The following is a 46,873-nucleotide window of genomic DNA, read 5'->3' as shown; positions in this document are numbered from 1 at the left end:
GCCAGCCAGCCAGCCAGCCAGCCAGCCAGCCAGCCAGCCAGCCAGCCAGCCAGCCAGCCAGCCAGCCAGCCAGCCAGCCAGGATAATCATTTATACTGGCTGGCTGTCGTCAACATTTACTCGGTGATTACATAGCCATACAGGTGCTTAATCCCGTTTTCATCGGCCTCGGCATACACGCCCTGTAGCTCCGGCGAGAAGCCCGGCAGCAGGTTAAGCCCCTCTTCCAGCGCCAGGAAGTAGCTCTGCACCGCGCCGCCCCACACTTCGCCTGGCACCACGCACAGCACGCCCGGTGGATAAGGTAGCGCGCCCTCGGCGGCAATACGCCCTTCCGCCTGAGCAATCGGCACCAGCTCAACGTTGCCACGGATAAATTCGATATTGGCATCCTGCGGATTCATCACCACTTTCGGCAGGCTCTGCTGGCGGAACATCGCCTTCTGCAAATCCTTCACCCCGTAGCTGACGTAAAGCTGGTGCATTTCAAGGCACAGACGACGCAGGGTATAACCGGCGTAGCGCTTGACGTTTTTACGGTAGATGGTCGGCAGCACGTCGCTCAGCAGCGCATCTTCCTTCACGTGCTGTTCAAACTGCGCCAGCTTGGCCACCAGGTGCGCCATCTTCTCCACGCTTTCCGCCGGAGTCAGCAGGAACAGGATTGAATTCAGATCGCACTTCTCCGGCACCACGCCGTTTTCCCGCAGATAGTTGGCAAGAATCGTCGCCGGAATGCCGAACGACGCGTACTGGCCGCTGGCGGCGTCAATACCCGGCGTGGTCAGCAGCAGCTTGCAGGGATCGATCAGATACTGATCTTTCTCATAGCCGGCAAAACCGTGCCAGTCTGCCCCCGGCGCAAAGCTGAAATAGCGCGGGTCGCGGGCGATGGTTTCGGTTGGCGCATCCTGCCACGGCTTGCCGTCCACGTCATCCGGGATAAACGGGCGGATCATTTCGCAGCGTGCAAGGAGCGCCTTGCGGGTATCAATCCCCAGCGTAACGCACTCGTGCCACAGGCGGCGGCCCGCCTCGCCCTGATGCATTTTGGCGTTGACGTCCAGCGCGGCAAACAGCGGATAAAACGGGCTGGTTGAGGCATGCAGCATAAAGGCATTGTTCAGCCGCTTGTGGCTGCAAAAACGCTGCTGGCCGCGAATGTGGTTATCTTTTTTGTGGATCTGCGAAGTTTGCGAGAACCCGGCCTGCTGTTTATGCACCGACTGGGTGACGAAGATCCCCGGATCCTCCGGCTTCAGATCGAGCAGCAGCGGCGAACAGGCCTCCATCACCGGAATAAACTGCTCGTAGCCGACCCACGCAGAGTCAAACAGGATGTAGTCGCACAGGTGCCCGATGCTGTCGATCACCTTACGGGCGTTGTAAACCGTGCCGTCGTAGGTGCCCAGCTGGATCACCGCCAGGCGGAACGGACGTTCCTGCTGCGCGCGGTCTGGCGCTACCTGACGGATCTGATTGCGGATATAGGTCTCATCAAAGCAGTGCGCATCAATACCGCCAATAAAGCCGAACGGATTACGCGCCGTTTCCAGATACACCGGCGTGGCCCCGGCCTGGATCAGCGCGCCGTGGTGGTTCGACTTATGGTTATTGCGATCGAACAGCACCAGATCGCCGCGCGTCAGCAGCGCGTTGGTCACCACTTTGTTGGCGCTGGAGGTGCCGTTCAGCACAAAGTAGGTTTTGTCGGCGTTAAACACCTTCGCGGCAAACTTCTGCGCGTGCTTGGCCGAACCTTCGTGGATCAGCAAATCGCCGAGCTTCACGTCGGCATTGCACATATCGGCACGAAAGACGTTTTCACCGAAGAAGTCGAAGAACTGCCGCCCCGCCGGGTGCTTTTTAAAGAACGCGCCGCCCTGATGGCCTGGACAGGCGAAGGTGCTGTTGTCCATCGCCACGTACTTGGTCAGCGTATTAAAGAACGGCGGCAGCAGCCCGGTCTGATACTCCGCGGCAGCGGCTTCCAGGCGGATAGCATCGTCGGCGGCACCGTTCAGAATGCCGGTCACTTCCGGCAGCTCCTGTTCCTGGGCCTGCTCCGGGTAATCCAGCGCGATAAACACCGGCAGGTTAAAGCCGGTGTGGCGCAGCAGCGCCAGCATACCGCTGCGCGAGTCGGCAACGGAGACGACCACGGCCGCCACGTCGGTAAAATCGGTTTTCTCCAGCGTAACGACTTCGCGTCCGGTCTGGAGGTGGATGGCAACGGTAGTACTGGCTGCAATTTTTAATGGTGTCATAACACAAATCCTCAGGCGGCAAGGATGAGTGGGTGCCAGAGGCACACAATAGGAACGCGAGCAGAGCACGGCATTCCCGGCGAAAGGTGTCAGAGAGCTGTCAGCAGAATGGGTATCCGCTTCGACCGCCAGACATCAGTAAAATCAGATCGCACCTGTTTTTACTGATGGCTAAAAGTAAAGCGTATGAAAACCTCACCGCATGGTGAGAGATTTTATCGACAAGGTGTGACAAAGCGGAGATCGGCAGGCGCACGGCATCATCAGATGACGGGTAACAGTGCTGATATGCAGCAGTGAACCTTTCATGGCGGCGACCTCAAAGTAGAATGGATGCGGCTAACGCAAAATTTGCGCAATAATGGCATCTTTTAAAGGCAGGTACAACCCGCTCCGGTCAGTTAATTATGCATAAAAAGTGAGGAAACATTCAGTCATAAATAGCTGGCGCGATCGACAAAAGAGACGAGATTGCCAGGGGAAAAGGCATCGGCTGAAAAATAGCCATGCGCTAAGTAAGGATTGGACGCCCGGTCAGCAGAATAAAAAGCGCCCTTCCCCGCTGGGCATTTAATGTCCTTAAAGGTGATATTTTGCCACCTTTGATGAAAAAGAGTGCAATCAGTCTGATTTCCAACATAAAGCCATTGACGCCACAGGCCGGTTACGGTTTAATGCGCCCCGTTGCCCGAATAGCTCAGTCGGTAGAGCAGGGGATTGAAAATCCCCGTGTCCCTGGTTCGATTCCGGGTTCGGGCACCACATTTAAAGAACCCGCCTAACGGCGGGTTTTTGCTTTTTGGGGTTTGGTGGATTTGGGCTGTAATGAACGTCAATTTCATCATTCTGCTTTGCGCTGTGCCTTAAGACTTAATCTGCTCCCTAATCATCAAACCCTAAAAAACGCCTCCAGCTCCCGCGCAATCCTCGGCCCCGTCTCTTCAGGCAGATAGTGCCCTGCCCCCTCAACAACCACACCTGTGACATCGTTACCCAGCGGCTTCAGCGCTTCCAGCATGGTGGCACCCACGCTGCGCTCTGCGCCAAATACCCTGACCGGCATCGCCAGTTGAGTTTCAGCGCGCTGACGATTGGCCGCCAGCCCTTCGGCACCATAGGCCGCGCGGTAGTAGCAGCCTGCGGCGCGCAGAATTCCCGGCACCGCCATCTGACGGGCGTAAAAGGCGATATCTTCTGCGGCGATGGCCGACGTATTTTGCGATTTGGCGCGGAAAAACCACGTCAGGAACGCTTCTTCCCTGCCGGATATCAGTATCTCGGGCAGATCGTGCAGGCGGTTAAAGGCGAAGTGCCAGTTCCGCAGGGCAATCTCCTCGGAGGGAAGATCGCTGCGCGGCACCGACAGGCCCGGGATCAGCGCATCGAGCAGTGCGATTTTACGAATGTCCTGCGGCCAGTCGGCAGCATACGCGTAGCCGATCCACGCGCCAACATCGTGACCGGCAACGTCGATTGGCCCCCGTTCGGTCAGCTTCATCGCGGTCACGAAACCGTGGATATCCGCCGCCGTCGTGGTCAGATCGTAACCGTCCAGCGGCGCATCGCTGTCCCCCATGCCGCGCGGGTCCAGCGCAATTACTCGCCGCCCGGCCTTTACCAGATCGTCCATCACGTAGCGCCACGTATACCAGCTCTGCGGCCATCCCGGGATCAGCAGTATCGGCTCACCTTCACCGCCCTCAACATAGTGCATTTTGATTTCGCCAACGCGGATATGGCCGTGGCGGAACGTCTGCCAGAAGTTGCTGCGGTTGAAAAATTCCTGGCCAACGTGGCGGGGTTTGTCCTGTTCCTGCATGTTTTCCTCCAAATGGAAATGTTCATTTCCTAATTAGGTCAAAATAAACCCCGATGCGGTCATCGGGGTTTAACGAATTGGGCTAGTGCTGGAGCAGCGAAATCGCCTTATCGGCAATCGCCTGCATTCTCTCACGCGAACTGCCGGATTTACCCAGCACGCGCATTCCCTGGGTCATGGCAATCAGTAGATCGGCGCAGCTGGCGATATCATCCTGTTTTGGCAGCGAGCCGTCGCGTTCCGCCTCCTGCAATAGCGCCGTAAACTGGGCCCGGCGGCTGGCTTCCTGGCGGGCCAGCCGTGCGGCAATGACCTCATCGCTTGCCGACAGCTCCATGGCCGTTTCCACCACCAGGCAGCCGACCTCACCGGAATTTCCACTGCTGATATCGGCATAATGCCCAAGCAGCGCCTCAAGCTTTGCCAGGCCATTAGGCGCAACGCTGAGTAACTGTCCGACCGCCGCCGAGCGCAGCTCGATGTAGCGTTCCAGGGCGGCGATCAGCAGCCCGTGCTTGTCGCCCCAGGCTTTATAAATACTGCCCGTGGTCAGCCCCAGCGCCGCGTTCAGGTCGCTGATTGAGCTGCCATGATAGCCATGGACGCTGAAATGATGGATGGCACTCTCCAGCGCGAGGTCGGTGTTGAACTCGCGCGGACGGCCAGCAGTGAGGGTTCGGGATTTTTTTTGCATAGCGCATCATAGGAAACAATCATTCCCTAATAAAGGATAAATTTCCATAGCTACATTGCTAAAGCGTGGAAGACTGCAAGATATACTCTGGAGCAGACGCACCGATCGGACTGGTGATGTCCGATTATCTCCGACGGGCTAAAGATTAACTCACAATATCATTGAGTTTCAGACCGCCCGATACACCGGCACCCGCCGCAGCGTACCGGTCAGGCTGTCAAAGATCTCGGTTTCCGCCGTCGCAATTCTCATTCCGCTCTTTCTCAGCCGCTGGATATCCGCCGCCATCCGCTGAATGCCGAACCAGAACATGCCATCAAGCACCGTCACCTGTAGCCCGCTTTCCAGCGCGGTTCTCAGACGATCGCGCGGTGCTTTGGTGTCTTTGGCTATCTGCTGAAAGGGTGCCGCCGAATTACCTGTGGCATCTTCTCGCCGGATGCGGGTTGATAAACGGTACTGAAATGCGTCAGGGATCGCGCTCAGATCGGTTTTGAGACTGTAAACACAGCCGAATCGTTTACCGTTGAAAATGACGTTTTTCTGCCGGACGGGAAGCGTTTCGCGCACGCTGGCGATCAGCTGCGGTGCACGAATCAGCAGCAGCCGGAACGGCAGTTCGAAGCTGGTAACGTAGTCCACGTTTTGCAGGGCCAGCCGCAGTCGTTCCTCAACCCCGGCGTGTACCTCACGGCATTGTTCAGTGACTTCAGCCCACTGCCGGGTAAGATGTTGCGGCTCGTTAAGCTCGGTAAAGCTGTATTTTTCAATCTGATAATCTATTCTTCCGGCCACTCTGAATTCCCTTTTGGCTACGTTTCAGCATCGGTTGTTCACTTTACCAACACCGGGATACAAGCGGAAGCCTGGCGGGCGGGCAAACCCGCAGCAAATGGGGTTTGGACCATGAAAAACGTTAATTTTTTTCGTTATAACGCCTGTATATTTCTTTTACAGAATGGATATTTCACCCCTCCGCCATGCAGGAATAAACCACAGGTTATGCCTGAAATCCGCGGATCAACGTCTGAAATTTAAGGTTTTTGCTGATAGAGCATGCGCAGTGAACTAAACAGCCTGCTTCGCTAGCATAAAATCACTTTTACGCCATAAATTGTTTTTACACTGAACGGAACGTTAAAAAATTTGTAGAATCCTCTTGGAAGCGGCAAGAAGAGCTGCGGATTTTTTAGGGGATAAGGAATGCTTGAACTGTTTGACGTTAGTTATGAAGAGTTGAAAACCACTCGCTCTGAAGAGCTGTATAAACTGAGGAAAACAACCTTCAGCGATCGCCTCGGGTGGGACGTTGTGTGCAGCCAGGGAATGGAGTCAGACGAGTTTGACGAACCGGGAACCCGCTATATCCTCGGCGTTTATCAAGGTCAGCTGGTGTGCAGCGTACGCTTTATTGCCCTCAAACGCCCGAATATGATTACGCACACCTTTAATGCCAGCTTTAATACTGTCGCGCTCCCTGAGTACGGTACAGAATCCAGCCGATTTTTTGTCGATAAGGCCCGTGCACGCCAGCTGCTGGGGGAACACTACCCGGTGAGCCAGGCGCTGTTTTTGGCGATGGTTAATTGGGCACAGCGTCATGATTATGCCAGGATTTACACCATCGTAAGCCGCCCGATGCTGACGGTTCTGCGGCGTTCAGGATGGAATATCACCGTGCTTAAAGAAGCTTATCTCAGCGAAAAGGAGCGAATTTATCTGCTGACGCTGCCCGCAGAAGACAAGGACAGAGCAATGTTGTCGAAAAAGTTTCTTAGCCGCGCGGCCTGCGAGGAACAATCTCTGGCTATCTGGCCGCTGAAGCTGCCGGTCTGATCAGATCCAATTCAACGCCCAGCCGGATAGCCTGCCGGGCGTTACTGACCCCAAGCTTGGCCACCACATTTTTGATATGAAACTTTACCGTACTGACCGAAATGCCGGTGATAGCGGCGATTTCTGCATACGTTTTTCCCATACTGGACCAGTAAAGCACTTCGTTCTCCCGCAGCGTAAACATCGCCCGATCTGCCCCCTCACGCTTTACCTGAGTCCTCTCAGCATTTAAGCCCGCCAGACGGTACATCTGCTCATTAAAATCAATCAGCAGCATCTGTAGCTCGCCCTGTCCGGTGGACAGCCGCTGCTCCAGCGCGCCCTGATCGTTACCGTCAATGATCAGCGACAGCAGTGCAAGGTTATTCATATGGTCGTGCAGAACGAAAGTGAAGCCGTTAAGAATGTTGTACTGCTTCGAAAGCGAGAAGATTTTAGTAAACCGAAGGTCCGACATCAGCGTGATGTTTTCGTCCCAGGCAAAAGGTGAGGTTCGTTTAAAGGCATTAAGGATTACCGGATCGGTGAGCTGGAAATTATTGGAGCGATAGAGACTCACCCACTCATCGGGATAACTGGAAATAATTAGAACATCTGAAGGATTCTTCTTACTGACAACGGTGAATGCATACGCAGGATTGCCATAAGGGAAAAGTTTTCTCTGTATGTATGCCTGAAGAGTATCCGTTACTGTTTGGTTTTCATCGAAGAAAGAAAACATTCAAGCTCCATGTGAATTCTGACACAACGTTAGAGCAGCACCTGCACTTTAGTATAGGCATCACAATACTTAAGAACCAATTACAAATAAACCCCTAAAGGTTACACTCATCCCCGTTGTTAAAGCATTAAAAAACCTGACCTATTGGGTCAGGTCGCTAAAACAGCCAACACCAGGAAAAAATTCCGGTCAGACGAGACATCAGTATAAAGTCATCGCTGGCCGGGAATCCCATGCTATCACCGCTTAAAAGCCCAATCAAACCACCATCTGATTGCCCGTCATCTTCAATACCTCATGCGAGTAACAGGCCGGTAATGGCTGCGCCCACTCGATGTTTACAGGAGCATCAGCGGACAAAAATGGATAAATTTTGATCGCATTAATTTCGCAAAAAACAACGGCGTCACCTTCTTTTCCCCATCATTCGCTAATCCAATAATCAGATATTTTAAGCCTATTTCCGCATTTGCCTGCATCCCTGCCCTTCTGTTAGCTTTAATTACAGCACCTCGTTTTATGTATCTTATTCAGGAGTTTGAATATTCAGCATCTGAAAAATAAATCAATCAAACTCAGGCGATGTTAAATAACCATCCGAATTTCACTCCCATTGATGGGATGTTTTACTTTAGTAAAAATAACAAATAACACTACCCGGGGTTTTCATGAAAGCATTATCAAAAGCCATATTTATTGCCGCCGTCGGAATAAGCGCATTCGGTGCCTCAGCCGCCAGCGACAATAGCGTTATCCGCTATGCCATCTGGAGTAATCCGAACGGAACCTTTAACCCGACGCTTTATTTCACCGATTACGATCGCGCGGTCATTTTTAACGTCTTTGGCCGCCTGTTTACCCTGGATAAAAATCAAAATCCACAGCCGTCACTGGCCGAGCGCTATGATTATTCTGACGACGGAAAAACGCTGACGCTGCACCTGCGTCAGGGCGTGAAATGGCACGACGGCAAACCGTTTACCGCCGAGGATGTCGCCTTTACCTATGGCTCAGAGGCGGCACCAGACTTCCCACGCGACCAGCCTGACTTCGTTAAGCACCTGGTCGGCTATGAGGATTACCATAGCGGTAAAAGTGCCGATCTCTCCGGAATAAAGGTCATTGATCCGCAAACGGTCAGCTTCTCCTTCACCGCGCCGTACGCCGCGGCCTTTGCCCACTTCGCCGATCGCCCGGTGCTGGCAAAGCACATCTGGAATGCTATTCCGGTAAAAGAGTGGAATACCGCCACATCGCTGCTGCGTAATCCGGTCGGCACAGGGCCGTATAAATTCGTTGAATTCGTCTCCGATCAGTACGTCAAACTTGAGCGTAACGAGGCGTACTTTGGCGGTGCACCAAAGATTAAAACCTTTATTTTTAAAGTCTCCAATGCCCAGACGGTACAGAACGAATTAATTAACGGCGATGTCGATATTGCCGAGCTGTCATCATGGAACAAACGTGATGTAGAAACTTATCAGAAAGCAGGCATCCGTATTGTTGAACAGCCTGGCGTCACCGCACAATATTTAAGTCTGGATACGCGAAACCCTAATCTCAGCGACCCGCGCGTGCGCCAGGCGCTGGCTTACGGCATCGATCGCCAGCTGATTGTGGATAAATTACTTTTCGGTCACGGGCTGGTATTTAATACCAAAGATCACCCGCAGAGCCAGTATTACCCGAAGGACCTCAACACCTATTCTTACGATCCGAAAAAGGCACAGGAATTATTAAAAGAAGCAGGCTGGAGCGATACTAACGGTGATGGCATCGTGGATAAAAATGGCCAGAATCTGACCTTCACCCTGAATTATCCGACCGGTAACCGCACCCGCGAATTAACCGCGCCAATTATCCAGCAGAACCTGAAAAAGATCGGCATTAACGTGGTGCTGAACGTAGCGGACTTCAATGCCACGCTGGCCATCCTGCAGGATAAAAACAAAGTTTACGACGGCGTGCTGATGGGCGGCACCTTCAGGCCGGGGCTGTATGAAAACAACTTCTGGTGGGAACGTTTCTCCACGCCGAAGCTGGATGCCCTCGCAGAGCAGTTTAATACCACCGTGGATGCCGAAAAGCTGAAAACCAGCATCGGTGACTGGCTGAAAGAGGTCAATCAGCAGGTGCCGCACGTGTGGCTTTATATCCCGAATCAGGGTTACGCGCTCAGCAAGCGGGTCAGCCACTACAGCGCCTATCCCTACGAGCCGTTTGCCGACGTCACGCAGTGGACGGTTAATCAGTAATAACGCCCGCCGCAGCCGTGGCACCCCGTGCCACGGCATCATCGTTAATCAGGAATCGCTATGCTGCGCTACGTATTACACCGACTGTTGATCCTTATTCCCGTGCTGATCGGAATTTCGGTGGTGGTGTTCTTCCTTATTAAGCTTCAGCCAGGCGATCCGTTCGTCGGTATGATCGCGCCGGAAACTACTCCGGAACAGAAGCAGGAGCTGCTGCGTCAGGCCGGCTATCTCGATCCGATCTGGATTCAGTACCTACGCTGGGCATCGCACGCCTTTGTGGGTGATTTTGGTTACTCAACGCAGAGCGGTGCGCCGGTCCTGATGCTGATTCAGGAACGGATAGTGAATACGGTGTTACTGGCGGTCAGTTCGTTATTTTTAACCCTGCTGATTGCTTTTCCACTGGGTATTTACCTTGGACTACACCGTGGTGGAAAGGTGGATACGGCCATTTCACTGATCTACTTTGTTGTTGTGTCCGTTCCGGTGTTTTTTATCGCCATTCTGCTGGTTAAGGTTTTTGCCATGAATCTGAAGTGGTTCCCGGTATCGGGGGCCACCACGCTGGGCAGCAACTACAGCGGCGTAAAGCATCTGCTGGACGTGCTCAGCCATTTGTTCCTGCCTGCAATGGCGCTGGCCGTTGCCAATATCGGGATATTCAGCCGCTATCTGCGTTCGGGCATCAGTGAGTTAATCAATCAAAACTTTGTGAAGGCGCTGTTTGCACGTGGGGTAAGCCGCTCGCGGGTGATTTTCCCCCATCTGGTTAAAAACGCCGCCAGGCCGCTGATTACCGTAGTCGGCATGGAAATCCCTTCGCTGCTGTCGGCCACACTGCTGACGGAAATCATCTTTAACTGGCCCGGTATCGGCCGCCTGAGTTTTGATGCGATCCAGGCACGCGACTACTCGCTGTTGATGGGCATCGTGCTGTTTCTGGCGGTGATTACTCTGGTGACCAATTTCCTGGTCGATATTCTCTATGCGCTGGTCGATCCGCGCATCAGGCTCAGCCAATGACGACACCCGATACCCTCAACCTTACCGCTGGTCGCGCAGGCCATCCCCTGCTGCGCGATCGTTATTTCCTCACCGGACTGGTGATTTTGCTGCTGCTGACTCTGGCTTCGCTCAGTGCGCCGTGGCTGGTCGCCTTCCACCCGGACGATATCGACCTGATGGCAATCGAAGCACCACCGGGAGACGGGCACCTGCTTGGCACCGATGAAATCGGCCGTGATGTGCTGTCCCGCCTGCTTTACGGCGGCAGAGTATCGCTATTTGTGGCGCTGGCGGCGGTCATTTTTCAGGGTGCAATCGGCATTACCCTGGGCAGTCTGGCCGGATATAAAGGCGGCGTGGTGGATACGCTGATCATGCGCCTGATCGATATCATTATGTGTTTCCCGTTTTACGCTCTGGCCATCACCCTCGCGGCGATTATGGGTGCCAGCTCGTGGAACGTGATTTTTATTATCGGCATCCTGCACTGGACCGGCATTGCCCGCCTGGTACGTGCAGAATTCCTCTCGCTGCGCGAAAGCGGCTACGTCTTTGCGGCGAAATCGATCGGCGTCAGCGGCGTCACGGTTGTATTCCGCCATCTGCTGCGTAACGCCTGTGCCCCACTGATTATCAACCTCACCCTCGCCGTGGCGAATGCGATTCTGGCGGAAGCCGCGCTGAGCTTTATCGGCCTCGGCGTTAAGCAGCCGCAGCCCTCCTGGGGAAATATGCTGGCGGCAGCGCAGAGCATTCGGGTTATCGACTACGAATGGTGGCTGTGGGTGCCGCCCGGCCTGACGATTGTGTTGATGGTACTGGCGATCAACTTCATCGGCGAAGGGCTTTCCCGCGTACTGAATCCACGACCGGCGGTGCCGGTAAAAGACATCTTAAATTAAACCAATTCCCCAAACAGGAGTGTGTAATGGCGACTGAAAACTATCACCATCTGAGCCAGGACGAACTGGCGCTGAGCGAGAAACTGGAACACTGGTTCGATCAACATCGTGCGGAGTTCGTGCAGGATCTGCTGGAGCTGGTCGCCTTTCCCAGCATCGGGGATGAGAAGCTCGCCGCACCGGGTAAACCCTTTGGACAGGAAGTAGAAAACGTCTTCCAGCACGTTATCCGCAAAGCGCAGAGCTACGGCTTCACCACTGAACAACACGACGGCTACGCCATTTCGGTACTGGCCGATACGCGGGATAGCGTGCCGGAGCTGGGGCTGATTTCCCATCTCGACGTAGTGCCGCCGGGGGATAACTGGACCTTCGAGCCGTTTAAACCGTTTGAGAAAGACGGTTTTGTCATTGGCCGTGGATCGTCAGACAACAAAGGCCCGGCGCTGCTGGATCTCTATCTGCTGCGCGCCTTCCGCGATCTCGGCGTGCCGCTGCATCACAAGCTGCGCATCGTTTACGGCGGAGCGGAAGAGATCGGCATGGCCGACATTAAATACTTCGCCGAGCACGGACCGGTTCCGCGTTTTTCGATCATTACCGACGGCGCGTTCCCGGTGAACCACGCGCAGAAAGGCGGGCTGAATCTGGTGCTGCATATTCCGGTAGGATCGGTGCTTACAGGCGTAAACGCGGGCGTGGCGGAGAATGCCGTTCCCGCTACGGCAACGCTGACGCTGCCCGCCAGCGAGGCGGCGCGGCTGGAGCAGGCGATTGCCTCCCTGCCGGAGGAGCAGCGTCAGGTACTGGCGATTGCTGCCGTTGAGCAGAACGTCCAGCTTACGGCGCGCGGCCAGTCCGGCCACGCCGCGTTCCCGGAAAATACCCGCAACGCAATCCCGCTGCTGCTGGATGCGCTGCTTGCCGCGAACCTGCTGGAGGGGGACGATCTGACAGCTGCACGAATTATCAGCCAGCTGCTGGCCGATCCCTGGGGCATCAGCGCCGGTTTTGCGGCCGAAGATGCGCCAACCGGTAAGCTTACGCTCAACGGCGGCCTGCTTACCCCACATCACAACGGTCTGAATCTGCATCTGGATATCCGCTATCCGCTGGCGACCGACAAAGACGCACTGCTGGCAACCCTGCGTAAGGCCATTGCCCCGCTGAACGGCACCCTGAGTATCACCAGCGATGCGTCGCCGATCCACGTCGATAAAGAGAGCGAGCTGGTGAAGCGCCTGCAGCAAACCTACGACACCATCGCCGAGGTGATTACCGAGCCTTACTCCATGGGCGGCGGCACCCACGCGCGCTACCTGCCGAACTCGATCACCTTTGGGCCGGGCTTCCGCCGCATTGAAGGCGAACTGTTCCAGGGCGAGTCGGTGCGTACCAAACCGGCGTTTATTCCGGCCGGTCACGGTTCTCCCCACGGCCCGGATGAGTTCGTGGTGATTGAAAACCTCAAGCGCGCGTTTAAGGTGTACGCGGTAGCGATACCCCGCCTGGACAGCTGGCTGGAGCAGGGACTGATTGATGGCGTCCACTAACTCCGTACCGCTGTTAGCCGTTAATCAGCTGTCGGTCATTTATCCGGGCCATCAGGGTGAGGTGAAGGCGGTGGACGGCGTATCGTTTACCCTGGCCGCCGGTGAGATTCTGGCGGTAATCGGTGAATCCGGCGCGGGTAAATCCGCCATTGCGCAGGCCATCCCAGGCCTGCTGCCGGGGAATGCGCGCCTGGCAGGACAGATCCTTTACCAGAATCGCGACCTGCTGAATCTGGACCGCCGCTCGCTGGCGGCGCTGCGCGGCCGGGAAATTGCCATGATTTTCCAGGACCCTTCCGCATCGCTGGACCCGGTTTTCTCCATCGGCCGACAGATGGATGAAGCGATTGCACTGTATGAACCACAGCTTTCCGCCGCGCAGCGCCGCTCCCGGGCGGTTGAGCTGCTGACGCTGACCGGTATCCCCCAGGCGGAAAAACGCCTGCGCAGCTACCCGCATCAGTTCTCCGGCGGCCAGATACAGCGCATCATGATTGCCGTTGCGCTGGCCGGAAGGCCGAAAATCCTGATTGCCGATGAGCCAACTACCGCGCTGGATGTCACCACCCAGCAGGAGATCCTCGATCTGCTGTTTCGCCTGAACCAGCAGTATCAGATGGCGGTGCTGCTGATCACCCATGATATGGGCGTGGTGGCGGATATCGCCCACCGCGTGCTGGTTATGCGCCATGGTAGAGTCGTGGAACAGAAAGCGGTTGAGCCACTGTTCTCCGCGCCCGCTCATGCCTATACCCAACAGCTGCTTGCCGCCGTGCCTTCTGCGACGGGAGAACATCACGCAGCCACATCGCCACCCGAGCCGCTGTTGCAGGTTGAGCATTTGCACATTAGCTACGCGTCCACGCTGGGCAGACGGCATCCGGTGGTTAACGATGTCTCTTTTGCTATCGGCAAGGGGGAGTTTCTTGGCCTGCTGGGTGAATCCGGGTCGGGGAAAACGACCATCGGGCGCAGCCTGCTGGGCATGATCAAACCGGACGGCGGCACCATCTGCCTGGCGGGAGAGCCGCTTTACGATGCAAAGCACCGCACCACAAAGGCCAGCCGGGCCAAAATTGGGGCGATCTTCCAGAACCCCGCAAGCTCTCTCAATCCGAAGATGAGCATCAGCCAGTCGATTGCCGAGCCGCTGATAACCCACACCTCGCTGGATCGCGCCGCGCTCGATAAACGGGTCAGCACGCTGATCGACCTGGTCGGTTTGCCTGCCGCCTGGCGGGACAGATATCCGTATGAGCTTTCCGGCGGCCAGTGCCAGCGTATTGCGATTGCGCGAGCCATTGCGCTTCGGCCACAGTTGCTGATTGCCGATGAACCCACTTCGGCGCTGGATGTTTCTATTCAGCAGTCGATTCTGGCCCTGCTGCGCAATCTGCAGCAGGAATATCAGTTTGGCTGTCTGTTTATCAGCCATGACCTGGCGGTGGTACGCAGCCTGTGCCGGTCAATTGTGGTACTGAAAAACGGCCAGGTGGCCGAACGGGGCAGCGTGGAACGCATCTTCACGCGGCCGGAGAGTGACTACACGCGTACGCTAATCGACAGTATCCCTCTGGCCGATCCGCGCTATCAGCAGGATAAGCGACGGCTGCGTGCGGAATGTCAGGAACCGCCGGTAACCGCATTACAGGTGGGTTTTGTCTGACTCGACAAATTTATTCAGGCCATTATGAATGCTCATAACGGCCTGTTTATGCTGGCAACGCTGATGCTGAAGTGACGATGATTACTTGAAGGTGACGTCAACATTCGCCGTTGCGCTGAAGATCCCTGGCGTCGGGTTATCCGTCAGCCACTTCAGGTTAGCGAGAAAGGTCTCTGTCACTTCCGTCTGTTTTTCCTGTAGTTCCTGGCCGAAATCAACCGTGGTCTGCATCGGAATCGGCGTTCTGGACATGTCGTTCTGCTTTGTCAGGAAAATCGCCACGCCGGGCCGGGTAGCCGGCAATATATAGGTGTCGTTGGCCGGGTCTGTAACCGTGCTGCTGAAACTGGCCTGTAGAGATTGCCCGGCACAGTCTCCGCCGGTCAGGGTGGCTTTAATGTTAAAAGGCACCTGTTTCGCCACTATGCCAGGTTTCGCACCGGAAGAGTTCAGCAAACCAAAATCGACGCTGGAACCGCTGTTCGCCTTCACGGTAATCTGCGGGCTGCACTGCACCACCCGAATTTTATCCAGCCCTTTAAGCCGGGCGTTAAAAGCCTGGCCCTGAACGGGATTTAATCCGCTATCGCCGTCAATCTGGAATAATGACGCCTGCGGCAACGGTGCAAAATGACCTGCCGGAGGGCGAGTACCGGTCGCCTTAAGGTATACCGAGTAACTGATGGTTATCGCCTGAGGTGCAGCCGTACTGCTCTCGTTCGCCACCGTTCCCCATCCGAGATTCGGCCCGGTTGGCCGCTCCGCGCTTTGCTGATGATTAATCGCATCGTAATCAATCCCATTAATCGAAACGCCTACGGCAAGCGAAGGGTCCAGGGCGCTAAAACCGTTTTTCGGATTCCAGTAAATCCAGGCGTGCTCGCCCTGAGCCTGGCCGTTGGTGCCCCAGCAGGTAAAGGTTGTGGTGAAATTTTGCGAGCGCCAGATAACGTTGTTGGCAACAAAATCGCTGGCGGCCAGTACGATCGGTCGCCCGATGTCGATATCCTGGCTTACGCCGCCGTTCGGCATGCTGCTGCCCGTCGCGTTGCCGTAGCGGCACTGCATCGCCGAAGCCTGCTGCATCGTCAACAACCCTGCCAGCCCCAGCAGGGTCAGAAAGGCATTACGCCTGAATCTGCTCATGTTTTGCACTTTAACGTCCCTGGCATTCTAACGAGATATTCTGATAACCCCTGGTCACCTGCTGATTACCGATACTCTCAGGTATCGGTAATACACACTGCCTGTCGGCCGTTGCGCCCCATCTGACGGTCAGTGTCTCGCCGGGCTTCACCCCGGAAACGTAGACATTGCCGTTAAGGCCAACGGTACCGCTGTTGCGTCCTTCAGCATTAAATACACTGGCACCTATCGCGGGATAGTCACCGTTAGCCAGCCGCGAGTGAATTAACAGGCTGACCCCTTTAAACGTATCAAAAGCCACTTTCACAATCGCTTTCTCCACGGGAACAACCTGCTTACTGGCCACCGGCACATCCAGCCCCGGCCCGAAGTCGCTGGTGCGGAGGGCGACATAGTTGAGGCGATACGGGTTAGCGGAAGGCACCACCGCGTAGCCGAAGCTATCAATCGCCACGCCGGGCTGGTTTTCCAGCCGCACGCCTTTGGCATCTTTCGCTTCGATCAGCATAAAGGTGTTTTGCAGCGGCTGAGTCAGGGTTGCGCCGCCGGAATGCAGCAGCAAACCACCGGCAACACCCACCCCCATCTGCTGGTATCTGCGGCTGTAAGAGTAGCTACCGTCGACGTTAGCCACGCTGCTGCTGTAGCCCAGATTCAGGTTGCTGTTCTGATCCGAAGAGCGCTTATGACCGGTGGATGCCGCGTAATTCATACGATGATCGTCGAGCAGCGTGCCGCTTATGCCCGTGTTATAGCTGTTACCGCTTTGCTTGCTGTGCGTCATGCTGACGTTAGCGGTCGTTGAATTACTGTCATTGCCCCAGCCCAGCGGAATAGAAACGATGAAATTGATACTGTGGTCAGAGTAACCGTACTGGCTATGCGTATCCTGCCAGTAAGCACCGTAGGAAATATTTTTATAAACGTCGTTGTACCCCACCTGGATCGTACGATCGCTGCCTGAGTCACCCCAGTAATTTTGATGGCTCACGTTTGCATAGAGGCTGGCACCGGTCCACAGCTGCTGATTCAGAGAGAGCTCAACCCGCTGGCGTTTATTACCATAGCGCGAGGTGTATCGCGTTCGTTTCTTACTTTCCTGGTGAGAAGCTTCACCCGGCTTCACGTCGCTGGGGTCCCAGTAGTCATCGGCATAAATACCATTTTTCCAGTTGCTGCGTTCCCTCACGGCATCGCTGAGATCGTAATAACCCGAGGTAGCATAGCGATAGCCCGCCAGCTGGAAGGTCGTACCCACCTGGTTCAGCGACTTGGAGTAAAGGAAACGGAAACTCTGCCCCTGCTTGCTGTCGCCGTTGGCCAGATCGGTATCGGAGATCGAACCGTCGACCGAAACCGCGCCCAGCTCTCCCAGGTTTTTCCCAACGCCGACGGCAGCGGAACGATAGTGCTCGGCAAGAATCACCCCGCCATAGGGAGTCAGGTTGTACTTCGTCCCCAGAGCAACGGTCCCCTGAAGCAGTTCGGGCTGATAGCCGCCGTTGCCGCTATGATATTTCCCGGCGGTGAACTGGAAGTTCCAGATCCCTTCGCGCAGCATATTCGCCACCGACGAATAGGCTACCGTAAAGTTTTTATGCGTACCGTCGGCTTCATTAACCGTTACGCTCAGGTCACCGTTATTGCTGTAGGGGAAAATATCGTTGAACTCAAACGGCCCCGGAGCAACGTTAGCGCTATAGATGATGTAGCCATTCTGGCGTATTTCGACGCGGGCATTCGTCGCCGCCACACCGCGCACCACCGGCGCATAGCCGCGCAGACTGTCCGGAAGCATTTCGTCAACACTAGACAGCTGGACGCCACGAAACTGGAAGCTGTTAAATACGCTGTTGCTGGTACTTACCTGCCCCACAGCTACACGGCTGCGCCACGGCACAATATCGGTTTCAGCCCAGGTGGCAATACTGTTCCAGTTCCCGCTGCTGCCGCTTTGCTTATCAAACGTCGAGTTATTACGCAGGCGCAGGGGACCCACGTTCAGGCCGCTGTCTAATCCCGCAAACGTATATTCAGTGTCGTCAGTATCTTTGTGCCGGTAATTGTTTTTACTGTAGTTAACGGTGTAGTTGGCAAAGAGGGCATTAATGCCTTCATCATACAGACTTACCGGAACCGCACCGCGCGCGCGCTGTTCCATCATGTTCTGCGGCACCGAAATGTCGATCTGCTGAATCGCGGCATCATAGGTTACGCTGGCTCCGGGAATAACCGCAGGTAAATCCACGCAGCGGTCTTCAGGAAGCGTTTTCGGCAGTTTAATCGCATAGCTCAACAGATCCCCGGCCTTCAGACAGGGCAGTGATGCTGCCTTTTCACCCACGTGGTGGAAAGTGATGCGCTTATGATCGACCTGGCTCAGGTTGAGATAAATATCAAAAGGATAGGTCCCAGGTGGCATGGAGTCACCCTGAGCGACAGCTCTGGCGCTACTGCGGTTTTCGCTACCGTGAACAAATGACATATTAAAAGTATCTGCCGTAGCAATCTTGCTCCACAGCAGCGGTAAGCTGGCAACCGCGATCGCAATATGGATCGACTGCGCCAGCGTGTTTATTCCATTGGTCCCGCTTCGTTGAGATGCCATTCCCTGTCTCTCTTATTGTACTGCAACGTCCCTGACTTCTGTTTTTCCGCCGAAGTCATTGATATAGCTAAAGGAAATACCTTTACTCAGGCTGACACCTGCCGGTAATTTAAACGACAGGCGGCCGCCGGGTTTCACCATATTCGCCTCAACGTTAACCGTTTTTCCGGCGCGATTTTTCAGCTTCAGAACACCGAAGGTAATATGTAGCGGCCCGTCGTTAATCACCTGCAAACCTGAATCGGTTTGCTGCCAGCGTAATTTTTTCACCTGTTTTTCGAGCGAAGTATTCAGAGAATCCGGGCGGTAAAAAAGTTTGATTCGGGTACGTACCGCAATCTGCAGAACATTATCCCGTTTGGGACTGGGTGGAATTTCCTGAACGTTAATCCACAGCAGCGTTTCTTTATCCTGAGGTAAACCTGCTCCAGAATAGATAAAACGTAGGATGGCCGTCTTCCCCGCGTCCATTTTTAGAATCGGTGGCACAACCACGATAGGCAGGTTTTTCGGCACCTGGCTTTTATCTCCCGTGTCCAGCCAGGTTTGCACCATATAAGCTTCAGAAGCATCGTTCTGGATGGGTAATGAAGCCGATTTATCAGCACCTTTGTAAATCACGCGGGTTGCATCAACCTGGATACCGGCGTAGCTGTTGAAAGCGCCCAGCATCAGCAGAGCAACGAAGAACTGTTTCATCGCTTTCCTTGCGTTTATTCATGGGCCATCCCTGGCCCGGGTTGTCCTGAAAAGGAGTTACTTATATTCGATGGTGAATGAGCTGGTTGCGTTAGCCAGTCCGGGTGTTACAACGCCAAATGAACGGTAGCGCGCTTGAAAATTAAATACCGCGGTGGTCTGTCCAACAGGAACATTCACTGTTGCTACGCTATCGCTAATGTTAGAACCGTCTGCGATAGGCAATAAATTACCATTGTTGTCGGTGATCTCAATACCAATCCCCGTTGCGGCTGAGGTACCCTCACTGCCTTCTGCACTGACGGACAGCAGTTCAAAGTGACCGGGAACGGTATTACCGTCAAAGCGCATGGTGTAATCGCCCGGATCGCAATCTTTAATCGAAACCTGGAAACCTTTAGAGGCGGATTTATCGCCAATATTCTTAAATGCCGATGTTGGGTAGGTCCCTAAATACACTTCTTTATTTTGAGTATCGGCGGTAACTTCACAAGCAGAACGCTTGATTTCTCCGGTGAATTTAACAGTGCCGTGAGAAGCCATCGCATTGTAAGTGGTTGCAGACAACACCATAGCCATCAAAGGCAGTAATACTTTTTTCATGTACAGCTCCATAGAACAATAAAATATCGATTCAGTAACGGTAATTTTTCCCGCACCGAGCATACACTCAGCGATAGCACTCCTTGCCTTAAAGGGGTATTGCTTCGATGAACTTATTGCCGGGCGCAATATAGATCAAATGGTCAACAGAAGTTAAATCGTTTAAATCGAGCATATTGTTAATCATGATAGAGGAAAGCAATCAACGGATGTAGTTAAACGCCAGATTCAGAATGATATTTGGAATATTAAACCAACCACAACAAACCGAAAAACAAACCCCTTACTTATTACTAAAACCGAAATAAAAGACCAGTAAAGTTAACCTGTTACCAATCGTAATAATCAGCTTGATGATTCCTGAAAATCAGATCCCATCCATTTTTTTAAACACTCTGTTGCGATGTAAAAACCGGTCAATCACGACTAAATATCAGAATAAAAACCATTGAAACAATAATAAGAAAACAAACGACATCAACCCGGAAAAATTACAGCTTTTAAAAAAACCAAACAACGTGAGAAACGAGACTGAAAAATCACAATAAAAACGTTCAAACAGAACCAGTAAAACCCCATTCATACCAGCTCAACAGCAACATACCTCAGAACAAAACATAACAATCACATGTAAAACAAAAGCGAAAAAAATCATAAAAAGCATCAATCGGTGCTAATTAAATTAAAGACAAAAAACACTGCGAAGTTGTTAAATATCTCATTCTTTTAAAGTGGTCCGGAGCGTTAAGGTGCATTGTGGAGAGAGATTCTCGCTCCCATTTATCGCCCAGGACGCAGCATAAATACCACGGTTCCGCGATACCAGCGTGAGGCGGAAAGCTCACGCTCATAGCGCGGCTCCCATTCGCCGTGCTGAACCAGCCCGACACGAAACGGAATATGTAACTTTTGCAGCGCGGGCAAATAGCTGGCATAGCCCTGCACACTGTGCCGCCCCTGATAGGTCTGCACCACCAGCTCATCCACCGGCAGGCGGTTCAGCGTGGCGATGTCCCCGGTACTGGCCCAGTCAAGCAGCCCGGTCACACCCAGGGCATACTCTCGCGGCAGCTTTTGCCGCAGCGCGGTCAGGAACTGCGCGTAATCATCCAGCTTTCGGGTCGCCGAATCGAAGTCGATTTGCAGGCCGACAACGTGATTACCGCTCTGGCTCCAGCGCGCCATCAAGCCAATGATTCTTGCCGAGATATCGTCCGGCATCTCCAGCGTGGTTAAGCGCACAGTTAGCCAGATGCGGGGGAAGCTAAGCCTGCTGACCGGCAGGCCCACGCGTTCAAAGACCGGCCTGCCGCGATACAGATTCACTTCTCCCTGATGCAGATAGACCACCTCTGCCTCACGCATTTCTGCCGAGCTGCCGACTCCGGACCACAGCCAGAAAGCACGATGGTCGGCGGCACGGACGCGATAGCTATCGGCGGATGAAACGGCGGCACCCGGTGAGCTGGCACGGGTGCTGCCAGCAATGGCTTCGCTCGCGCTGGAACTGACACTGCCAAAGGCCACCAGACTGCACAGCATCATTACCAGTAGTATTTGAGCCGCTGCGCCCATGGTCCGCCCCGATAGTCCGCTTTCAGACGGTTAAACCAGGCTTTACGCGCCGCCGGTTCAGCATCCTGCCCGCCGCAGTCATTGTAGCCCGACGGCGCATAGCACATCACCGCACGGTAAAGCGCAAAGCTTTTATCTTCCGGCTCGGCACGCGGATTCTGGATCACCTGCGTATAGTACGCCTGACGATTGGGTGCGCCGCCACTGCCCTCACCCACTGCGGCTCCCAACGCCAGCGTCCCATCCTGTTCCGGCCAGCTGTCCACCTTCGCCTGCGTGGTGCGGAAAAACTCGCCGAGGCAGTTCAGCGCGTGGGGGTCGTCGGAACGGGCGTTCAGCGTGCTGACCGTCTGCTCCAGCGAGGCACAGCGATAGCCCGGTTCGGCTTTTTCGCCCGTCCAGTTAAATACCGTCAGATCGACGTCGGAAAAACTGTTGTCCACCAGCGGCTGGGTGATATGGCTGCCCAGCGCCTTATCCTGTAGCCAGTCGCCGTAGCGCCCGGCAATCAGGTCTTTTACCAGCAGGGTGTGCAGTGCGATGGTCTTCTCTTCGCTGCTGCTCCCCTCTTTTACCTGCTGACGCAGCAGGTCGGGGGTCGCCAGCTTCTTCAATACCAGCGAGCGGTAGCGCAGGTTGGTCACCGGGCTGTCGGCGGCAAAGATTTGTCCGGTCTGCCCGCTGTTGACCAGCGTCGCCGCCAGCATCGCCTGTAGCATCTGCTGCTGCTCTTTATCTTTGGCTATCGTGAGCAGATGCAGCCAGTGCTGGCGCGCGGCATCCCAGTTTTTCTGATCCATCAGCACGTCGCCGTACAGCACCTGCTGACTGAAGGCCAGAATGTCATGCTCGGGCAGGGATTCCACCGGTTTAATGGCGTCGAGCACCGTGGCGTAATCCTGCTTCTGCTCTGCCAGCAGCAGCGTCAGGTACTGCCACAGCGGCAGCTGCTGGCCCCTGTCGAAAATCGGTTTGATCTGCTCAAGATACGCCCGATCCACACAGGGTGCTTTGCCGTCGCATTCCGTGCTGCGCATCAGGCGTAGCGTCTGGGTAAAGGTCAGCAGCGGGGCTTCCGGCGCATTGAGGAAATACGCCTCGTTGCGGGTCAGATCCTTACTGAGCAGCTTATCGTCAACCTCGGCTATCAATGCAATGAGCGATTCCACGCTGCCCGCCTGCTTCAGCGCCTGCTCGGATTCCTGCGCCAGCGAATCCCAACCCTCAAGATACCAGTTAATGCGGCGCAGCATGCCGCGTGCCGATTCGGCATACAGGCCATCCGGCCATTTTTGCAGATAGGCCTGCGCCTGATTAAGCGCCTCCGTGGCGGCGGCTTTATCAATGTTTTTCACATCAAAATCACCGTACATGCCGCTGGCGTTAGCGCTACTGCGGTTCAATCCTGTACGCATCAGCATATAGGCGGCCGTTTCAGCCAGCCACGGCTGCTGACCTGCACTCAGCGCGGTGAAGGCGGTGGCCGCCGCCGCATAGTCACCGGCATAGAACTGGTTTGCCGCCAGCAGATAGTGCTGAAACTGCCCGGCCACGGTGTTTTCCGGGTAGTTCAACGCCGCAATAGCAGCCTGCGCTTCAGCGCTGCCGTTGACCTTGAGCCGCGCCAGAGCCAGCGACTGCCGCTGTTCCGGGGTCAGCGAGGTTTCCGCCAGCAGCGCGCGGTAAAACTGTTCGACGGATTCGAGCGTGTTGGACACGTGGCGATCTTCCAGGCCATCGTTCTGCTGGCGGAAGCCGTCCAGCAGGGCATCATCTACGCCTATCTGCCTCGCCTGCATCGCCAGCGGCAGCTCGGCGACCGAGGCATCCTGCGCCGCCTCATCCTGCATATGGTCGTACCATTCCGACAAATGCGGTGCAAAATAGTAGTTACGACTGTGAACAACATCGATGGATTCCGGCAGTACCGGCAGCGGGAAGGCCTTTTTCTCACCCAGCAGCCGCAGCAGGTTATCGCGGGTATCGTTACCAATATCGAGCACCGGCGGGCTGCTTATCAGGCACCCTTTAGCACTCCAGGGGCAGCTCCCCATATCCGACGAAGCCTGCGCCCACTGGCTGAACAACCCCACGCTGCCTGCTGCCAGCATCCATCCCAACACGTTGTTATGTTTCACTATCGGCTCCTTTCCTGCGAAATCGCGCATTATCATCCTGAAGAGTAGTACCTATTTAAGCAGGAAACTCACCGGCCTTAATCGTCCAGGCGCTGTGGTGGTGCTCCATGCCGATTTTCGGGTAGTAGCCTTCTGCCAGCGGTGCCGCTATCAGTATCAGGCGACAGGCGGCATCAAGCTGGCGGCAGGTTTCCGCAATCAGCGCCTTGCCGATGCCGCCCTTCTGGACCTTTTCGGACACGGCGAGGTCGGACAGGTAGCAGCAGAAGGTGAAATCCGTCACCGAACGGGCAACGCCAACCAGCGCCTCACCCTGCCACGCGGTTACCGTCAGGTTGGCATGCTTCAGCATCTTCGCAATGCGATCGTCATCCGCCAGCGGCCTTCTTGCGCCTAACGAGGTTTCACTCAGCAGATCGATAAACTGCTGCGAAGTGATCGGATAATTCACCCGATAAACAATATCTGCGTCGTTTTCCATAGCCCGGTCATCCCCTGTTCGATTACACATATCTTTGTGAAACATCACCTTATGCCAGTTATTTCTGCTTAGCAACGTCGCTCAGATTAGCACTTGCCGGTGACACACGCATGAAGCTGCACCGCTTTCGCTGCCAGCGAGATCTGCATCACATAATTCAGTGGGTTAGCTTCAGAGCGAAACCGCTCAGCCCCTCAAGCAACCGCTCACTGCTGCATATGACCGCTTAACCACTCTTTCCACCGCTCAGGGGGAAAAATTGCCACCATATACCCAGCATGATTTTGTGCCCTTCGATAAAAACTCAGAGGCTCAGCCGGGATGCTGAGATCGTTTTCATCAATTATAAAAACCAGGTTTCCTATGAATAAAAACTCATTATTCAAACATATCCCCTGGATGATTCTTGGAATCATCGGGGCATGTTGTCTGGCCGTCGTCGCCCTGCGGCGCGGCGAGCATATCAGTGCACTGTGGATCGTCGTCGCTTCCGTGTCGGTCTATCTTGTCGCCTACCGCTACTACAGCCTGTATATCGCCCAGAAGGTGATGAAGCTCGATCCAACGCGATCGACGCCGGCGGTGATTAATAACGATGGTCTGAACTATGTACCGACCAACCGCAATGTGCTGTTTGGTCACCACTTTGCGGCCATTGCCGGTGCCGGTCCGCTGGTCGGTCCGGTGCTCGCCGCGCAAATGGGCTATCTGCCCGGCGTGCTGTGGCTGCTGGCGGGTGTGGTGCTGGCCGGTGCGGTGCAGGACTTTATGGTGCTGTTTATCTCTTCCCGCCGTAACGGCGCTTCGCTCGGCGAGATGATCAAAGAAGAGATGGGCCCGGTCCCCGGCACCATTGCGCTGTTCGGCTGCTTCCTGATTATGATTATCATCCTCGCCGTGCTGGCGCTGATCGTCGTTAAGGCGCTGGCGGAAAGTCCGTGGGGCGTATTTACCGTCTGCTCGACGGTGCCGATCGCGCTGTTTATGGGCATCTACATGCGCTACCTGCGGCCCGGCCGCGTGGGTGAAGTGTCGGTGATCGGTATCGTGCTGCTGGTCGCCTCTATTTACTACGGCGGCGTGATTGCGCACGACCCGTACTGGGGCCCGGCGCTGACCTTTAAAGACACCACCATTACCTTCACGCTGATCGGTTACGCGTTCGTTTCCGCCCTGCTGCCGGTATGGCTGATTCTGGCACCGCGCGACTATCTGGCTACCTTCCTGAAAATCGGGGTGATCGTCGGCCTGGCTATCGGCATCGTGATCCTCAATCCTGAGCTGAAAATGCCGGCCATCACCCAGTATATCGATGGTACGGGTCCGCTGTGGAAAGGTGCGCTGTTCCCGTTCCTGTTTATTACCATCGCCTGCGGCGCGGTGTCCGGCTTCCATGCGCTGATCGCCTCCGGCACCACGCCGAAGCTGCTGGCCTGTGAAACCGACGCACGCTTTATCGGCTACGGTGCCATGCTGATGGAGTCCTTCGTGGCGGTAATGGCGCTGGTAGCGGCGTCGATTATCGAACCGGGTCTCTATTTTGCGATGAACACCCCGCCGGCCGGTCTGGGCATCACCATGCCTAACCTGCACGAGCTGGGCGGTGAAAACGCGCCGATGATCATGGCACAGCTGAGAGAAGCGACCGCGCACGCGGCGGCAACCGTCAGCTCCTGGGGCTTCGTGATTACCCCGGATCAGATCCTGCAAACGGCAAAAGATATCGGTGAGCCTTCGGTACTGAACCGTGCCGGTGGTGCACCAACGCTGGCCGTGGGTATCGCCCACGTCTTCCACAAGATTGTGCCGGTGGCCGATATGGGCTTCTGGTATCACTTCGGTATTCTGTTTGAGGCGCTGTTTATTCTGACCGCGCTGGATGCCGGTACGCGTTCAGGCCGCTTTATGCTGCAGGACCTGCTGGGTAACTTCGTGCCGTTCCTGAAGAAAACCGACTCGCTGGTGGCAGGAGTTGTAGGCACAGCAGGCTGCGTGGGCCTGTGGGGCTACCTGCTGTATCAGGGCGTGGTTGATCCGCTGGGCGGCGTGAAGAGCCTGTGGCCGCTGTTCGGTATCTCTAACCAGATGCTGGCCGCCGTGGCGCTGATTCTGGCGACCGTGGTGCTGGTGAAAATGAAGCGCACCAAATACATCTGGGTGACCGTGCTGCCAGCCGTCTGGCTGCTGATCTGCACCACCTGGGCGCTGGGCCTGAAACTGTTCAGCAACAACCCACAGATGGAAGGCTTCTTCTATATGGCCGGGCAGTATAAAGAGCGTATCCAGGCAGGCGGTGCCGAGCTGACCCAGCAGCAGATCAACAATATGCATCATATTGTGATCAACAACTACACTAACGCCGGACTGAGTATCCTGTTCCTGATTGTGGTGTACAGTATTATCTTCTACGGCATTAAAGCGTGGATGAAGGCGCGCCAGACAGATCAGCGCACCGACAAAGAAACGCCTTATGTCCCGGTGCCGAAAGAAGGGGTGAAAGTCTCTTCCGGCCACTGATAATCTCTGAATCTCAGCCCCGCGATGCGGGGCTGTCTCCTGCCTGACGGCGGGGGATCACCAAAGGAGCGGCGTATGTTTGATAACTTAGGCGCGGCAAAAAAATACCTCGGTCAGGCGGCAAGAATGCTGGTAGGCATCCCCGATTACGATACCTACGTCCTGCATATGCAGACCAATCATCCGGACAAACCGGTGATGACCTATAAGGAATTTTTCCGCGAACGCCAGCAGGCCCGCTACGGCGGCGACGGCAAAGGCGGAATGCGCTGCTGTTAACAGGAACGATTATGACCCCGATTGCAGTCACCGTTTTAACCGGTTTCCTCGGCGCAGGTAAAACCACCCTGCTGCGCCATATCCTGCATGAACAGCAGGACTACAAAATCGCCGTCATTGAAAATGAGTTCGGCGAAGTCTCGGTAGATACCCAGCTGATTGGCGATCGCGCCAGTCAGATTACCACCCTGACCAACGGCTGTATCTGCTGCACCCGCTCTAACGAGCTGGAAGATGCGCTGCTGGATCTGCTCGGTGGTCTGGACAACGGCAGCCTGAGCTTTGACCGGCTGGTGATTGAATGCACCGGCATGGCGGACCCCGGCCCGATCCTGCAAACCTTCTTCTCCCACGAAATTATCTGCGAGCGCTATCTGCTGGACGGAGTGATTACCCTGGTGGATGCGGTGCATGCCGACCAGCAGTTAAACCAGTTCAGCCTGGCGCAGTCACAGATCGGCTACGCGGATCGCATTCTGCTGAGTAAAACCGACGTCTCCGGCGATAACACCGCGCTGACCGAACGCCTTCAGCGCATCAACGCCCGCGCGCCGATCTATCCGGTGATCCACGGCCAGATCGACCTCGCCCTGCTGTTTGATACCCGCGGCTTTATGCTGGAGGAGCAGGTGGTGGTGGCGAAACCCCGCTTCCAGCGCATTCACGAGGCGCAGAACGCCATCTCATCGATCGTGGTGGAGTTTGACTACCCGGTGGTGCTGGGTGATGTGTCGGCGGTAATGGAAAACCTGCTGGGCAGCTTTGCCGAAAGCCTGCTGCGCTATAAGGGGATGCTGTGGATCGCCGACCAGCCGTGCCGCCTGCTGTTCCAGGGCGTGCAGCGACTCTACAGCGCCGACTGGGATCGCCCATGGGAAGCGGACGAGCAGCCGCACAGCACGCTGGTGTTTATTGGTGTGAACCTGCCGGAAGCGGAGATCCGAAGCGCCTTTGACGGACTGAGGATGGACCAGCCTGCCGCACAGTAGCTACTTCATCCTGTTCAGTTAGCGACGGCGAACCGACATGGTTTAGCCGTCGCGCAACGGCAGCGCATCCCACCACATCCTTGCCGTTACCCGCCCGCGATCGCTGCCTCATCGCCGGGCAAGCGCCTCACTTTTCCCGGCCAGCCCACACCACCATCACCCGGTCATCGCCCTTTTCGCGCACAAAGCCGTAGCCCTGCGGCAGCGTCAGCGCGGTCTGCTTCCCGGCACCCAGCGCCGGATGGCGGGCGCGAAACTGCCCGATCCGCTGCCAGTGCAGCAGGCTGGCCGCTGCGCTGCCGTTGAGATCCTGCCAGTTCATATCCGATCGTGTGCCCTGTAGCGGGTCCGATCCGGTCGGGCCAAACGGACGTGCGGATTCATCACCGTAAAAGATCTGTACGGCACCGGGTGCCAGCAGCAGCAGCTCTGCCGACGTTGAGCCACCTTCGCGGAACAGGCGAGTATCGTGCGAAGACAGATAGCTGAGGACGTTGAAATCCTGGAGTTTTTCCGCCATCTGCTGCCAGACACCGTCCATATTCGCCAGACAATTCGCCGCGCTGGCGGCCTGATCCTGGTAATCAAAATTGATCATCGCATCGAAGCCGTGCTGGTAGTAGGCGCTTTGCATCACGCCGTGCCCCCAGGATTCACCGGTCATCCAGAACGGCGCATCATCGATTTTTTTCTGCGGATTGGCCTGCTTCCACGCCGCCAGCGCCTCGCTGGCCTGCGTTTTTAGCTGCTGCCAGGCTTCCAGCTCAACGTGTTTGGCGGTATCCACGCGGAAACCGTCGATGCCGTAGTCGCGCACCCACTGGCTCAGCCAGTGAGTCAGGTAATCGCGCGGCGTGGCTCCGGCGATTTCCCGCGCGGCGGTATCGGGCTTATGGCGATAAAACAGCGGCAGTCCGGAAGGTTCGGTGGATTCGGTTTTCAGATCCGGTAAAAAGGCCAGCGACATGGTCAGATCGTCAAAACCGGGGTTGTCGTAATCGCCAATATCGGTACGTATCCACTTTTTTCCCCACCAGTTTTGCCAGGCGGTTTTGTCGCTGAAGTTGATGTAGTCGTTAAAGCTGTGCCAGTTCTGCCCGGCGGCGGGCTGCCAGTCGGTCCAGCGTTCACCAAGGATCTTGCCGCGCTCGGGCTCGTTCAGATAGAGCGCGCCGAACTGATAAGTTTGCATATCCGCCAGCGTCGCGTAGCCCGCGTGATTCATCACCACGTCAAACAGCACGCGGATGCCGCGCCGGTGTGCCTCATCCACCAGCGTACGCAGGTCGTTTTCATCGCCCATGTTGGCATCCAGCCGCGTCCAGTCCTGGGTGTAATAGCCGTGGTAGGCATAGTGCGGGAAATCGCCTTTCGTGCCGCCGCCCACCCAGCCGTGGATCTGCTCCAGCGGCGAGCTGATCCACAGCGCGTTAACGCCCAGCTGCTGCAAATAATCGAGTTTGCCGGCCAGGCCTTTCAGATCGCCGCCGTGAAAGGTGCCGATCTCCTGCATGCCGTCTTTATGCCGCCCGTAGCTGTGGTCGTTGGACGGGTCGCCATTGGCAAAACGGTCGGTCAGCACGAAATAGACCGTGGCGTTGTGCCACTGAAACGCTGCTGCCTGATGGGTTTTCTCTGCTTCAAGCAGCAGGAGTCCGTTACTTTCCGCCGCTGGCTGCAGGGTAATTTTTCCGTCGCGGACGGTGGCGGTTTGCAGGCTGTAAAAGTCCCGCACCACGCTGCCTTCAGCAAAGGTTTGCCCGACGGGGATAGTCAGCGGTTTCCCACTGCTCACCGGGCACTGGCGAGCCACGACGGCAGGCGCATCGCTCGCGCCCTTCACACTCAGCAGCAGCGTGGGCGTACCGGAGCGGGTATCCAGCTGCACCTGATAATCACCGTCGCGGAAAATTCGCCACTGCGGCGCGCTGCCGCTACAGGGTTTCAGCGACAGCATCTGGTTAAGCCTGATGTCGCCCGATGGCTGCCAGCACTGCTCCCCCTGCTTCAGAGTTATCGACTGAGCGCCTTTTTTCAGTGGGGCATGGCTGCGCCAGACGCCGGTACCGTCGTCGGTCAAAGGCGGGAAATTAGAAGCGGTCCAGTTAGCGCAGGCAATACCGGGCAGTAAGAGCAGAAGTAACGCTGAGTGTTTCATTAAAGAGCCCCGTCATGGCGATTTTCCCCAGTGTGCCGCTGAAGTCAAACGGGTGAATCATCCCCTTTAAAAATCCGCAGGGAGGAGAGGCGGGGATGAGATAACAGACCGTTTTCGCGACATTCTTCAGGGCGAAAAACACTATTTGCATCAAAATTTGATCGATTTTCATACGATTTATCGTGACATGATTTCGGAATTGGACTATTTCTGTACGTGCCCTGTGAGGTTATTTTTGGTACAATTTCCGATTCATCCGACAAAAAAGCGCATAACGAAAGGATTGGAATGCTTACATTCGACCAGGAGAGCTAATGATATCGATACCCAAGCGACGACCTGGGGCGGCGATACTCATGTTTTTCACCCTGATGTTTTCAGGGGGCGTGCTGGCAAAGACGCACGCAGAAACAACGAGTCACAAAGCCCACGTCGTTAAGACCAGCGTTAAGAAACAGGCAAGCAGTAAACAAGAGTATTCTCGCAATAGTGTTAAGAGTAGTTCACTTCCTGATTTGCGAAAATACCCTTCCGGAACCCCAAGGAAAAAAGCGTTTCTCCGGACGGTTATGCCTTATATCACCAGCCAGAACGCGGCGATTACCGCCGAGCGTAACTGGCTGCTCAGTAAGCAGTACACCAGTCAGTGGTCGCCTGCTGAACGCGCGCGCATGAAGGATATTGCCACACGCTACAAAGTGAGCTGGTCCGGCAATACGCGCCGTATCCCGTGGGACGCGCTGCTGGACCGCGTGGATATTATCCCCGACAGCATGGTCGCCACCATGGCGGCGGCAGAGAGCGGCTGGGGCACCTCGAAGCTGACGCGCAGCAACAACAATCTTTTCGGCATGAAATGCGCGAAAGGGGGCTGTAAAAATGGGCCAGGCAAGGTGAAAGGCTACTCCCGCTATGATTCCGTGCAGGAGTCAGTTGCGGCTTACGTGGCTAACCTGAATACCCACGCGGCCTATGCGTCGTTCCGTAAATCCCGCGCTCAGCTGCGCAAAGCGGATCAGGAAGTGACGGCAACGGCGATGATCCACAAGCTGAAGGGCTATTCCACCCGCGGTCAGAGCTATAACAACTACCTGTTCGCCATGTATCAGGATAACCAGCAGCTGATTGCTGCACATATGTAAATTCCCGCCTTTAACGGGCTGTCGGGCCAGCTGGCCTACAGCCCCAGCGCTTCCTTCAGACTTTTCAGATAGCGGCGGCTTACCGGAACGGTATGGCCGTCGCGCAGCAGCAGCTCCGCCTGACCGTTATCCTCCAGACGAATTTCCTTTAGCTGGGTCATATTCACCAGATACTGTCGATGGCAGCGCAGCAGCGGCGTACGGCTCTCCAGCGTGCGCAGCGTCAGCTCGGTAAAACCCTCTTTTCCGTCCTGGCTGGTGACGTAAACGCCGCTCATGCGGCTGCTGACGAACGCCACCTCATCCATTTGCAGCAGCCAGATGCGGCTGTGCCCACTACAGGGAATATACTTCAGCGGCTGCTGGTTCTCCGGCAGCAGAGAAATATCCTGTACCTGCCGCTCCTGGCGCAGCCGCGCCAGCGTCTTGCCCAGCCGCTGCTGCTCGATGGGTTTTAGCAGATAGTCGAAGGCATGTTCCTCAAACGCCTGGATCGCGTACTCATCAAAGGCGGTCAGAAACACAATATAGGGACGATGCCGCCGATCGAGCATCCCGGCCATCTCCAGCCCGCTGATGCGCGGCATCTGGATGTCCAGAAACAGTACGTCCGGCCGCAGATTATTCACTGCACCAATCGCCTCAATCGCATTGCTGCATTCGCCGACAATCTCGATATCGCTCTCGTCCTGTAGCAGGAAGCGCAGGTTTTCACGCGCCAGCGGCTCATCATCAACAATCAGCACTCTTAACATGCGGTTTCCTCCATCGGCAGGCGCAGCGTCACGCGGGTAAAGCAGTCCGGTTCGCAGCTGACCGTCAGCCCGTAGCCGTCGCCAAATCGCGCGCGCAGGCGCTTGTCTACCAGGCTCATACCTAATCCATTGCCGCTGCTTTTCGGCTGATACAGCCCGGCATTATCCTCTACTTCGACAATCACATGTTGCCCTTCACTGCGGGCGCGGATAGTAATCGCCCCACTGCCCAGCAGCTGCGAGGTGCCGTGCTTAATGGCATTTTCCACAATCGGCTGTAGCGTGAAGGCCGGTAAATGCTGATGCGCCAGCGCCTCCGGCACCTGCATCTCTACCCTTAGCTGCGACTGGAAGCGCGCCAGCTCAATTTGCAGATAGGCATTGATGTGCTCAATCTCATTGTCCAGTGTGACAATCTCGGAAGGCCGCTTGAGGTTTTTACGGAAAAAGGTCGACAGATACTGCACCAGCTGCCCGGCGCGCTCACCGTCGTGGCGGATCACCGCTTTCAGGGTATTTAGCGCGTTAAACAGGAAGTGCGGGTTAACCTGGGCATGCAGCAGCTTGATCTCCGACTGCGCCAGCAGCGCCTCCTGCCGCTCGTATTTCCCCGCCAGGATCTGCGCCGACAGCAGCTGCGCAATCCCCTCCCCCAGCGTGCGGTTGATCGAGCTGAACAGGCGGTTACGCGCTTCGTAGAGTTTGATGGTGCCAATCACCCGCTGGTTCTCTCCGCGCAGTGGGATCACCAGCGTCGAGGCCAGCTTGCAGTTAGGGTGCAGCGAACAGCGGTAAGGCACTTCGTTGCCGTCGGCATAAACCACTTCACCGCCTTCGATGGCGCGCCAGGTATAGCTGGAAGAGATCGGTTTTCCGGGCAGATGGTGATCGTCGCCGATACCGGTAAACGCCAGCAGCTTCTCCCGATCGGTGATCGCCACGGCGCTGATATCCAGCTCTTTGTACAGCACCTGCGCCACCTTCATGCTGTTTTCTTCGTTAAAGCCCTGCCGCAGTATCCCTTCGGTGGAAGCCGCCACCTTCAGCGCGGTGGCGGAAAACGCCGAGGTATATTTTTCAAACATCGCCCGCTTATCGAGCAGGATGCGCATAAACATCGCCGCCCCCAGGGTATTGGTCACCACCATCGGCGCAGAAATACTCCCCACCAGGTGCAGCGCGTCCTGGAACGGCCGGGCGATCAGCAGAATAATCAGCATCTGCACCACTTCGGCAACAAAGGTGATTGCGCCCGCGGTCAGCGGGTTGAACAGCTTATCGATGCGACCGCGCCGGATCAAAATGCTGTGCAGCAGGCCACCGAGCAGCCCTTCGGTAATGGTGGAAACCATGCAGCTCAGCGCGGTCATCCCGCCCATCGAATAGCGATGCAAACCGCCGGTCAGCCCGACCAGCCCACCGACCACCGGGCCGCCGAGCAGGCCGCCCATTACCGCGCCGATCGCCCGGGTATTGGCGATGGAGTCTTCGATATGCAGACCAAAGTAGGTGCCCATAATGCAGAACACGGAGAAGGTGATATAGCACAGCAGCTTGTGCGGCAGGCGCACCGAAACCTGCATCAGCGGGATAAACAGGCGGGTTTTGCTCATCAGCCAGGCAATAACCAGAAACACACACATCTGCTGCAACAGCAGTAAAACTAAATTGAACTCGTACATGCCCTGCCGTCCACAACCGTTAAGGCGGATAACATACCGCTATTAGCGAAACGTTTCTTTGCCACAGGCCAGAAAAATGCGATCGCGCAGGTCACTTTTTACGTTGAGAAGGGAAATCGGGCAGCACCGCGGCGCTGCCCGTTAAGGAGAGTCGCTTACGGGCGATGCCCGCTGACGTCATTTTGATAGCTGAGCAGGAAGCGCTGGGTGCGCTGATGCTGCGGCCGGGTAAAGATCTGCTCCGGCTCGCCGTCTTCCACAATCGCGCCGTCGGCCATAAAGATAATGCGGTCGGCAATATCACGGGCAAACGACATCTCGTGGGTCACCAGCAGGATGGTGGTCTGATGATCGATAATTGAGCGGATCACCTGTAGCACCTCCTGTACCAGTTCCGGGTCCAGCGCCGACGTCGGCTCATCCAGCAGGATCACCTTCGGCTTCACCGCCAGCGAACGGGCAATCGCCACGCGCTGCTGCTGGCCGCCGGAAAGCATCGCAGGATAGCTGTCGGCCTTCTCGCGCAGGCCGACCTTCTCCAGCAGATTCAGCCCGATGGCATCCGCTTCCGCCTTCGGCATTTTTTTGCCGATAATCAGCCCTTCGGTGATGTTTTGCAGTGCGGTTTTATTTTTAAACAGGTTGTAGTGCTGGAACACCATGCCGGTTTGCTGGCGCAGGGCGTTTTCCTGTTTGGTACTGATTTTGGCGACATCCACCGTCAGATCGCCGATGGTCAGCGTGCCGCTTTCCGGCTTCTCCAACAGATTGATGCAGCGCAGCAGCGTTGATTTCCCCGAGCCGGAAGGCCCGATAATCGCCACCACTTCCCCCTGCGCCACCGAAAGATCAACGTCCTTCAGCACGTGAGTTTTGTCATAAAATTTATTCAGCTTGCTAATCGTCAACATCGGCTGGGTTCCTTAGCGATAAGGCCGGTTAAGGCGCTTTTCCAGACGCTTTTGCAGCATGGTCAGCAGAATGGTCACGGCCCAGTAGATCAGCGCCACCGCGATATAGCTTTCCAGGAAGCGGAAGGAGTTACTCGCCAGGATCTTGGTCTGCGAGAAGATCTCCGTTACGCCCACGGTAAAGGCCAGCGATGACTCTTTAATCAGCATAATCAGATAGTTGGCCATACCCGGCACGGCAACGCGAATGGTCTGCGGCAGAATAACCCGGCGGAACCCCTGCCAGCGGGTCAAACCCACTGACAGGCAGGCTTCCATCTGGCCCGGCTCGATGGCGTTCATCGCGCCGCGGAACTCCTCGGCGAGGTTGGCGGCGTTCTTAAAGCTGAGCGCAATAATGGTCGCAGAGATCGCGTTCATCATGCTGATGCCGGGGAACAGCTGCGGGATACCGAAGTAAAAAATAAACAGCGTCACCAGCGTCGGCACCGAGCGGAAAAACGAGATATACAGCTCGGCCAGCGGAGTCAGGATCATGATGCGGTTGCGGATCAGCAGCGCAAGGCCAACGCCCATCACCGAAGCGATCACCATCGAGGTGACCGCCAGGAACAGCGTCATCGGTAAAAAGCTGAGCAGCGAAGGAAACGCCTCCAGCATAAAACGCAGATCGAAATTCATCGGCTTACTGTTCCTTGCTGACGTCCTGTTTCAGATACTGCTCGGACAGTTTGGTCAGCGTACCGTCGGCGGCCAGTTCTTTCAGCGCTTCATCAAACTTGGTGCGCAGCTCGTCGCCCTGGGCATTTTTCACAAACGGGAACGCTTCCTGATAGCGATAGACCGGGTTACCGGACAGTTTCAGTGGCAGGCGGGAGTTATCAATCAGCAGCTGTGCACCCGCGCGGTCCATGATGTAGGCGTCAATACGGCCCAGCGCCACATCCTGCACGATAGCGCTTGGCTCTTCGTAGGTGTGGATGTTGATACCGGCATCCGGGTAGTTTTTACGCAGGAAGTTCTCTTTGCTGCTGCCTACATCCACGCCCAGGCGCTTGCCTTTCAGATCGTCGATAGTCTGGATAGAGTCGTCGTCTTTGCGGGTCACCAGCTGCGCGCCGGAATAGATGTAGGTCTGGGAGAACTGGTATTTTTCACGGCGTTTTTCGTTGGCTTCAACCTGGTTGGCGATGGTGACGATTTTGCCGGAATCCAGCATACCGAACAGGCCGGTCATATCAGCAGTGGTTAATTCCACACGGGAATAACCCAGCTTTTTCGCCACCGCGTTTACAACCGCAATATCATAGCCTTCTAAATCCTTGCCGTTTTGACGGTAGGAGAAACCAATACTCACGCCGAATGTACCGACCTGAAGGACCTTTTCTGCATCGGCGGCTTTCTCTTTATTATTATCACAGCCGGCCACCAGAACCGATAACCCCAGAACCAGTGCGAGAATACCTTTATTTGTAGATTGCATTATTTACCCTGATTTAAATTTTCTAGAAATAACAATATTATAGAGGCGAAAACGTATAACGCGGCGCCGGGATGCTTGCTACCAACAAAAAGGAATAAGATATAACAGAAGGTTATATAAAATTCCCAGATGAAACAGGATAGCAGTTGCACCGCCGGTATAGTTAATAAAATAATAAGAACCATCTTAATCCGCAAAATAACGGATTTTCTAACCAGAGAGAGAATTATGCGTATTGTAGCCTGTGGTGACCTGCTATTTTCCAGCCGTAACCTGGTCAACCGCCTGGATAAAAGAATTATTAACTTACTTCAGGGGGCAGATGCAGTGTTTGCTAATGCTGAATTCAGCTGCCCGCAGCCGAATATTCCCCCTGCGGCAGGGCGTGGCTACATCACGGCCGTCAAACCGGCAACGCTGGATGAGTTTGTCGATCTGAACATCAAGCTGGTTTCCTTCGCCAACAACCACACCGGTGACTTCGGCTGGGAAGGCGTGCTGAGCACCATCGACGCGGCGGAAGCACGCGGACTGGTTCCCTGCGGCGTAGGCCGCAACCTCGACGATTCCCGCCTGCCGCGCTTCCTTGATACCGCCACCGGTCGCGTGGGTGTGGTGGCGCTCGGCTCAACCCGTTCTGAAGTGTTCCTGGCCGCCAACGGCGGCGCGGGCACCGTACCGCGTCCGGGCCTGAACCCGCTGCGCTGGGGCCGCGCCTACGTGCTGCCCGACGAACAGTTCGAGCAGCTGAAAAACATCACCCGCCTGCTGGGCACCGATGAAAGCGTGCGCGAAGGCATGCGCGTTGAGGTGATGGCCGACAAGGGGCCGGACGAGTTTAAATTTGGCTCGCTGTTCGAAAGTTCTCTGCAAATTGAGCGCGGCGAGAAAGCCGGTGTACGCACCTGGTACAACGAGCAGGACTGCCAGGAAAACGAACACAGCGTGCGCGATGCCGCCAACCGCAGCGACTTTACGCTGGTCAGCCTGCACACCCACGAAGGCGATAAAGACAGCTGGTACAGCCCGGACGCGCCCGAGTTCGTCGAATCCTTCGCCCATCGCGCGGTAGAGGCCGGTGCCGATGCGGTAGTCTGCCACGGGGCGCACTTTATGCGCGGGGTGGAAATCTACAACGGTAAGCCGATCTTCTATAACCTCGGCAGCCTGCTGATGGAATTCGAAGCCGGTGAATCGATTATCGGCCCGGAAATGTACCAGGCCTACGGCCATAAAGTGGATGCGCGCCCGTCGGATCTGCATCGTGCCCGCGCGAAAAACAGCGCAGGCGAGTTCACCGGTTTTAATGCCGAAGCGCGCTTCTCACAAAACGCTCTGGCGGTGTTTGACGTGGAAGGCAGCAATATTCGCGTGCAGCTGCTGCCGCTGGATCTGGGTATGGACAGCCCGCGCGTACTGGATCGCGGCCTGCCGCAGATCGTTAGCCACCAGCAGGGGCATGAGATTGCCGCACTGCTGACACGCATGAGCGAACGCTACGGCACCGAGTTCAGCTACCAGGAACAGGACGGTATGATCGCCTTTAACGCCCGTTAAGCGTCATTAAATACATCCGGTCGCCGACCGGATGTATACTTTGACTATTGATAAATAAAGGAACCGGGCCGAAATGGATGTAATACCCCCCCACCCACAGCGTAAAACACGGCTGGCAGCCTTCATCTTCGCCGCCACCTCACTGTTCTCTGCCGCCGCTAACGCGTGGCAGCCGATTGATATTGATGATGACAGCGTGCTGCGTTCCCCGCCTTCGATTGCGGTGCGTAACGGTACACTCTACTTCGACGGCAAAATCATCGAAGGCTCCGCGGAAGCGTTGCTTCGCCAGCTGGACATGCGGCGGGTGGAAAAAGTCTCGTTCAACAGTATCGGCGGCGATGCCAAAGAAGCGATGGAGATGGGCCGTGAAATTCACAAGCGCAAAATGGATGTGGAAGTCAGAAACGTTTGTGCCTCCGCCTGCGCTAACTATATCTTTCCCGCCGGGAAAAATAAGTTCATTACCCAAAACGCTTATCTGCTGTGGCACGGCAGCCTGCACAGCCCGACCGATGAAATCGCGCTGGAGTCAAACGATCAGGGTCAAACTCACGAGATGCTGGTGACTTCAACGGTTTTCACCGAGTTAAAGCAGCAGGAAGCGGAATTTTATCAGCAGATCGGCGTTAATGGCGATTTCGCCTGGTGCCCGCAGCGGCAGTCGGACTACCACGAAAAATTCCCGGAAAAATGGTTCTCCTGGTCGCAGGCTAACCTGGCGAAGTTCGGCGTCAACAACGTTCGCTTTGCCACCAGCGCCGCCCGCTGGCAGAGCACCATGAGCGGCAAAGGCGTGATATTTGCTGACTACTGCCAATAATTCCCTCGCAAGGCCAGGCCAGGCCAGGCCAGATAATTACGCCAGTTAAATACGGATAAAAGGTCTGATTAACTGGCTTTTCACCACTGAGCAGCGTAAAGAATTGCAAATGACGAGCTAAAAAACATGCCGCGTGGTAGAAATATCAGGTGTTTAACTCCCGAGGACAATTTCCTTTCCGCATCGACGAGAAGCAACAACGCGGATAAGTTGTAAAAATTATGGACAATCAGTTCAGAAACGAACGCTCTACCCCCACTGTCGTACTGGCTTTCCCCCACGCCCTTTCCGGTGAACAACACTGGCGCAACGCGCTTTAGTCCCGATCTTCCGTTTTGGCATCACGCACGCCGTGCGTTCATTTGCCCTGTTTAATTTCAGCCTGCGTCGGTTAATCCGCGCTTTCAGGCTCGCTATTCACATCTTACGGAAGATGCATCATGATTTACTGGCTATTACTGGCGCTGGCCATCGCCTTTGAAATTACCGGCACCCTGCTGATGAAGTGGTCCGGCGTCAGCGGCAATCCACTTGGCTATTTTTTAATGCTGCTGATGATCGCCCTCTCCTACATCACCCTGTCGTTCTCGATTAAGAAAATCGCCCTCGGCGTGGCCTACGCGATGTGGGAAGGGATCGGCATTCTGTTTATTACCCTGTTCAGCGTACTGCTGTTTGAAGAGTCGCTGTCGCTGACTAAGCTGCTCGGCCTGACCACGCTGGTGGTCGGTATTGCACTGATTAAGTCCGGGACCCGCGCGGCGAAGAAAACCGTGGAGGTGCAGCATGCAGGCGTTTGAATGGGTGCATGCGGCATGGCTGGCGGGCGCCATCGTGCTGGAAATCGTCGCCAATATTTTCCTGAAACTGTCCGACGGCTTCCGGCGTAAGGTTTACGGCGTGCTGTCGCTGGGCGCGGTGCTGGCGGCGTTCAGCGCGCTTTCTCAGGCGGTGAAGGGAATCGATCTGTCGGTAGCCTACGCGCTGTGGGGCGGCTTTGGTATTGTCGCTACCGTCGCCGCGGGATGGGTACTGTTCGGCCAGCGCCTGAACCGCAAAGGCTGGGCCGGTCTGCTGCTGTTGCTGGTGGGGATGGTGCTGATCAAGCTGGCGTGATGACTATCCAGAACGGTGCTGCGACGCGCAAAGCAGCACGGCACCCGCCGCAGGAGGCGAATAAACGCCGTTGCATCCTGCGGCGATTAAACGCCGCAGATACGCGAGACAGAGCAGCGAAGAGGCAGCGTACAGCACCTGCGTTCATGCCAGCCTGAACGCCAGAACAATCAGCGGTAGTACACCGCGATGCGCTGGCCGCTCAGCTCTTCAATGGTGACCGGCAGATCGAAGATATCCTCAATCACCTGCGGCACCATCACCTCCTGCGGCGTACCGCGAAACACCAGTCTGCCGCCCTTCATCGCCAGAATATAGTCCGACCACGCCGAGGCGAAGTTGATGTCGTGGATCACCAGCACAATCGATTTACCCAGCTCGTCCGCCGCGCGACGCAGCTGGCGCATCATCGCCACGCTGTGCTTCATATCCAGGTTGTTCAGCGGCTCATCCAGCAGCACGTATTTCGTGTCCTGGCATAACACCATCGCCACGAAGGCACGCTGGCGCTGCCCGCCGGAAAGCTCATCCAGATAGCGGTTTTGCAGCGGGATAAGATCCAGAAAGCCCAGCGCCTGCTCAACGTGGCGGCGATCGTCGGCGTTCAGCCGCCCTTTGCTGTAGGGGTAGCGGCCAAAGCTGACCAGATCGTACACCGTCAGGCGGCTGGTAAAATGGTTCTCCTGGCGCAGCACCGACAGCACCTGCGCCAGCTTTTCGCTGTTGGCATCGCTGACGTCCAGCGCATCGACGCTGACGCTGCCGCTGTCCGCCAGCAGCAGGCGGCTGATCACCGACAGCAGCGTGGACTTGCCCGCGCCGTTGGGGCCGATAATCGAGGTCACACCCGAAGATGGCAGAGTGGCACAGATATCCTGCAGAACCGGCTGCTGGTCATAGTGTTTACTGACGTTCTTTACTTCAATCACTTTTTGGCCTTCTTCAGCAACAGGTAGATAAACAGCGCACCGCCGGTAAATTCAATCACCACCGACAGGGTTCCGGCCATATCGAGCAGGCGCTCCAGCACCAGCTGGCCGCCCACCAGCGTGACCATGCCGATCAGCACGCTGCCGGGCAGCAGATAGCAATGCCGCCAGGAACCGATCAGCGGATAGGTCAGGTTGACGATCAGCAGGCCGAGGAACATCATCGGCCCGACCAGTGCGGTCGAGGTAGCCACCAGCAGCGCCACCAGCAGCAGAATGCCGGTCACGTTACGGCGATACGGCACGCCCAGCGCGGTGGCGGAATTGGCCCCCAGCGCGATCACGTCCAGCCGGTGGCGCATCCGCCAGACCAGCAGCGACACCAGCGCCACAATCAGCGCACAAACCATCAGCACGCCGCCGTCAGCGCGGGTAAAGGTGGCGAATATCCGGCTTTGCAGCACGGCAAACTCGCCGGGCGACATCAGCCGCTGCATCAGACCGGAGGCGCTGCGGAACAGCGTGCCGCACACCAGACCAATCAGCAGTACGCGGTGCAGATCCATCCCGGAACCGCTCAGCAGCCAGCGATAGAGCAGCGTGGCAAAGGTTACCAGCAGCGCGCCTTCCGCCAGGAAGCGGCCCACGCTGCCCAGCATGCTCAGCCCGCCGATATCCAGCGCGAAGATCAGCACGGTTTGCAGCAGGACAAACAGCGACTCCAGCCCCATCACCGACGGGGTCAGAATGCGGTTCTGCGTCACCGTCTGGAACAGCAGCGTACCGATGCCGGAAGCAAACGCCACCAGCACCATCGTCGCCAGAATCTGTCCCCGGTGTTTGAGGATGTAAGCGATATTGCCGTGGAGCTGGATGGTCATAAAGATCGCCATCAGCACCAGCACCAGCGCGCTCAGCAGCAGCAGGCGGCGGCCCGGCGTGAACCGGCTGGCGGTTGAGTTCTCAGTGTACACGGCGTTTTGACCTCACAATCAGCACGAGGAAAATCACCGCGCCCAGCACGCCGAGCAGCGCACTGACGGGAATTTCAAACGGATGGATAATCAGGCGGCCGATAATATCGCAGGCCAGCACCAGCATCGCCCCCAGCAGCGCCACCCACGGCACGGTGCGCCGCAGGTTATCGCCCAGCGCCAGGCTGACGATATTCGGCACGATTAAACCGAGGAACGGCAACACGCCCACCACCACGATCACCACGCCGCTAATCAGCGCGATCATCGCCATGCCGATCAGCATGGTCTGCTGGTAGCGCAGGCCAATATTCACCGAGAAGTCGCGGCCCATACCGGCAACGGTAAAGCGGTCGGCAATCAGCGCGGCCAGCAGGGTGATAACCCCCACGCCCCACAGCAGCTCATAGCGGCCCTGCATCACGCTGGAAAAATCACCGGACTCCCAGGCACCCAGCGCCTGCAGCAGATCGAACTTCATCGCCAGGAAGGTGGTGACCGCGCTGAACACCGCACCGAGCATAATGCCCGCCAGCGGCACCATCAGCGACGATTTCATCCGGATGCGGTTAATCAGCAGCATAAACAGCGCAGTGCCGAACAGCGCAAACAGCGAGGCTACGCCCATTTTCAGCATAATCGGCGCGGCGGGGCTGACGATCATCACCAGCAGCAGGCCAAGGCTGGCCGACTGGGTAGTACCGACGACGGAGGGTTCAACAAAGCGGTTCTGCGTCAGCATCTGCATAATCAGACCGGCAACGCTCATGGCGCTACCCGCCAGCAGCAGCGCGGCAGTACGGGGGAAACGACTGATAAGCAGGATCTCGCGCATTTCAGGATCGGTCCACAGACTGATCAGGGTAACGCGGCTGACGCCCACAAACAGGCTAAAAACAGTAAGGCCCAGCAATAATGCCAGGCCTGCGGTAAAGGCGAAGGATTTCATTTACGGCTGGGTTTTCGACTTATCCAGTACCTGCTTCACCTGGGTCATCAACAGGCTGTAGCTTTGCAGACCACCGGCGATATACAGCGAACCGGAGTCCAGATACACCACCTGCTGTTTTTTCCAGGCGTTGGTTTTGCGCACCAGCGGGTTATCCAGCACCTGCTGCGCAGAGCTGCCTTCTTTACGGCCAATCGCGCTGTCGCGATCCAGCACGAACAGCCAGTCCGGGTTAGCTTCCATCACGAACTCTGGCGATACCGAGTTGCCGTGGTTGCCGGTTTCCTTAAAGGTGGTAGCCGGTTTAAAGCCCAGCACATCATAGATAAAGCCAAAACGGGAACCCGGTGAATAGGCGCTGAGCTTGCCGCCGTTGACCATCAGCATCATTGCGCTACCGGCGTTGGCCGATTCGCTACGAACGTCGGCGATTTGCGCGTTAAACGCGGCCAGCACCTCTTTCGCTTTTTCCTGCTTGCCGAAGATTTCACCGAGCTGCTCGGTGCGTTCGGTCATGCTGGCGAGGAAGTTGTGCGGGTCGAGATCCGGAGAGATGGTCGGGGCAATTTCACTCAGCTTGCCGTAGGCATCGCGCGCGCGCGCGCCGGCAATAATCAGGTCGGGTTTGGCGTTGCTCAGGGCTTCAAAGTTTGGCTCAAACAGCGTACCGGCATCGAAATAGTCCTGGCCGTTATATTTTGCCAGGTGCGCCGGATAGTGGGCGCTGGTTTTCGGTACGCCAATCACCTTCACGCCAAGCGCATCGGTAATGTCCAGCGCGGCCGGGCTAAGGACCACCACACGCTGTGGATTCTTCGGTACGGCAGTAGTGCCCTGGGCATGAACGATATTGACCGTTGCGCCTTCAGTGGCAGCAAACACAGCGGGTGAACAGACAAGGGACAGCGCAAACAGAGATGACGTAATGGCCTGAGGGAAACGCATTTTCTCTCTCCTGAGAATCAGAAAACTGACATAAATGAGAACTATTCGTATTAAATTTTGTTGCGGGATAATAACGGCAAAATCCTGAAATGTGTAGTGTTTGAGATCAACACATCGTGCTAAAGCCAGAGTTCTACACAAAATCTACACAATTTTGCGGAATGTAAAGGCAAAAATGACACTTAACGAACTGAAAAATCCGCATTTACTGGAATTTCACTGATAAAAACTGACAAAAGTAGCCAATTGTGGAGATATTGTGAATTCGTCCTTACAGGTCTTTTAGTGATAACAATTCTCGTTATCATACACATCATCTTACAATCCTCCACAATTTGAGATTATTTGATGAACAGATATGGACGTTTTCGGATTCACCCTCTGGCTCTGCTTCTTACCGGTTTAATGGCGACCACAGCCAGTGCAGCGGAAGACGCAGAAAGTAACGACAGCGACGCTGTGATGACGGTCCAGAAAACCGCTGAACAGGAACTGAAACAGCAACCCGGCGTCTCCATCATCACCGCCGAAGATATTGCCAAAAGCCCACCCGTCAACGACCTCTCCGACATCATCCGCAAAATGCCAGGCGTCAACCTGACCGGCAACAGCGCCAACGGCAGCCGCGGCAATAACCGTCAGATCGACATTCGCGGCATGGGCCCGGAAAACACGCTGATCCTGATCGACGGTGTACCGGTGAATTCCCGTAGTTCGGTGCGCTACAGCTGGAAAGGCGAGCGCGACACGCGCGGCGACACCAACTGGGTACCTGCCGAGCTGGTTGACCGCATCGAGGTCCTGCGCGGCCCGGCGGCGGCACGCTACGGCTCCGGCGCGGCGGGCGGGGTGATCAATATCTATACCAAGCGCCCAACCAAAGACTGGCACGGCTCGCTTTCCCTGTTCACCAACCAGCCGGAAGACAGTAAAGAGGGCGATACCAAACGCGCCAACTTTAACCTCAGCGGCCCGCTGGCCGGTGATGCGCTGACCATGCGCCTGTACGGCAACATCAACAAAACCGACGCCGACGCCGCCGATATCAACAACGCGCAGAACGGCTCTTATGCCGCCGGTCGTGAAGGGGTGCGTAATAAAGACATTAATGCCCTGTTCTCCTGGAAACTGACACCGTCGCAGATCGTCGATTTCGATTACAGCTACAGCCGCCAGGGCAATATCTACGCCGGAGACACCCAGTACAGCAACGGCAACCTCAGCCCGAATGGTCTGGTCGACTCGCTGTACGGCTCTGAAACCAACCGCCTTTATCGCCAGTCCTACGGGCTGACCCACAACGGCTTCTGGGAGTGGGGAACCTCGAAATTCACCGCATCGTATGAGAAAACCAACAACACGCGCCTGAACGAAGGCTCCACCGGGCGTGTGGAGGGGATGATTAACAGCGACGAGTTCAGCACCAGCCGTCTGGAAAACTACCGTACCAGCGGCGAAGTGAATATCCCGATTGAACAATGGTTATCGCAAACCGTCACCCTCGGTGCGGAGTGGAACCGGGAAGAACTGAACGACCCGGCGTCAATCAGCGCCACCGACGCCAGCGGCGTGACCGTCGGAGGCCAGTCGGGCAATCCGGCGGATCGTAACCCGAAAAACAGCGCCACCACCGCAGCCGTCTACTTTGAAGACAACATCGAACCGTGGGTCGGCACCTTCCTGATCCCGGGCCTGCGCTTCGACCACCACAATCAGTTCGGTAATAACTGGAGCCCAAGCCTGAACCTGTCGCAGGATCTCGGCGAGTTCTTCAAGGTGAAGGCCGGTATCGCCAGAGTGTTTAAAGCGCCGAACCTGTATCAGTCCAGCGAAGGCTATCTGCTCGGCACGCGCGGCAACGGCTGCCCGAAAACCATCTCCAGCGGCAGCTGCTACCTGTTGGGTAACACCGACCTGGATGCCGAAGTCAGCGTGAACAAAGAGCTGGGGCTGGAGTTCGCCGCCGAGGGCTACTCCGCTGGCATCACCTGGTTCCGCAACGATTACAAAAACAAAATCGTCGCCGGTACCGACATTATTGCCACCACCACGACCAACTATAACGTGCTGCAGTGGGAAAACGGCGGCAAGGCGCTGGTGGAAGGACTGGAAGCCAACCTGACCGTGCCACTGCTGCGTGACGTACTCGACTGGCGCACCAACGCTACCTATATGATGGAGTCGAAGAGCAAGGAAACCGGCAACCCGTTGTCGATTATTCCGAAATACACCATCAACACCATGCTGGATTATCAGGTGACCGAGAAGCTCTCTACCGCCGTCAACTGGACGATGTACGGCCGTCAGAAGCCGCGTGAGTACAGTGAAACGCGACTGGAAGTGGATGCGATGTCCAGCACTGAAATCGGCGCGTACTCGGTGGTTGGCATCAGCCTCAACTACGAGCTGACCAAAGATCTGCGCCTGAACGGCGGGGTCAGCAACCTGCTGGATAAACAGCTGTACCGCGCCAACGACGGCGCATCGACCTATAACGAGCCGGGCCGCGCGTACTACGCCGGTGTCACCATGTCGTTCTAAGTCCTGTTTTCAGTCTATACCTGTAACGGGCGGCCTGGCTGCCCGTTACTCCTGCGGATAACGCCCGCTACCTTCCCCTTCCTCCAGTCTTTTATATCGCCCCAACCTTCCCGTCGCGGCTGCATTTCTGTCTCTGCTCGTAGACTGTTTCTGCCACTGACTGTTCCCTGTTTTATGCCATTACGCATTGTGTTCAAGCATCTACTCCTGCTTATGCGCGGTCGCCTTCCTCTCCACAGTGGCGAGGTTTTCCGGCCTTTCCATCATCATGTCGTACGGATTTAAATCAATTCTTCACTTCTGAATACCCGCATTTTCCCTGTCAGAACCCCATAATTTGGCCGGACCAATTTATATAAAATGTGAATGCCACGCACAGAAAGGCAAAATAAACATCACATCTGTTGTTTTATACTAACAAAATATTAACCATCAGCGGCAGCACACACGAAATCGCCATTTTGGTCCGACCAATCTGGTTATAAAAAGAATGTTTTTGGAGACGCCGCCATGCAACCCTGGCAACAAGTTTACGATCCGCTCGGCAATATCTGGCTGTCCAGCCTGATCGCCGCTATTCCGATCATCTTCTTCTTCTTCGCCCTGATTAAGCTCAAGCTGAAAGGGTACGTTGCCGCGACGATCACCGTTGCGCTGGCGCTGCTGGTAGCACTGTTCCTCTACCGGATGCCTATCGATCGCGCACTGGCGTCGGTGGTTTACGGTTTCTTCTACGGGCTCTGGCCGATCGCCTGGATCATCGTCGCCGCGGTGTTCGTCTACAAAATCTCGGTGAAAACCGGGCAGTTTAATATTATCCGCGCCTCGATCCTGTCGATCACCCCGGACCAGCGCCTGCAAATGCTGATCGTTGGCTTCTCGTTTGGTGCCTTCCTGGAAGGTGCCGCCGGATTCGGCGCGCCCGTGGCGATCACCGCCGCGCTGCTGGTAGGGCTGGGCTTTAACCCACTCTACGCCGCCGGTCTGTGCCTGATCGTCAACACCGCGCCGGTGGCCTTTGGCGCAATGGGCATTCCGATTATCGTTGCCGGGCAGGTTACCGGACTGGACAGCTTTGAAATTGGCCAGATGGTCGGCCGCCAGCTGCCGTTCCTGACCATCATCGTGCTGTTCTGGATCATGGCGATCATG

39 protein-coding genes and 1 tRNA gene (1 of these 40 running past the window's edge) are annotated in these 46,873 nt (G+C 56.0%); 17 read left to right on the top strand and 23 right to left on the bottom strand.

Annotation, left to right across the window (positions count from 1 at the left end):
* Nucleotides 1-116: 116 nt before the first annotated feature.
* Nucleotides 117-2,267: an ornithine decarboxylase gene (locus OMR58_RS04625; protein WP_264545353.1), complete on the bottom strand. Its 2,151-nt coding sequence runs from the start codon at nt 2,265-2,267 to the stop codon at nt 117-119.
* Between the two features lie 686 nt (nt 2,268-2,953).
* Between OMR58_RS04625 and OMR58_RS04620 the strand changes: the two genes are divergently transcribed.
* Nucleotides 2,954-3,029 (top strand) — tRNA-Phe (locus OMR58_RS04620).
* A gap of 127 nt (nt 3,030-3,156) precedes the next feature.
* Here the strand turns inward: OMR58_RS04620 and OMR58_RS04615 are convergent.
* The 3 genes from OMR58_RS04615 to OMR58_RS04605 all read right to left on the bottom strand — a co-directional run bounded on the left by OMR58_RS04615 (nt 3,157) and on the right by OMR58_RS04605 (nt 5,575).
* Nucleotides 3,157-4,086, bottom strand: coding sequence for an alpha/beta fold hydrolase (locus OMR58_RS04615; RefSeq protein WP_264545352.1), 930 nt, complete (start codon nt 4,084-4,086; stop codon nt 3,157-3,159).
* An 82-nt stretch (nt 4,087-4,168) separates the two neighbouring features.
* A complete protein-coding gene (locus OMR58_RS04610; protein ID WP_200560124.1) occupies nt 4,169-4,780 on the bottom strand; it encodes a TetR/AcrR family transcriptional regulator in 612 nt (203 codons plus the stop codon).
* 168 nt (nt 4,781-4,948) lie between these two features.
* A complete protein-coding gene (locus OMR58_RS04605) occupies nt 4,949-5,575 on the bottom strand; it encodes a helix-turn-helix domain-containing protein (protein ID WP_200560125.1) in 627 nt (208 codons plus the stop codon).
* 408 nt (nt 5,576-5,983) lie between these two features.
* Here OMR58_RS04605 and OMR58_RS04600 point away from each other — a divergent pair, with 408 nt between their 5' ends.
* On the top strand, nt 5,984-6,616 hold the full coding sequence (locus OMR58_RS04600) for an acyl-homoserine-lactone synthase (protein WP_200560126.1): 633 nt from the start codon (nt 5,984-5,986) through the stop codon (nt 6,614-6,616).
* Here OMR58_RS04600 and OMR58_RS04595 read toward each other — a convergent pair.
* The gene (locus OMR58_RS04595; RefSeq protein WP_200560127.1) at nt 6,588-7,337 is read right to left on the bottom strand and encodes a helix-turn-helix transcriptional regulator; all 750 of its coding nucleotides are present in this window, start codon (nt 7,335-7,337) and stop codon (nt 6,588-6,590) included. The two genes, OMR58_RS04600 and OMR58_RS04595, sit on opposite strands and share 29 nt — an antisense overlap.
* Nucleotides 7,338-8,005: 668 nt before the next feature.
* Between OMR58_RS04595 and OMR58_RS04590 the strand changes: the two genes are divergently transcribed.
* Genes OMR58_RS04590 through OMR58_RS04570 form a run of 5 tightly spaced genes read left to right on the top strand, consistent with a single transcriptional unit; the run spans nt 8,006 to nt 14,721 of the window.
* On the top strand, nt 8,006-9,592 hold the full coding sequence (locus tag OMR58_RS04590) for an ABC transporter substrate-binding protein (protein ID WP_200560128.1): 1,587 nt from the start codon (nt 8,006-8,008) through the stop codon (nt 9,590-9,592).
* Between the two features lie 60 nt (nt 9,593-9,652).
* Nucleotides 9,653-10,618 (top strand): ABC transporter permease, encoded by a 966-nt coding sequence (locus tag OMR58_RS04585; protein WP_200560129.1) that lies wholly within the window; start codon nt 9,653-9,655, stop codon nt 10,616-10,618.
* Nucleotides 10,615-11,502: an ABC transporter permease gene (locus OMR58_RS04580; RefSeq protein WP_200560130.1), complete on the top strand. Its 888-nt coding sequence runs from the start codon at nt 10,615-10,617 to the stop codon at nt 11,500-11,502. The genes OMR58_RS04585 and OMR58_RS04580 overlap by 4 nt, the downstream gene beginning before the upstream one ends.
* Nucleotides 11,503-11,528: 26 nt before the next feature.
* Nucleotides 11,529-13,055 (top strand): Sapep family Mn(2+)-dependent dipeptidase, encoded by a 1,527-nt coding sequence (locus tag OMR58_RS04575; RefSeq protein ID WP_264545351.1) that lies wholly within the window; start codon nt 11,529-11,531, stop codon nt 13,053-13,055.
* Nucleotides 13,042-14,721, top strand: coding sequence for a dipeptide ABC transporter ATP-binding protein (locus OMR58_RS04570; RefSeq protein ID WP_264545350.1), 1,680 nt, complete (start codon nt 13,042-13,044; stop codon nt 14,719-14,721). The genes OMR58_RS04575 and OMR58_RS04570 overlap by 14 nt, the downstream gene beginning before the upstream one ends.
* Before the next feature lie 81 nt (nt 14,722-14,802).
* On the opposite strand, the gene OMR58_RS04565 is transcribed toward OMR58_RS04570, so the two are convergent.
* From OMR58_RS04565 to OMR58_RS04535, 7 genes are all read right to left on the bottom strand, one after another.
* Complete coding sequence (locus OMR58_RS04565) at nt 14,803-15,867, bottom strand: fimbrial protein (RefSeq protein WP_264545349.1); 1,065 nt, start codon at nt 15,865-15,867, stop codon at nt 14,803-14,805.
* Between the two features lie 10 nt (nt 15,868-15,877).
* Nucleotides 15,878-18,475: a fimbria/pilus outer membrane usher protein gene (locus OMR58_RS04560; protein ID WP_264545348.1), complete on the bottom strand. Its 2,598-nt coding sequence runs from the start codon at nt 18,473-18,475 to the stop codon at nt 15,878-15,880.
* 12 nt (nt 18,476-18,487) lie between these two features.
* Entirely contained in the window at nt 18,488-19,174 is a 687-nt protein-coding gene (locus tag OMR58_RS04555) for a fimbrial biogenesis chaperone (protein WP_264545347.1), read from the bottom strand.
* A 57-nt stretch (nt 19,175-19,231) separates the two neighbouring features.
* A complete protein-coding gene (locus OMR58_RS04550) occupies nt 19,232-19,777 on the bottom strand; it encodes a fimbrial protein (protein WP_264545346.1) in 546 nt (181 codons plus the stop codon).
* 780 nt (nt 19,778-20,557) lie between these two features.
* On the bottom strand, nt 20,558-21,352 hold the full coding sequence (locus OMR58_RS04545; RefSeq protein WP_264545345.1) for a DUF3142 domain-containing protein: 795 nt from the start codon (nt 21,350-21,352) through the stop codon (nt 20,558-20,560).
* Nucleotides 21,322-23,490: a hypothetical protein gene (locus OMR58_RS04540; RefSeq protein ID WP_347710563.1), complete on the bottom strand. Its 2,169-nt coding sequence runs from the start codon at nt 23,488-23,490 to the stop codon at nt 21,322-21,324. Before OMR58_RS04540 ends, OMR58_RS04545 begins: the two co-directional genes overlap by 31 nt.
* Nucleotides 23,491-23,545: 55 nt before the next feature.
* On the bottom strand, nt 23,546-23,971 hold the full coding sequence (locus tag OMR58_RS04535; RefSeq protein ID WP_200560133.1) for a GNAT family N-acetyltransferase: 426 nt from the start codon (nt 23,969-23,971) through the stop codon (nt 23,546-23,548).
* Between the two features lie 363 nt (nt 23,972-24,334).
* Between OMR58_RS04535 and OMR58_RS04530 the strand changes: the two genes are divergently transcribed.
* From OMR58_RS04530 to yjiA, 3 genes are all read left to right on the top strand, one after another.
* Nucleotides 24,335-26,488 carry a carbon starvation CstA family protein gene (locus OMR58_RS04530; RefSeq protein ID WP_200560134.1) on the top strand — a complete coding sequence of 718 codons (2,154 nt, stop codon included), beginning with the start codon at nt 24,335-24,337 and terminating at the stop codon, nt 26,486-26,488.
* Between the two features lie 75 nt (nt 26,489-26,563).
* Entirely contained in the window at nt 26,564-26,767 is a 204-nt protein-coding gene (locus OMR58_RS04525; RefSeq protein WP_105592421.1) for a YbdD/YjiX family protein, read from the top strand.
* Nucleotides 26,768-26,778: 11 nt separating this feature from the next.
* Nucleotides 26,779-27,756, top strand: a complete 978-nt coding sequence (gene yjiA, locus OMR58_RS04520; RefSeq protein ID WP_264545344.1) for a GTPase — start codon at nt 26,779-26,781, stop codon at nt 27,754-27,756.
* Between the two features lie 127 nt (nt 27,757-27,883).
* Here the strand turns inward: yjiA and OMR58_RS04515 are convergent, their stop codons facing one another.
* Together OMR58_RS04515 and OMR58_RS04510 are read right to left on the bottom strand one after the other, a co-directional pair.
* Nucleotides 27,884-29,914, bottom strand: a complete 2,031-nt coding sequence (locus OMR58_RS04515) for an alpha-amylase (protein WP_264545343.1) — start codon at nt 29,912-29,914, stop codon at nt 27,884-27,886.
* Nucleotides 29,862-30,086 (bottom strand): hypothetical protein, encoded by a 225-nt coding sequence (locus OMR58_RS04510; protein WP_264545342.1) that lies wholly within the window; start codon nt 30,084-30,086, stop codon nt 29,862-29,864. The genes OMR58_RS04515 and OMR58_RS04510 overlap by 53 nt, the downstream gene beginning before the upstream one ends.
* A 142-nt stretch (nt 30,087-30,228) precedes the next feature.
* On the opposite strand from OMR58_RS04510, the gene OMR58_RS04505 reads away from it, so the two are divergent.
* A complete protein-coding gene (locus tag OMR58_RS04505; protein ID WP_200546288.1) occupies nt 30,229-31,056 on the top strand; it encodes a protein bax in 828 nt (275 codons plus the stop codon).
* A gap of 35 nt (nt 31,057-31,091) precedes the next feature.
* Here the strand turns inward: OMR58_RS04505 and btsR are convergent, their stop codons facing one another.
* The 5 genes from btsR to OMR58_RS04480 all read right to left on the bottom strand — a co-directional run bounded on the left by btsR (nt 31,092) and on the right by OMR58_RS04480 (nt 35,887).
* Complete coding sequence (btsR, locus tag OMR58_RS04500; protein ID WP_105592425.1) at nt 31,092-31,811, bottom strand: two-component system response regulator BtsR; 720 nt, start codon at nt 31,809-31,811, stop codon at nt 31,092-31,094.
* A complete protein-coding gene (locus tag OMR58_RS04495; RefSeq protein ID WP_264545341.1) occupies nt 31,805-33,493 on the bottom strand; it encodes a sensor histidine kinase in 1,689 nt (562 codons plus the stop codon). Before OMR58_RS04495 ends, btsR begins: the two co-directional genes overlap by 7 nt.
* A 155-nt stretch (nt 33,494-33,648) precedes the next feature.
* Complete coding sequence (locus tag OMR58_RS04490; RefSeq protein WP_200560139.1) at nt 33,649-34,404, bottom strand: amino acid ABC transporter ATP-binding protein; 756 nt, start codon at nt 34,402-34,404, stop codon at nt 33,649-33,651.
* Between the two features lie 12 nt (nt 34,405-34,416).
* Complete coding sequence (locus OMR58_RS04485; protein WP_123331230.1) at nt 34,417-35,085, bottom strand: amino acid ABC transporter permease; 669 nt, start codon at nt 35,083-35,085, stop codon at nt 34,417-34,419.
* 4 nt (nt 35,086-35,089) lie between these two features.
* Entirely contained in the window at nt 35,090-35,887 is a 798-nt protein-coding gene (locus OMR58_RS04480) for a transporter substrate-binding domain-containing protein (RefSeq protein WP_105592429.1), read from the bottom strand.
* Between the two features lie 228 nt (nt 35,888-36,115).
* On the opposite strand from OMR58_RS04480, the gene OMR58_RS04475 reads away from it, so the two are divergent.
* The 4 genes from OMR58_RS04475 (at nt 36,116) to mdtI (ending at nt 39,383) form a co-directional block, all read left to right on the top strand.
* A complete protein-coding gene (locus OMR58_RS04475) occupies nt 36,116-37,444 on the top strand; it encodes a CapA family protein (protein ID WP_264545340.1) in 1,329 nt (442 codons plus the stop codon).
* Between the two features lie 73 nt (nt 37,445-37,517).
* Nucleotides 37,518-38,267, top strand: coding sequence for a hypothetical protein (locus tag OMR58_RS04470; protein WP_264545339.1), 750 nt, complete (start codon nt 37,518-37,520; stop codon nt 38,265-38,267).
* A gap of 437 nt (nt 38,268-38,704) precedes the next feature.
* Entirely contained in the window at nt 38,705-39,067 is a 363-nt protein-coding gene (gene mdtJ, locus OMR58_RS04465) for a multidrug/spermidine efflux SMR transporter subunit MdtJ (protein ID WP_420830649.1), read from the top strand.
* On the top strand, nt 39,054-39,383 hold the full coding sequence (gene mdtI / locus OMR58_RS04460) for a multidrug/spermidine efflux SMR transporter subunit MdtI (protein ID WP_105592435.1): 330 nt from the start codon (nt 39,054-39,056) through the stop codon (nt 39,381-39,383). The genes mdtJ and mdtI overlap by 14 nt, the downstream gene beginning before the upstream one ends.
* Nucleotides 39,384-39,553: 170 nt before the next feature.
* Here the strand turns inward: mdtI and OMR58_RS04455 are convergent, their stop codons facing one another.
* From OMR58_RS04455 to OMR58_RS04440, 4 genes are all read right to left on the bottom strand, one after another.
* Nucleotides 39,554-40,312, bottom strand: coding sequence for an iron ABC transporter ATP-binding protein (locus OMR58_RS04455; protein WP_264545338.1), 759 nt, complete (start codon nt 40,310-40,312; stop codon nt 39,554-39,556).
* Nucleotides 40,309-41,205, bottom strand: coding sequence for an iron chelate uptake ABC transporter family permease subunit (locus OMR58_RS04450; RefSeq protein ID WP_200560270.1), 897 nt, complete (start codon nt 41,203-41,205; stop codon nt 40,309-40,311). Before OMR58_RS04450 ends, OMR58_RS04455 begins: the two co-directional genes overlap by 4 nt.
* 70 nt (nt 41,206-41,275) lie before the next feature.
* Complete coding sequence (locus OMR58_RS04445; RefSeq protein ID WP_264545337.1) at nt 41,276-42,235, bottom strand: ABC transporter permease; 960 nt, start codon at nt 42,233-42,235, stop codon at nt 41,276-41,278.
* Nucleotides 42,236-43,180, bottom strand: coding sequence for a siderophore ABC transporter substrate-binding protein (locus tag OMR58_RS04440; protein ID WP_264545336.1), 945 nt, complete (start codon nt 43,178-43,180; stop codon nt 42,236-42,238). It lies immediately after the preceding gene.
* A 405-nt stretch (nt 43,181-43,585) separates the two neighbouring features.
* Here OMR58_RS04440 and OMR58_RS04435 point away from each other — a divergent pair, with 405 nt between their 5' ends.
* Nucleotides 43,586-45,721, top strand: a complete 2,136-nt coding sequence (locus OMR58_RS04435; RefSeq protein ID WP_264545335.1) for a TonB-dependent siderophore receptor — start codon at nt 43,586-43,588, stop codon at nt 45,719-45,721.
* 510 nt (nt 45,722-46,231) lie between these two features.
* Nucleotides 46,232-46,873: the 5' end (the start) of an L-lactate permease gene (lldP, locus tag OMR58_RS04430; RefSeq protein WP_264545334.1), read on the top strand. It continues 1,011 nt past the right edge of the window; 642 of the gene's 1,653 nt are visible here — the first part of the coding sequence; it begins with the start codon at nt 46,232-46,234; its stop codon lies beyond the right edge, outside the window.

The sequence above is a fragment of the Erwinia sp. INIA01 genome (genome assembly GCF_025947915.1).
GTDB lineage: Bacteria > Pseudomonadota > Gammaproteobacteria > Enterobacterales > Enterobacteriaceae > Erwinia > Erwinia coffeiphila.
The sequence above is the reverse complement of the archived record's forward strand: the minus strand, read 5'-3'. Positions and strand labels throughout refer to the sequence as shown.

Bases quoted from the DNA above. Each gene is read 5' to 3' on its own strand.
- OMR58_RS04480 (WP_105592429.1), bottom strand. From the start codon at position 35,887: ATGCAATCTACAAATAAAGGTATTCTCGCACTGGTTCTGGGGTTATCG.
- OMR58_RS04590 (WP_200560128.1), top strand. From the start codon at position 8,006: ATGAAAGCATTATCAAAAGCCATATTTATTGCCGCCGTCGGAATAAGC.
- OMR58_RS04570 (WP_264545350.1), top strand. From the start codon at position 13,042: ATGGCGTCCACTAACTCCGTACCGCTGTTAGCCGTTAATCAGCTGTCG.
- OMR58_RS04560 (WP_264545348.1), bottom strand. From the start codon at position 18,475: ATGGCATCTCAACGAAGCGGGACCAATGGAATAAACACGCTGGCGCAG.
- OMR58_RS04530 (WP_200560134.1), top strand. From the start codon at position 24,335: ATGAATAAAAACTCATTATTCAAACATATCCCCTGGATGATTCTTGGA.
- OMR58_RS04615 (WP_264545352.1), bottom strand. From the start codon at position 4,086: ATGCAGGAACAGGACAAACCCCGCCACGTTGGCCAGGAATTTTTCAAC.
- OMR58_RS04595 (WP_200560127.1), bottom strand. From the start codon at position 7,337: ATGTTTTCTTTCTTCGATGAAAACCAAACAGTAACGGATACTCTTCAG.
- OMR58_RS04525 (WP_105592421.1), top strand. From the start codon at position 26,564: ATGTTTGATAACTTAGGCGCGGCAAAAAAATACCTCGGTCAGGCGGCA.
- OMR58_RS04445 (WP_264545337.1), bottom strand. From the start codon at position 42,235: ATGAAATCCTTCGCCTTTACCGCAGGCCTGGCATTATTGCTGGGCCTT.
- OMR58_RS04510 (WP_264545342.1), bottom strand. From the start codon at position 30,086: ATGAAAATCGATCAAATTTTGATGCAAATAGTGTTTTTCGCCCTGAAG.
- OMR58_RS04485 (WP_123331230.1), bottom strand. From the start codon at position 35,085: ATGAATTTCGATCTGCGTTTTATGCTGGAGGCGTTTCCTTCGCTGCTC.
- OMR58_RS04625 (WP_264545353.1), bottom strand. From the start codon at position 2,267: ATGACACCATTAAAAATTGCAGCCAGTACTACCGTTGCCATCCACCTC.
- OMR58_RS04580 (WP_200560130.1), top strand. From the start codon at position 10,615: ATGACGACACCCGATACCCTCAACCTTACCGCTGGTCGCGCAGGCCAT.
- OMR58_RS04565 (WP_264545349.1), bottom strand. From the start codon at position 15,867: ATGAGCAGATTCAGGCGTAATGCCTTTCTGACCCTGCTGGGGCTGGCA.
- OMR58_RS04470 (WP_264545339.1), top strand. From the start codon at position 37,518: ATGGATGTAATACCCCCCCACCCACAGCGTAAAACACGGCTGGCAGCC.
- mdtI (WP_105592435.1), top strand. From the start codon at position 39,054: ATGCAGGCGTTTGAATGGGTGCATGCGGCATGGCTGGCGGGCGCCATC.
- OMR58_RS04435 (WP_264545335.1), top strand. From the start codon at position 43,586: ATGGCGACCACAGCCAGTGCAGCGGAAGACGCAGAAAGTAACGACAGC.
- btsR (WP_105592425.1), bottom strand. From the start codon at position 31,811: ATGTTAAGAGTGCTGATTGTTGATGATGAGCCGCTGGCGCGTGAAAAC.
- OMR58_RS04535 (WP_200560133.1), bottom strand. From the start codon at position 23,971: ATGGAAAACGACGCAGATATTGTTTATCGGGTGAATTATCCGATCACT.
- OMR58_RS04515 (WP_264545343.1), bottom strand. From the start codon at position 29,914: ATGAAACACTCAGCGTTACTTCTGCTCTTACTGCCCGGTATTGCCTGC.
- OMR58_RS04450 (WP_200560270.1), bottom strand. From the start codon at position 41,205: ATGGCGATCTTTATGACCATCCAGCTCCACGGCAATATCGCTTACATC.
- OMR58_RS04575 (WP_264545351.1), top strand. From the start codon at position 11,529: ATGGCGACTGAAAACTATCACCATCTGAGCCAGGACGAACTGGCGCTG.
- OMR58_RS04475 (WP_264545340.1), top strand. From the start codon at position 36,116: ATGCGTATTGTAGCCTGTGGTGACCTGCTATTTTCCAGCCGTAACCTG.
- OMR58_RS04440 (WP_264545336.1), bottom strand. From the start codon at position 43,180: ATGCGTTTCCCTCAGGCCATTACGTCATCTCTGTTTGCGCTGTCCCTT.
- OMR58_RS04545 (WP_264545345.1), bottom strand. From the start codon at position 21,352: ATGGGCGCAGCGGCTCAAATACTACTGGTAATGATGCTGTGCAGTCTG.
- OMR58_RS04505 (WP_200546288.1), top strand. From the start codon at position 30,229: ATGATATCGATACCCAAGCGACGACCTGGGGCGGCGATACTCATGTTT.
- OMR58_RS04495 (WP_264545341.1), bottom strand. From the start codon at position 33,493: ATGTACGAGTTCAATTTAGTTTTACTGCTGTTGCAGCAGATGTGTGTG.
- yjiA (WP_264545344.1), top strand. From the start codon at position 26,779: ATGACCCCGATTGCAGTCACCGTTTTAACCGGTTTCCTCGGCGCAGGT.
- OMR58_RS04610 (WP_200560124.1), bottom strand. From the start codon at position 4,780: ATGCAAAAAAAATCCCGAACCCTCACTGCTGGCCGTCCGCGCGAGTTC.
- OMR58_RS04585 (WP_200560129.1), top strand. From the start codon at position 9,653: ATGCTGCGCTACGTATTACACCGACTGTTGATCCTTATTCCCGTGCTG.
- OMR58_RS04490 (WP_200560139.1), bottom strand. From the start codon at position 34,404: ATGTTGACGATTAGCAAGCTGAATAAATTTTATGACAAAACTCACGTG.
- OMR58_RS04555 (WP_264545347.1), bottom strand. From the start codon at position 19,174: ATGAAACAGTTCTTCGTTGCTCTGCTGATGCTGGGCGCTTTCAACAGC.
- OMR58_RS04550 (WP_264545346.1), bottom strand. From the start codon at position 19,777: ATGAAAAAAGTATTACTGCCTTTGATGGCTATGGTGTTGTCTGCAACC.
- OMR58_RS04600 (WP_200560126.1), top strand. From the start codon at position 5,984: ATGCTTGAACTGTTTGACGTTAGTTATGAAGAGTTGAAAACCACTCGC.